Raw genomic sequence first — 57,114 nt, forward strand, 5'->3', positions numbered from 1 at the left:
CCACCTCGTCCGGGGGATTCCTGCTGGAGCCGCAGCATAATGTCACGATGACCGGCGGCGATTTTGCCAATAACCCGGCAGCCGAGCAGTTTATCGACAGCATGGTGAATAAGCATGGTTTTGACCGCCAGCAGCTGCATGAAATTCTCTCCCAGGCGAAGCGTCTGGATTACGTGCTGCGCCTGATGGATCGCCAGGCGCCGACCGTGCAGGTGCCGACCGGGCCGAACGGCGCATGGCTGCGCTACCGCAAACAGTTCATCACGCCGGATAACGTGCAAAATGGCGTGGTGTTCTGGAACGAACATCAGGATGCGCTGAACCGCGCCTGGCAGGTGTACGGCGTACCGCCGGAAATTATCGTCGGCATCATCGGCGTGGAAACCCGCTGGGGTCGCGTGATGGGGAAAACGCGTATTCTTGACGCGCTGGCAACGCTGTCGTTTAACTACCCGCGCCGCGCGGAGTATTTCTCCGGCGAGCTGGAGACATTCCTGCTGATGGCGCGCGATGAGCAGGACGACCCGCTCGATCTGAAAGGTTCCTTCGCCGGGGCGATGGGTTATGGGCAGTTTATGCCGTCGTCCTACAAGCAGTATGCGGTGGACTTCAACGGCGACGGTCACACCAACCTGTGGGATCCGGACGATGCTATCGGCAGCGTGGCGAACTACTTCAAACAGCATGGCTGGGTGAGCGGCGACCAGGTGGCGGTGAAGGCGATGGGCCAGGCGCCGGGGATGGAAAACGGCTTTAAAACCAACTACAGCGTGTCGCAACTGACCGCTGCGGGGCTGACGCCGACCCAACCGCTCGGCAACCATCAGCAGGCAAGCCTGCTGCGTCTGGACGTCGGCACCGGCTATGAATACTGGTACGGTCTGCCGAACTTCTACACCATCACCCGCTATAACCACAGCACCCACTACGCGATGGCGGTCTGGCAGTTGGGCCTGGCCGTCGCACAGGCGCGCGCTCAGTAATCATCCTCACGTATGAGTCCTGTTCTTCGGTATTCGCCGGGGGACAGGACGATTTTTCTGAAGACGCCGCGCAAATTCGTTCCCCGCTCCCCACCTTCTTTTAGAAAGTGCTATCTTGATGCCCATCTTTTTCTGGTCGCGAGGGATAACCATGACAGACAGTGAACTGATGCAGCTCAGCGAGCAGGTCGGCCTGGCGCTGAAGGCCCAGGGCGCGACGGTGACCGCCGCGGAGTCCTGCACCGGCGGTTGGATAGCCAAAACGATTACCGATATCGCCGGCAGCTCCGCGTGGTTTGAGCGTGGGTTCGTCACCTACAGCAATGAAGCGAAATCGCAGATGATCGGCGTGCGGGAAGAGACGCTGCTGAATCACGGCGCGGTAAGCGAACCGGTGGTTGTCGAAATGGCGATTGGCGCGCTGCGGGCGGCGCGGGCGACCTATGCGCTGTCGGTCAGCGGCATCGCTGGCCCGGATGGCGGCAGCGAGGCGAAGCCCGTCGGCACGGTGTGGTTTGGTCTTGCCTGCGCAAATGGGCAGGGCTTTACCCGCTGCGAGCGCTTCACGGGAGACCGCGGAGCGGTGCGCAGACAGGCCACGGCGTATGCACTGCAACTGCTGTGGCAACAATTTCTACAAAATGCTTGATACTGTATGACTATACAGTATAATTGCGTCAACAGAACAGTATTCACGCGGTAACACCCGGACAGGAGTAATAATGGCTATCGACGAAAACAAACAGAAAGCGTTGGCGGCAGCACTGGGCCAGATCGAAAAACAATTCGGTAAAGGCTCCATCATGCGCCTGGGTGAAGACCGCTCCATGGATGTGGAAACTATCTCCACCGGCTCGCTTTCACTGGATATCGCCCTGGGTGCTGGCGGTTTACCGATGGGCCGTATTGTTGAGATTTACGGGCCGGAGTCCTCCGGTAAAACCACGCTGACCCTGCAGGTGATTGCGGCGGCGCAACGTGAAGGCAAAACCTGTGCGTTTATCGACGCCGAACACGCGCTGGACCCGATTTATGCCCGCAAACTGGGTGTCGATATCGACAACCTGCTGTGCTCCCAGCCGGATACCGGCGAGCAGGCGCTGGAAATTTGTGACGCGCTGGCGCGTTCCGGCGCGGTCGACGTTATCGTCGTCGACTCCGTTGCGGCGCTGACGCCGAAAGCGGAAATCGAAGGCGAAATCGGCGACTCTCACATGGGCCTCGCGGCGCGTATGATGAGCCAGGCGATGCGTAAGCTGGCCGGTAACCTGAAGCAGTCCAACACGCTGCTGATCTTCATCAACCAGATTCGTATGAAAATCGGTGTTATGTTCGGTAACCCGGAAACCACCACCGGGGGCAATGCGCTCAAATTCTACGCTTCCGTGCGTCTGGATATTCGCCGTATCGGCGCGGTGAAAGAGGGTGAAAACGTCGTCGGTAGCGAAACCCGCGTGAAGGTCGTGAAAAACAAAATCGCGGCGCCGTTTAAACAGGCTGAATTCCAGATCCTCTACGGTGAAGGGATTAACTTCTTCGGCGAGCTGGTCGATCTCGGCGTGAAAGAGAAGCTGATTGAAAAAGCGGGCGCCTGGTATAGCTATAACGGCGATAAAATCGGTCAGGGTAAAGCGAACGCGATCAGCTGGCTGAAGGAAAACCCGGTTGCAGCAAAAGAGATTGAAAAGAAAGTGCGCGAACTGCTGCTCAACAATCAGGATCCGACGCCTGCGTTCACCGTTGACGATAATGACGTCGCGGAAACCAGCGAAGATTTCTGATAGAGTGTAGAAAGTGACGAAAAGGGCTGCGGATGCGGCCCTTTTGTTTTTGTCCCGTTGTCGATAAAGGCCCGCTATGACCGACAGTTCCTCCCCCCGCCGTTCCGCTTATGCGCGTTTGCTGGACAGGGCTATCCGCATTCTGGCGATGCGTGACCACAGCGAAAAAGAGCTGCGCCGTAAGCTGGTGGCGCCGGTGATGGGGAAAAACGGTCCGGAAGCGGTGGAAGCAACCCCGGAAGATATCGACAAGGTTATCCAGTGGTGCTTTGAAAGCCGCTATCTTGATGACGCGCGCTTCACTCGCCTGTTTATCGCCAGCCGCAGCCGCAAAGGCTATGGTCCGGCGCGTATCCGCCAGGAGCTCAATCAGAAAGGGATCGCGCGGCCGGATATCGAGCAGGCGATGTATGAATGCGAGATTGACTGGCAGGCGCTGGCGCGCGAGCAGGCGGAGCGGAAATTTGGCACGCCGTTGCCGACGGTTTTTGCGCAAAAAGTAAAGGTGCAGCGCTTTTTACTCAATCGCGGCTATCTGATGGAGGATATCCAGGCGCTTTTTACCGCCCGATAAGGATGATGCTTCATACGTCATCCATCACGAAACGCGACTATTTGGCGTATTTTTGCAGATAGAACCATCCTGGATTTTACTTCCCTCTAAAGAAAACTTATCTTATTCCCACTTTTTTCCGCCAGGTGGCCTGACTGTCTAAAAACTGTTCAATCGCGCCTGCAACAATCCGTTAGCTTGATTTCAGGATAATTATGAGCAAGAGCACCGCTGAGATCCGTCAGGCGTTTCTCGACTTTTTCCATAGCAAGGGACATCAGGTAGTTGCCAGCAGCTCCCTGGTGCCGAACAACGACCCGACCCTGCTGTTTACCAACGCCGGGATGAACCAGTTCAAAGACGTGTTCCTGGGTCTCGATAAACGTAATTATTCCCGCGCAACGACCGCGCAGCGCTGCGTGCGCGCGGGCGGTAAGCACAATGACCTGGAAAATGTCGGTTACACCGCGCGTCACCACACGTTCTTCGAAATGCTGGGTAACTTCAGCTTCGGCGACTACTTCAAACAGGATGCGATTAAATATGCCTGGGAATTGCTGACCGGGGAGAACTGGTTTGCACTGCCGAAAGAAAAGTTGTGGGTCACCGTCTATGAGACCGATGACGAAGCTTTCGACATCTGGGAGAACGAGGTCGGTATTCCGCGCGAGCGTATCATCCGCATCGGCGACAACAAAGGTGCGCCGTACGCCTCTGACAACTTCTGGCAGATGGGCGACACCGGTCCTTGCGGCCCGTGCACCGAGATTTTCTTCGATCATGGCGATCACATCTGGGGCGGACCTCCGGGCAGCCCGGAAGAGGACGGCGACCGCTATATCGAAATCTGGAACATCGTCTTCATGCAGTTTAACCGTCAGGTTGACGGCACCATGGAACCGCTGCCGAAGCCGTCCGTGGATACTGGCATGGGGCTTGAGCGTATCGCCGCGGTGTTGCAGCACGTTAACTCTAACTATGACATCGACCTGTTCCACGCGCTGATTCAGGCCGTGGCGAAAGTGACCGGCGCGACCGATCTGAGCAACAAGTCGCTGCGCGTGATTGCCGACCACATTCGCTCCTGCGCATTCCTGATTGCCGACGGCGTTATCCCGTCCAACGAAAACCGTGGCTACGTGCTGCGCCGCATCATTCGCCGCGCAATTCGTCATGGCAACATGCTGGGCGCGAAGGATACCTTCTTCTACAAGCTGGTTGGGCCGCTGGTTGAGGTGATGGGTTCCGCAGGCGACGACCTGAAACGCCAGCAGGCGCAGGTTGAGCAAATTCTGAAAACCGAAGAAGAGCAGTTCGCCCGTACGCTTGAGCGCGGCCTGGCGCTGCTGGACGAAGAACTGGCGAAACTGTCTGGCGATACGCTGGACGGCGAAACCGCCTTCCGTCTGTACGATACCTACGGTTTCCCGGTTGACCTGACGGCGGACGTTTGCCGTGAGCGCAATATCAAAGTTGACGAAGCGGGCTTCGAAGCGGCAATGGAAGAGCAGCGCCGCCGCGCGCGTGAGTCCAGCGGCTTTGGCGCTGACTATAACGCCATGATCCGCGTTGACGGCGCCTCTGAGTTTAAAGGCTACGACCATCTGGAACTGAACGGTAAAGTGACCGCGCTGTTCGTCGACGGTAAAGCGGTTAACAGCATTAACGCCGGTCAGGATGCGGTTGTCATTCTCGATCAGACGCCGTTCTACGCGGAATCTGGCGGTCAGGTTGGCGATAAAGGCGAGCTGAAAGGCGCAGGCTTTAGCTTTGCGGTCAGCGACACGCAGAAATATGGTCAGGCTATCGGGCATCTCGGCAAACTGAACAGCGGCAGCCTGAAAGTAGGCGATGCTGTACAGGCTGATGTTGACGATGTCCGCCGCGCGCGTATCCGTCTGAACCACTCAGCGACGCATCTGATGCACGCCGCGCTTCGCGATGTGCTGGGTACGCATGTGGGGCAGAAAGGGTCTCTGGTAAACGACAAAGCGCTGCGTTTCGACTTCTCCCATTTTGAAGCCATGAAGCCGGAAGAGATCCGTGCAGTGGAAGATCTGGTTAACGCACAGATCCGCCGCAACCTGCCGGTTGAAACCAATATCATGGAGCTGGAAGACGCGAAAGCGAAAGGCGCGATGGCGTTGTTCGGCGAGAAATATGACGAACGCGTACGCGTGCTGAGCATGGGCGACTTCTCCACCGAATTGTGCGGCGGTACGCATGCCTCGCGCACTGGCGATATCGGTCTGTTCCGCATTACCTCCGAATCCGGTACAGCGGCGGGCGTTCGTCGTATTGAAGCGGTAACGGGGGAGGGCGCTATCGCCAGCCTGCACGCTGAAAGCGATTTGCTGAGCGATGTCGCACAGTTGCTCAAAGGCGACAGCCACAACCTTGCGGATAAAGTTCGTACCGTGCTGGAGCGTACGCGCCAGCTGGAAAAAGAGCTGCAGCAGTTGAAAGAGCAGGCGGCAGCGCAGGAGAGCGCGAGCCTTTCCAGCAAAGCGGAAGACATTAACGGCGTTAAGCTGCTGGTGAGTGAACTTGCTGGCGTTGAGCCGAAGATGCTGCGTACCATGGTTGACGATCTCAAGAACCAGTTAGGTTCTACGGTTATCGTACTGGCCACGGTAGCAGAAGATAAGGTTTCTCTGATTGCGGGTGTCTCTAAGGATGTGACGGACCGCGTTAAAGCCGGAGAGCTGATTGGTATGGTCGCCCAGCAGGTGGGTGGTAAAGGGGGCGGACGTCCGGACATGGCGCAAGCCGGTGGTACTGACGCAGCGGCTCTTCCTGCAGCACTGGCCAGCGTAAAAGGTTGGGTTAGCGCAAAACTGTAATAACAATAATGCGACAGACGCCTTACGCTCCGGCGTTTTGGCGTCTCATTGTCGCAATACTGATAACGATAAAGTCAGGTTGAAATTGTGTAAATCGGCTAAACTTACGTTTAACAGAATGTGATGCCGTGACTGCTGACACGTTTACGTGTTTGTCATCGCTTACTTTTTGGCGTTATATGACGGATGATGCCGGGATACAGAGAGACCCGACTCTTTTAATCTTTCAAGGAGCAAAGAATGCTGATTCTGACTCGTCGAGTTGGTGAGACCCTCATGATTGGCGATGAGGTCACCGTGACAGTTTTAGGGGTGAAGGGCAACCAGGTGCGCATCGGCGTAAATGCCCCTAAAGAAGTCTCTGTCCATCGTGAAGAGATCTACCAGCGTATCCAGGCTGAAAAATCCCAGCAGTCCAGTTACTGATTTCTCTGCGTCTCACCCTACGGTGAGACGCAATCTTCCAGTATTCCCTCTGAGTTTCCCCTCTTTTCTTCACACACTCTTTCTTGGTTACGCCACAGATCCGTGTTGATTAATCGCTCTTTTTGCCGCTTTTGCAGGCTAATTGAACGTGAAGTGTGCAAACGATAAAAGTGCTGGAAAAATTGTTTGACTTATAAGTCCCAGAAAGTAATATGTGCGCCACGCAGCGACGATGAGCTTAAACAAGTTCTTCGAAGCACTCGTAAGAGGCGTGTGGTGAGGTGGCCGAGAGGCTGAAGGCGCTCCCCTGCTAAGGGAGTATGCGGTCAAAAGCTGCATCCGGGGTTCGAATCCCCGCCTCACCGCCATTTTGCATCCGTAGCTCAGCTGGATAGAGTACTCGGCTACGAACCGAGCGGTCGGAGGTTCGAATCCTCCCGGATGCACCATCTTACTCAGTGTTGTGGTTATTCAGTACGGCACTGAATCAGCGTAGTAAAGCAAGTTTTCCGATGCATCCGTAGCTCAGCTGGATAGAGTACTCGGCTACGAACCGAGCGGTCGGAGGTTCGAATCCTCCCGGATGCACCATCTTTTGCCTGGTGTGGTTTTAGTAACGACGCCAGATATCAGTAGTAAAGCAGTAATTCCGATGCATCCGTAGCTCAGCTGGATAGAGTACTCGGCTACGAACCGAGCGGTCGGAGGTTCGAATCCTCCCGGATGCACCATATTCTCCAGGATAACAGCGGCAAAAGCTGTATCATGGTCTGCGAGATAATCGCCGCACCAGGGAGGATAACGTTGCGTAAGCAACGGCCCGTAAGGGCGAGGCGCAGCCGAGTAATCCTCCCGGATGCACCATTACTTGTGACTAAAGCATTTCCCGATGCATCCGTAGCTCAGCTGGATAGAGTACTCGGCTACGAACCGAGCGGTCGGAGGTTCGAATCCTCCCGGATGCACCATTTTCTCCAGGATAACAGCGGCCAAAAGCTGTGTCATGGTCTGCGAGATAATCGCCGCACCAGGGAGAATAACGTTGCGTAAGCAACGGCCCGTAAGGGCGAGGCGCAGCCGAGTAATCCTCCCGGATGCACCATTTTCTCCAGAGCACTCTCCTCCGAATTTTACCTGACTTCTTTTGTTTTAAAAATGCGCTTAATCACCTGATTCCCATTGGCAATTTTCTCCTTTCAGGCTAGTTTATAGTAGTTATCATTCTGCATTCAGGTAGCAAGGAGAGAAATCCATGAAATGGTTCAAAGCTGTGTCTGCGTTTTGCGCAGCAACGATTATCGCGGTTTCGCTGGCGGGTTGTGCCGGCTCCTCAACGAAGGAAAGCACCGGCGGCTATATCGACGACACTGTGGTTACCACAAAAGTGAAATCGGCGCTGTTCAGCGATAAAGACATCAAATCCTCTGAGATTAGCGTTGTGACCTTTAAAGGCCGCGTGCAACTGAGCGGTTTTGTTACTTCTCAGGCGGTTGCTAACCGTGCTGTTGAGATTACCCGTGGTGTAACCGGGGTGCGCGTCGTTGAGAACGACATGCAGGTTAAATAGCGCAATACAGATTTTCTTCCCCTAAAGGCACCGGATGGTGCCTTTATTGTTTGTGCCATGGGCGGCGACAACTTCCCCTCTTTTACGCTAAAGTAGCGTTCCTTTACCCGGATTGTGAGGACACGATGTACGAACGTTACGCAGGGCTGATTTTCGACATGGATGGCACTATCCTGGATACCGAACCGACCCATCAGCAGGCCTGGCGCGAGGTGCTTGGCCGCTACGACATGCGTTTCGATGAACAGGCGATGGTTGCGCTGAACGGGGCGCCCACCTGGCGGATCGCGCAGGCGATTATTGAGCAACATCACGCCTCCCTCGACCCGTACGCACTGGCGCGAGAAAAAACCGATGCAGTGAAAGCCATGTTGATGGATACCGTCCGTCCGCTGCCGCTGATTGATGTCGTCAAAGCATGGCACGGTCGACGTCCGATGGCGGTCGGTACCGGCAGCGAAAGCGCCATCGCCGAGGCGTTGTTGACGCATCTGGGGTTACGGCGTTATTTTTCTGCCGTTGTGGCGGCGGATCATGTCAAAAATCATAAACCTGCACCTGATACCTTTTTGCTGTGCGCCTCGCGGATGGGGGTTGAACCCGGTCGGTGCGTGGTGTTTGAAGACGCAGATTTTGGCCTGCAGGCGGCAAAAAGCGCAGGAATGGACGCTGTGGACGTGCGTCTGCTGTGAGTGACGCGTTATCGCTGTTCTCGCTGTTTGCCAGCAGCTTTCTGAGTGCGACGCTGCTGCCCGGCAATTCTGAGGTTGTCCTGATCGGCATGCTGCTGGCGAAGGTCAGCGATCCCTGGCTGCTCGTGTTAATAGCAACAATGGGTAATAGCCTTGGAGGGGCAACTAACGTTATTCTTGGACGTTTGTTTCCGCTGCGTGAGAAATCACGCTGGCAAGATAAAGCGGTGGGGTGGCTCAGGCGCTATGGCGCCGCCACGCTGCTACTGAGCTGGATGCCGGTCATTGGCGATCTGCTCTGCCTGCTGGCGGGATGGATGCGCATTTCCTGGGGACCGGTACTTTTTTTCTTATGCCTTGGCAAGGCGCTGCGTTACGTGGTTATCGCGGCCGCAACGCTTCAGGGTATGACGTGGTGGCACTAATTGGACTGATTGTGACCTTTAATCGTCAACCATTACAATTATGCTTAATAGAATGATTTCGACAGGCGGGAGGTCAATTTGATCCCGGACGTATCACAGGCGCTGGCCTGGCTGGAAAAACATCCTCAGGCGATTAAGGGGATCCAGCGCGGGCTTGAGCGCGAAACGCTGCGTGTCAATGCAGATGGCACACTGGCAACGACAGGACATCCACAGGCGCTCGGTTCGGCGCTGACGCATAAGTGGATCACCACCGATTTTGCGGAAGCGCTGCTGGAGTTTATCACTCCGGTGGAAGGCAATATCGATCATATGCTGACCTTCATGCGCGATGTGCATCGCTACACCGCGCGTAAGTTGGGCGATGAGCGCATGTGGCCGTTGAGTATGCCGTGCTACATTGCCCCGGGTCAGGATATTGAGCTGGCGCAGTACGGGACGTCCAATGCAGGGCGGTTGAAAACGCTGTACCGCGAAGGGCTGAAAAACCGCTATGGCGCGCTGATGCAGACCATCTCCGGCGTGCACTATAACTTCTCGCTGCCGATGGCGTTCTGGCAGGCGAAGTGCGGCATTAATGATGCTGAGAGCGGCAAAGAGGTGATTTCCGCTGGCTATTTCCGCCTTATTCGCAACTATTACCGTTTTGGCTGGGTGATCCCCTACCTGTTTGGCGCTTCTCCGGCCATCTGTTCCTCGTTCCTGCAAGGGAAGCCGACGACGCTGCCGTTTGAGAAAACCGACTGCGGGATGTATTACCTGCCGTACGCGACGTCGTTGCGCCTGAGCGATTTGGGTTATACCAATAAATCGCAAAGTAATCTCGGAATTACGTTTAACGATCTGCACGGCTACGTAGCAGGATTGAAGCGGGCGATTAAAACGCCGTCTGAAGAGTACGCCAGAATTGGCCTGCAGAAAGACGGCAAGCACCTGCAAATCAACAGCAACATTCTGCAGATTGAAAACGAGCTGTACGCGCCAATTCGTCCGAAACGCGTGACCCGCAGCGGCGAAACGCCGTCGGATGCGCTGCTGCGCGGCGGCATTGAGTACATTGAAGTCCGTTCGCTGGACATCAACCCGTTCTCGCCGATTGGCGTTGACGAGCAGCAGGTGCGTTTCCTGGATCTGTTCATGGTCTGGTGCGTGCTGGCGGATGCCCCGGAGATGAGCAGCGACGAACTCCTGTGCACCCGTACGAACTGGAATCGTGTGATCCTTGAAGGTCGTAAGCCAGGGCTGACGTTAGGTATTGGCTGTGAGACCGCGCAGTTCCCGCTGCCGAAGGTAGGCAAAGACCTGTTCCGCGATCTCAAGCGCGTCGCGCAGACGCTGGATAGCATCGATGGCGGTTTGCAGTATCAAAAAGTGTGCGATGAGCTGGTGGCGTGCTTTGATGACCCTGAATTAACGTTCTCGGCGCGCATTTTGCGTTCTATGATTGATAGAGGCATTGGCGGCACCGGTAATGCGTTGGGCGAGGCGTATCGGACGCTGCTGCGGGAAGAACCGCTGGAGATTCTGAGCGAAGCGGATTTTGACGCAGAGCGGGAAGCCTCGGTGACGCGTCAGCGTGAAATCGAAGCGGCGGATACCGAGCCGTTTTCCGCGTTGGTTGCACGCTTTGCGTGACAGAAAAGAAAAAGGCCACATCACTGTGGCCAAACATTTCATCTCTGAAGACAGGGATGATGATAACAAATGCGCGTCTTTCATATACTCAGACTCGCCCCGTACGAAAGAGTTCAATTTTTTTTAAAAAAATCACTATCGGAGGTGACGAATGCCGTTATTAGATAGTTTCACGGTCGACCATACCCGAATGGAAGCACCTGCAGTCCGTGTGGCGAAGACCATGCACACCCCGCACGGCGATGCGATCACCGTATTTGACCTGCGTTTTTGCGTACCTAATAAAGAAGTGATGCCGGAACGCGGTATTCACACCCTTGAGCACCTGTTCGCGGGCTTTATGCGCAACCACCTTAACGGCAACGGTGTAGAGATTATCGATATTTCGCCAATGGGCTGCCGTACCGGTTTTTACATGAGCCTGATTGGCACGCCGGATGAAACCCGTGTGGCCGAGGCCTGGAAAGCGGCGATGGCCGATGTGCTGAAGGTGAAGGACCAGAGTCAGATCCCTGAGCTGAACGTCTACCAGTGTGGGACTTATACCATGCACTCGCTGGAAGAAGCGCAGGAGATTGCTCACCACATTATCGATCGCGGCGTGCGTGTAAACAGCAATGAAGAGCTGGCGCTGCCGAAAGAAAAGCTGCAGGAACTGCACATCTAGTCGCGTCTGTGGATATAAAAAAGCCAGTTCCTGTGAACTGGCTTTTTGCTTTCTAGTGCGCACCACCGCCACCGCCGCCCGCGCCGAACGGGGGTTTGGCGAACCAGACAAGACCCAAAAGAATGATAAAGATCCCCGCCGACATCCAGAAGATCTCGTTAGCGGACATGATCAGCCCCTGGCCGGTAATCTGCTGCGCAATCCAGCCGGAAGCCTGCTGCTGCGTCATCCCCATCGACTGCAACTGATCGTACATCTGCTGCGCGTTGCTATTGAACGGCGTCACCGACTCGGTAAGTTGCGCATGGTGCATCGCTTCGCGGTTGGTCCACATGGTGGTGGTTATCGATGTACCAATAGACCCCGCCAGCGTACGGGTAAAGTTTGACAGGCTCGATGCCGCCGCCAGCCGCTCCGGCGGCAGGCCTGACAGCGTGATGGTGGTGAGCGGCATAAAGAAGCAGGCAACCGCAAAGCCCTGAATAAACTGCGGCCACGCTGACGCGCCGAAGTCCATTCCCGGTTCAAACGTATAGGCGCGCCAGTAGAAGCACACGGCATACATAATAAAGCTGAAGGTGACCAACCGTCGCATATCGAGTTTATGGGCGAAACGACCGATGATGGGCGACAGGATGACCGGAATCACCCCAACCGGCGCTGATGCCAGCCCGGCCCAGGTGGCCGTGTAACCATAAACCTCCTGCAGCAGTTGCGGCAACAGCACAATAGCACCGAAGTAAAGCATGTAGGCCAGGCTGATGCACAGACAGCCGATGGTAAAGTTTCGCGACTTAAACAGAGACAGGTCGACTATCGGATTATCGTCGGTCAGCTCCCAGACGATCAGGAAGCTGATGGCAACCACCGCCACGACCGCCAGCACCACCACTTCCGTGGAGTTAAACCAGTCCAGCTCTTTACCCCGGTCGAGCATGATCTGCAGGCTGCCGATGCCGAGAACCAGCAGCGCCAGGCCGATGGCGTCAATACGCCGGTGCTCGGTGCGGGTTTCGCGCCCGCGCAGGCTTTGCAGCGTCATCAGCACGACCACAGCGCCGATCGGCACGTTAATGAAGAAAATCCAGCCCCAGTGATAGTTGTCGCTGATATACCCGCCGAGGATAGGACCGCAGATAGGCGCTACGATCACCGTCATCGACCACAGGGCCAACGCGACGGAGCGCTTCGCCGGAGGGTAGTTGTTCAACAACAGGCTCTGGGATAGCGGGATCAGCGGTCCGGCGACGATACCCTGGATCACGCGGAAGAAGATAAGCATCGTCAGGCTGTTGGAGACGCCGCACGCCCAGGAGGCGATCACAAACGCGATCGTCGACCAGAGAAAGAGCTTCACTTCGCCGACGCGTTTGGCGAGCCAGCCAGTAATCGGGATCGAAATGGCGTTCGCCACGCCGAACGAGGTAATCACCCAGGTTCCCTGGCTCAGCGAGGAGCCAAGGTTACCGGCGATCGTCGGGATAGCCACGTTAGCGATGGTGGAGTCCAGCACCTGCATAAACGTCGCCAGCGACAGTGCGATGGTCATGATGACCAGTTGCGCGCCTTCCAGTGGTTTCTGCGGTTGTTGCTGTTGCATTACGCTCACCCCGGATTAGTTCGCGTTCGCCTGGACGATGTCATTAATCAGTTTATTCACCGGATCAAGGCTGATTTCGCGGGCATTACTTTCGTAAACCGGACTGCTGCGTACCTGACTTGCCAACATCTGACCGCCGCGGTTGGAGGTATCTACCTCAACCAGGGTGGACAGACCAATACGCAGCGGATGCTCCGCCAGCTGTTTGGCATCCAGTTCAATACGTACCGGCAAACGCTGGACCACTTTGATCCAGTTACCGGTTGCGTTCTGCGCCGGAAGCAGGGAGAACGCGCTGCCTGTACCCATGTCAAGGCCGACGACTTTACCCGTGTACTTCACGCTGTCGCCGTAGATGTCGCTGGTGATGGTGGCTGGCTGGCCGATACGCATATGCGCCAGCTGCGTTTCTTTAAAGTTAGCATCGACCCACAGGTCTGACGCCGGAACCACGGCCATCAGCGGGGTTGTTGGGCTGATTTGTGCACCAGGCTGCACCGCGCGACGGGACACGTAGCCGGTCATCGGGCTGACGATTTTGGTTCGTTCCAGCGCCAGCCAGGCGTTGCGCACTTCGGTGGCGGCCTGTTGCACCGCAGGTTGCTCTTCCAGCTTCGTGGCCAGCACCATCGCCTGGTTGGCGTTGTATTGCTGGATAGCCACGTCCAGTTCCGCCTGTGCGCTGGCAACGGCGTCGCGAGCGTGTTGCAGCTCTTCACGGCCAATCAGGTTGGCGGTGCCGAGCGGGATACGACGGTTCAGGTCGGTCTGCGCCTGCGAGAGCGCGGTTTTCTTGACGTCGATATTCGCCTGCAGCTGTTTGCTGTTGATCATCAACTGGCGCGTCTGACGGACGCTGGAGGCCAGTTGTGTCTTCGCTTTCTCAAACGTCTGTTTGGTGTCGGTGGGATCAAGGCTGACGAGAACATCGCCTTTTTGCACAAAGTCAGTGTTATCAGCCCAGACTTTCGTCACGCTGCCTGACACCTGTGCCATGATTTGCACCTGATTCCCTGCTACGTACGCGTCATCGGTCTCTTCATAATGACGCAGTACCAAAAACCAATAAATCCCATATGCCACGGCAATAAGAATAAAGAGCAAGGACAGCAGCAGAAGGGCGCCTTTGCGTTTACCCTTCTTATTCGCTGGTTGCTGCGGGGGTTGAGTCTCCGCATTCGCGCTCATGTTTTTCTCCACGATCTTATTTTTTCTCATCGGCTGAGCCGACCTGTTCGCCAGAAAGGCCAGCAGTTTTTCGCTGCTGGCCTGCCGGTCTTCGTTATGTAATCAGGATATTGAGCGAGTATGGCGCTTAGCGCAGCGCCTCTAAAACAGCACCATCTTCATCCATCCTGTCAAGACGGGTGAGAAGCTTGCGGGTGATGTGCTCAAGTTGATCTTTTTCTTCCGCAGTCAGCGATGACCAGAGTTGATGCAGACAGTTATGCTGCGGCGGCAGAACCTCGCGCAAAAATTGATGGCCTTTATCGGTTAACTGCAGATGCAGGCAACGGCGATCGTTATCGCTTTCGCGACGCTCTATCCAACCGCGCTTTTCAAGTTCATCAGCGATGCGTGTGGCGTTAGTCCGCGACGACCCCAGCGCACAGCTCAGCTCTGACGGCTGAATGCTATGGTTTTCCTGAGACTCCAGCGTGATTAACGCCATAAATAATGTCTCGTTAATCCCTTGAGCTTTCAGCATTTTATTGCGATTTTCCAGCAGCTTACCCTGCATGTGCATGCACAGGCGGGTCAGAAGAATTTCCTGGTACGGGAAATCCTCATGGCGGCTGGCGCGAAATTTTAGCATTTGTTCAATGGGCGTAAACGAACTATCCATTTGGGCATGACCTCATTAATTTCAGCCGATATAGTAACGACAGTGACAAATAAAGTAAATGAATTAATTAACCTAAACTATGCGTTTGGGTAATTGATCCAGCACGGAATTTGTCTGGCGGAAAAGGGTGGAATCAACGGCTATCAGCGCCTTCATCACGGTGTAGAAATTATTTCCCTGTGAAACAGTCACCCTGATAACCAGTTGATATAACCTTAACAGACTCAAGGTAGTCTTAACACCCTGGTCGCCTAATGAGGCCGCCGTCAGGTGGCAATTCAGGCTGCCGCCTCCTGACGGTGGAAGCCCCGCCACCAAACCAGCAGGTTCAGCGCCGCCATCGTCATGCCCGCCAGGCATACGCCGGACCAACCGGCATGTTGCCAGGCGGATGCCGACAGTAGCGAGCCCGCCGCGCCGCCAATAAAGTAGCTGGTCATGTAGCCCGCCGTCAGGCGGTTACGCGCCTGTGGCTGCATCCGATAAATGACCGTCTGGTTGGTGATATGTACCCCCTGTACCGTCAGGTCCAGCACCAAAATGCCGACGATAAGGGCGATAACCGAGCTCTGCCCGTACCAGATGGCGCCCCAGGAGAGCAGCAACAGCAGCAGACCGCTGGTGGTGGTGAGATGCGATTTGCCCTTATCCGCCAGCCCGCCCGCCGGACGCGCGCCCAACGCCCCCGCCGCGCCTGCCAGACCGAACAGGCCGATAACCCCTTCGGAAAAGTGGAACGGCGCACCGGCCAGCAGAAAAGCCATCGACGTCCAGAGAATACTGAAGTTGGCGAAGGTCAGACAGCCGAGCAGGGCACGGGTGCGTAGCAGGCGGTCATGGATAAACAGGCTGAACACCGAACCTAACAGCTGCGGGTAATTCAGATGGGTTTCCTGTTTCACCGTCGGCAGACCGCGCCACAGCGCCAGTGCCATCAATGCCATCAGCGCCGACGCCAGCCAGTAAACCGTCCGCCAACCGCCAAGGTCGGCGAGTAACCCCGCCGCTGTACGAGCAAGCAGGATCCCCAGCAACAGCCCGCTCATGATGGTGCCGACCACTTTGCCGCGTTTGTCCGGCGTGGCGAGGGTCGCGGCCAGCGGCACCAGGATTTGCGCCACCACGGAGAAGAGCCCCGTCAGCGCGGTACCGAGGATCATCACGCCGAGCGACTGGCTGCTGGCGGTGATCAGCATGCCGCCTGCGGCCAGCAGCGTCATGAAGACAATCAGCGCGCGGCGTTCAAACATGTCGCCGAGCGGTACCAGAAACAGCAGGCCTGCGGCGTAGCCGAGTTGAGCGGCGGTCACGATGAACCCCGCCTGTCCGGCACTCAGGGAAAAGGCGCGTGCGATGGTATCGAGCAGCGGTTGGGCATAGTAATTGCTGGCGACGGCAAGGCCTGTCGCAACGGACATCAGCAGTATCAGCGACGGGCTAAGCCCATGAGAAGTTTTCGTCATTGTCTTCAGGGATCGTTTATCAGGTGATTATGTTTTTGGATATTTATCATAACGAAGGTTTTTGAAGGGGGTTGATTTGTCGCGTGTTGGTTTGTGCGGTTAAGGCGGGGGGAACCCTCTCCCGGACGGGAAAGGGTGTTGTCAGGCCGGTTATTTCTGGGCCGTCAGCGCCTGCTGGATCCAGCCGTCAAACAGCTGTTGATGCGCGCCGATCCAGCCGTCAACATGGCCCTGGATATCCGCTTGCGAGGCGCGACCTTCATGCATCATGGCGTTTTGGGCGTTGATATCGGCAATCGGCAACTTCATCAGTGAAAACAGCTTCGCCGCTGCCGGGTTTTTCTCCGCCCAGGCTTTATTGGCCACAATATGCATCGTGTTGACCGGGAAGCCGTAGTTGGCGCCGTTCGGCAGTTTGGTATCGATATCCTTCTGTTCGCCAGGCATGGAGGAGAACGGCACCTGCAGCCAGACCACATCCTTGCCCGGCTTCAGCACGTCGCTTACCCAGTACGGCGTCCAGGTGTAGTACAGCACCGGCTTACCTTCTTTATAACGGGTGATGGTATCGGCCATCATCGCGGCGTAGTTGCCCTGATTGTGCACCACGGTGTTGCTCAGGCCGTAGGCGTCTATCTGGTGGTTAATGACTGCTTCACAACCCCAGCCGGGCGTACAGCCGGTGAGATCCGCTTTACCATCGCCGTTGGTGTCGAACAGTCTGGCGATTTTCGGATCCTTGAGCTGATCGATTTTGGTGATGTGGTACTGCTCGGCGGTTTTCTTATCGATGAGGTAACCCTGCGCCGCGCCGGTGACGAAATCACCCTCGCGATAAAACTTTTTATCACCGCCCGCAGCGGCATACATGTCGTCATGCAGCGGCTGCCAGTTCACGGCGGTAAAAGTGGCATCGCCAGAGGCAATTGAGGTGTAGCCGACGTTGTAATCCACTTCGCTCGGCGCCTTAACCGTATAGCCCAGCTTTTCAAGCGCGCGGCTGACCAGCAGGGTCTGGAAGGTCTCTTCGGAGATGGTGCTTTGCACCGGCTGGACGGTAATGCCTTTTCCGGGTAGCTCAGCAGCGATGCCGCTTGCAGAGACAAGGGCGGCAAACGCGGTAGCAATAATGAGGTGATGTCGCATCGTTGTTCCTTCTTTTCAGGTGGGACGTTGTAGACCCGGCAGCGGCCGCCACCGGGGAGAACTACATCGTTACTGGGTGAAAGGGCGCGTAAGCAACCCGACAGGGCCGGTGGTGTACCAGCGACGATTTCCTTTGCTGCGGGAATCGCGGCCCACTGCCTGGGTGAGGCGATCGAGAATAATCGCCAGTATGACAATGCCGACGCCGCCGATAGTGGCCAGGCCCATATCGAGACGACCAATGCCGCGCAGCACCATCTGACCCAAACCGCCGACGGCAATCATTGAGGCGATCACGACCATGGAGAGCGCCAGCATCAGCGTCTGGTTTACCCCGGCCATAATGGTCGGCATCGCCAGCGGAAGTTGTACTTTGAACAGCATCTGGCGCGGGCTGGCGCCAAATGAGCGCGAGGCCTCGATAAGGTCCGCTGGCACCTGGTTAATTCCGAGAATGGTCAGGCGTACGATGGGCGGCAGGGCAAAGATAATGGTGACCACCACCCCCGGCACGTTGCCGATACCAAACAGCATCACGATAGGCACCAGATAAACAAACGCTGGCGTGGTCTGCATCGCATCAAGCAGCGGGCGGATAATTTTCGCGGCCCGCGGGCTTCTGGCAAGCCAGATGCCGAGCGGCAAGCCGATGACCACGCAGAACAGCAGGGCGGTCAGCACCAGCGCCAGCGTCACCATCGCCTGCGACCATGCGCCGATGGCGCCGATGAGAATGAGCGACACCAGCGTGGCGACCCCCATTCCGGCGCTGCCGATTTGCCAGGCGATCAGCGCAAACAGCACGATCGCGACGGGCGCAGGCATGCCGAGCAGCAGTTGCTGAAAGGCGCTGAGAATGTAATCCACCGGCACGCGGATCCCCTGGAATAGCGGGCGAAAATGCATAACCATCCAGTCGATGCCGTGGGTGACCCAACTGTCGAGCGGGATCAGCGTTTTATGGAACGGGTCCATAATATTGAAGTGTTCGGCCTGCGGCGCAGGCGCGCTGTTGAGCCAGTCGGCGCCGCCGTGGGTTGTCGGCGCTGCTGTCGGCGTGCCCCAGGCGTCTGCGGTTTGCGCGGCGTTGTCCGCCGCCGGTGTGGTTGCCCACGGATTAGATTGATCAGCCATTGGTTGCCCCCTCGCGATCTAAAGCTTGCAGCAGCATTCGTTTTGAAATGATGCCGACGTATTGTTGTTCTTCATCGGTCACCGGTACTGCGCACGGCGCCTGACCAACATGAGAGAGCAACTCGCTTAGCGGCGTTTGGGCATCGACGGCCTGCGGCGCGTCGAGCAGGGCCGTATCAATACCCTGACCGGCAGCCAGCGCCGTTTTCAGGGAATCGATAGACACCGTACCCACAAACTTATTTCCACGCTCAATCACATAACCAAATTCCCGGTCCTCATCCTGCAGCAGTTTGAGGGCCGAGCGCGGGCCAAATCCCGGCGTTTTTCGAATAAGCCCCACTGGCGTACGCCGTGCAATATCTTTGGCACTGAACACCTGGCTAATATCCACGCCGCGGAAGAAGGTCCGGACATAATCATTCGCCGGATTATTGAGAATTTCATCCGGGGTACCGACCTGAATCACCTCGCCATTTTGCATAATGGCGATACGGTCGCCAATGCGCATGGCTTCGTCGAGATCGTGGGAAATAAACACAATGGTGCGCTGATGTTTGGCCTGCAGCTTTACCAGTTCATCTTGCATCTCGCTACGAATTAAGGGATCGAGCGCCGAGAAGGCTTCATCCATTAATAATATATCCGGATTAATGGCTAAGGCGCGGGCGAGGCCAACGCGCTGACGCATCCCCCCGGAAAGCTCATCAGGGTAGGCGTGCGCATAATTACCCAGCCCCACCTGCTGTAGCGCATCAAGGGCTTTTTCCTGGCGTTCTTGAGACGGTACTCCCGCTAATTCCATACCGAAGGCGGTATTATCCAGTACGGTCATATGCGGCATCAGGGCGAATGACTGAAAGACCATCGCAATCTTTTTTCTGCGCACCTCGCGAAGTTCAGTCTCTGATATTTTGGCGATATCTACACCGTCAATCAGGACCTGTCCGCGGGTAGGTTCAATCAGGCGATTGAGAAGGCGTACCAGGGTTGATTTACCCGAACCGGATAATCCCATGATGACAAATATCTCGCCTTCTTCAATGGCCAGACTGGCGTTTTTGACGCCAATTGATAAGCCCGTTTTCTCCAGAATTTGCTCTTTGGATAAGCCTTTATCGATATATTTGAAGGCGCGCTGCGGATGCTCGCCAAATACTTTATATAAATTTTTGATTTCTAATTTAATTGACATGCAATAGAAGATTTCCTGTTGATTATTTATGTCGATATAATACCTGATGAGAATAATTGACTGGCTATACCCTAACATACTCAGATTCTGAGACAACCCTCAATGTCCTGACGTTGTGTGAATGTGCAATGGCGTATTAAGGCGTTATCCCCCGTGATATAAGGGCTGAGAGCAATTGCGTGCAAGTTGATATTTTTTTGTCAATGCGCAGGAATTGAACGGGAACTGGGAGGATTCGCATGAATATGTCACGTAAATGACGATGCAAATCTTTTTTGTTTATTTTTGTGATGAGGCTCTCTCCCGGGGGAATTATCCGGGAGAGGTTCCGGGTGATATTCGCCTGGACATAGCGATTTTAACATCCCAATCTTTGTCGTGGGTATCGACCGTTTTTCCCATCACTATGCGATCCGGGAAATGTTCCAGATAGCGTTTGCCGTCGGCAATGACGGCGCGAATCCGCGGGCGTTAAAAGAATGCCCCTGCAAACCGAAGCCTGCAGGGGGGGGACGCGTATTTATTATCTTCACTGACAGTAACAGTATTGGGGATCATTTCGCATTTCGCCAATATTCACCGGTATCTCGCTTGAAAATGTCTGATGTAAATCACGACCCAATGGCTGCTTTATGGATTTTTCTGAAAGCGGCGTTAATGCTGAATACGGTAAGGTGGCGTGGCAGTAAAAGATAACGAGGAATGATTATGTATTTACGACCCGATGAGGTGGCGCGCGTTCTTGAGAAATCTGGCTTTACGATGGATGCCGTAACGCAAAAAACGTATGGTTATCGGCGTGGCGACAACTATGTTTATGTCAATCGCGAAGCGCGTATGGGCAGGACGGCGCTTATCATTCATCCGGCGTTAAAAGAGCGCAGTTTTTCGCTGGCGGAACCCGCCTCAGATATCAAAACCTGCGATCACTACCTGCAGTTTCCGCTTTATTTAGGCGGTGATGCGCAGGAGCATTACGGTATTCCACACGGGTTCAGTTCGCGGGTGGCGCTGGAACGTTTTCTGGATGGGTTGTTCGGCGACGGGCAATAAGTTGACGACTGGCATCACGCCAGTCGTCAGTATTCAGGCGTACTGACTGACCCGGAAAAGGCGGCGGCAGTAATCGAGAAAATAGCCGTAGACGGCGCCCATCATCATTGAAACCACGATGTTCGAACTTACCGCAGCGGCAATCTGTTGCCAGTCTGCGCCCACCGACAGCAGGATCACGACGTAAACTGGCGACTGGAAGGTGACATAAGCCAGCACATCAGCCAGATTCTTCATCCCTTTCGACGGACTGAGGCGGCGGGCATAGCGTATGACCCAGTCGCGATACAAACCGTACGGCCATGCAATGAGTATGTTGACCGGGATTGCGACCAGACGCGAAGAAAGCGACTGCTCAAAGCTCATCCCGGAGAGAAAAACTTCAATCAGCATGTTCACGACGGAACAGTAAACCACCATGGCGAACGTGTCGGCTACCGCATGACGCAGGCGTGACTGCGCAGAGAACATTGGTCTGATCCTCGAAAAGAGTGGCGAAGTATCGGTTAAAATCGTGGTTAATCAGAGCAATGGTTTGCCTGATTTTCTGTATATAGATTATCCATCTACAATAAAACTAACAACTAGTGAAACATTTTTATTTAATGGCTTTTTGTCTATAAAATACTCTGCCGTTGATTGTTTTTTGTTCGCGGCGCTATAATTGTTGTCATTGGTTATTTTATGATTATAAATCAATAAATTAGTGTTAATTCGTTTTTCGTGAACGGAAGGGGCAGTGTTTACTGAGGCGCGGCCTTGCGATCTCTGTCACAAGCGGTTTTTTTAACCAAGATTCAATCTTAATCTGGACGATGATGCTAAAGCTGATGGTGGTGTTTTATGCATTTTAGTTGGGTGGTTATGTAAAGCGAGCAGTAAGGTGTCGTACGCGGTTGTACATCTTAATCACCACGCAGATCATGCGCCAGAATGCGACTAACGGCGGGTGTATAAATAAACAAATATTGAAACGAAATCGGTTGCTATTTTTGCTGCGATCTATAATCTGCCGCAGATTTTTATTCAGAGCTCAAGGGGAAATAGTGTCGAACGATAATAATTACAGCCAGGGGGCCGTCCCCCTGGCTGCGCGAAAGGGCGTAATCTCGTTAACGTGTGTCATGTTGGGATTAACGTTTTTTTCAGCCAGTATGTGGACAGGAGGAACACTCGGTACCGGTCTGACATACAATGATTTCTTCTTAGCAGTTATCTTCGGTAATCTCCTTCTCGGTATCTACACTGCATTTCTCGGTTATATCGGCGCAAAGACCGGACTTTCGACTCATCTCCTCGCGCGTTACTCCTTTGGCATCAAAGGCTCATGGCTTCCTTCATTACTGCTCGGCGGCACTCAGGTCGGCTGGTTCGGGGTCGGCGTGGCCATGTTCGCCATTCCGGTCGGTAAAGCGACCGGCCTGGATGTTAATCTCCTGATAGCGATTTCAGGTATCCTGATGACGGTGACGATTTTCTTTGGCATCTCGGCATTAACGATTCTTTCTGCGGTGGCGGTGCCTGCCATTGCCATACTGGGCAGTTACTCGGTCTGGTTGGCGGTAAATGAGGTCGGTGGACTCGCGCAGTTGAAATCGATTGTCCCCAGCACCCCACTGGATTTCTCCACGGCGCTGGCGTTGGTGGTCGGGTCATTTGTCAGTGCCGGAACGCTGACTGCTGATTTCGTGCGCTTTGGACGCAACGCCAAAAGCGCGGTCATTGTGGCGATGATTGCCTTCTTCCTCGGCAACTCGCTGATGTTTATTTTTGGCGCGGCGGGTGCGGCGGCAGCCGGGCAATCAGACATTTCAGATGTCATGATTGCTCAGGGATTGTTAATTCCGGCAATTATCGTTCTGGGCCTGAATATCTGGACCACCAATGATAATGCTCTCTATGCCTCTGGCCTCGGTTTCGCTAACATCACCGGGCTCTCCAGCCGTGGTCTGTCAGTGGTCAATGGCATCATTGGCACCCTGTGCGCACTGTGGCTGTATAACAATTTCGTCGGCTGGTTAACTTTTCTTTCCTCCGCCATTCCGCCCATTGGCGGAGTGATTATCGCGGACTATCTGCTGAACCGTCAGCGCTATGCCAACTTCAGTACCGCCCGCTTTACGTCAGTGAATTGGATAGCCATACTGTCGGTCGCGCTGGGTATCGCTGCTGGCCACTATATTCCGGGTATTGTGCCCGTGAACGCAGTTCTGGGCGGGGTAGCGAGTTATGTTTCCCTGACGTTGTTGATGAATCGTCGTTTTGTTACTTCCCCGGAGGTTGAAAATGCAGAGTAATTCACTCGTTATCCATCATGCTCGTCTCCAGGGCCGTGAAGGGTTGTGGCAGATTACTATTGAAAATGGGTGCTTCAGCCGCATTGAACCGCAGGATACTGCACCGCCAGCCACAGGGAAGAGTCTGGACGCCGAAGGCGGGCTCGCGATCCCGCCTTTTGTTGAGCCGCATATTCATCTCGACACCACGCAAACAGCAGGCGAACCCAACTGGAATCAATCCGGTACTCTGTTTGAAGGGATTGAACGTTGGGCGGAGCGCAAAGCGCTGCTGACGCATAACGATGTGAAAACCCGCGCCATGCAAACCCTGAAGTGGCAAATTGCCAACGGGATACAGCATGTGAGAACGCATGTCGATGTCTCTGATCCGACGCTCACGGCCCTGAAAGCCATGATTGAGGTAAAGGAAGAGATCGCGCCATGGCTGGAACTGCAAATTGTGGCCTTTCCGCAGGAAGGGATCCTCTCCTACCCGAACGGCGAAGCCCTGCTGGAAGAGTCGCTGCGCCTCGGCGCCGATGTCATTGGCGCCATCCCGCATTTTGAGTTTACCCGGGAGTACGGTGTTGAGTCGTTACATAAGATTTTCGCCCTGGCGCAACAATACGACCGTCTGATTGATGTGCATTGCGACGAAATCGATGACGAGCAGTCGCGTTTTGTTGAGACGGTAGCGGCGCTGGCGCATCGCGACGGCGTGGGCGCGCGCGTGACCGCCAGCCATACCACGGCGATGCATTCGTACAACGGGGCTTATGCCTCGCGCCTCTTTCGTTTATTGAAGATGTCTGGCATCAATTTTGTCGCTAACCCGCTGGTGAATATTCACCTGCAGGGACGGTTCGACAGCTACCCGAAACGCCGCGGCGTGACGCGAGTCAAGGAGATGCTTGAGAACGACATCAATGTCTGCTTCGGTCACGATGACGTGTTCGACCCCTGGTATCCGCTGGGAACCGCCAATATGTTGCAAGTCCTGCATATGGGGCTGCATGTGTGCCAGTTGATGGGGTACCGTCAAATTGATGACGGGCTTAATCTGATAACCACCCACAGCGCCAAAACACTCAACCTGCAGGACTATGGCATTGTTATCGGCAATAGCGGCAATCTGGTCATTTTGCCAGCGGAAAACGGATTTGACGCCGTACGCCGCCAGGTCCCTACCCGCTACTCTATCCGCCACGGCAACGTGATCGCTCAAACCGTACCCGCAGAAACCACGCTGCATCTGACCGAGCCGGAAAAGGTCTCTTTCAAACGGTAATGGCATTATCAGTGGATGAAAAAAGGGCAGATTGCCCTTTTTTCATGTCGTCGCAAAATCCCCACTGTTGCAAATTGTTTTGTTACCAAGATGTAAAATAGGGTAAACGCACCGGACAACCCCGTCTGGACGCCGCATAATGGCCTGGCTTAGAGAGAGATCTCTTTTAACATTGGCTGTTTGTATGGAGTGTGTATGGGTTTCTGGCGTATTGTTTTTACTATTTTGATCCCGCCGCTGGGCGTACTGCTGGGCAAAGGGTTCGGCTGGGCGTTCATCATTAATATCATTTTGACGCTGCTCGGCTATATTCCGGGGTTGATTCACGCATTCTGGGTACAAACCCGCGACTGATGTAACGAAAACGGGGCTGCGCTGGCAGCCCCGTTTCTGTTGTTATCCTCCAGCGCTATTTGCGCATGACGCCTTCGTAAATCAATTTGAGCGCGAAAACGCCGATCACCGCGCCGATTACCCGGCTGGCGATACGTTGAACCCGGGCGTAGCCGCGGCGCACGGCGGGCAACGAGAAGGCCTGGCTGAGAAAGAGTCGCCAGATGACCGAACTCAGCACAATACCACACCACGCCAGCAGCTTTGCCCATGTTGGCGTGGCGGCGCTGAGCGTGACGGAAAAGATACTGATAAAAAACAGCACGGTCTGCGGATTTGACAGGCAGGTCAGCAGGCCGGTGCGAAAGAAAACGTGCCACGGCGCGGTAATCGGCTGCAGCAGCGCGGATGACTGCGGCGAGGGCTGACGCTTCATGCTTTTTATCGCAAACCACAGCAGATAGCCGCCGCCGACAACCTTAATTATCGAGAAAAGCCCTTCGCACTGCGTGATGAGTGTGGCCATACCGAACAGACCCAGCCCGGAGTAAAAGGTATCTCCCAGCGCTACGCCAAGACCGGTCAGCGCTCCCGCGCGTCGTCCGGAAGCCAGACTGGTTTGCACCACGACAAACAGGTTAGCGCCGGGGTTGAAAAAGGTGAGGACGAACAAACCCACCGTCAGGACGATGGCGTGCAGCGGTTCCATAGGCAAAATCATCCACTCATGTTATCTGCCACCAGAATACGGGCTCCAGTCCTTGCGTGCTGCGAGAAGCATCACAGCCGGAAAATATAAAAATGAGCGCTGCAAAATATGACAAATGGCTATTTTTAGGGGGAATCCCTCCCTTTATTTTTTGACGAGGTATTATCTGCCCATCCGGCATATCCAGTGGTGCCGGTCGTATTTAGCATAGCCTTATTATGTGTTTATGGAGTGTATTATGATTAACCGATTTACACTGTCTACGGTGGGTGTTTTTGTCGCAGCAGTACTGGTTACCGCCGGCGTCAGTGCAGTCTCTAAGGGCGTTACCCCTAAAAATATGAACTGCCAGGAGTTCATCGATCTCAATCCGCAGACCATGGCGCCGGTCGCGTTCTGGATGCTGAATGAAGACGAAGACTTTAAAGGCGGCGACTACGTGGATTTCAACGAAACCGAGACCACGGCAGTTCCGTTGACCATTGAACTTTGCAAAAAACATCCGCAAAGCGCGCTGAAGAATATTAAGGATGAAGTGAAAAAAGAATTAAAAAAATAGCCCCCTGTTTTTAGCATCGGTTTTCCCCTGAGACCTGACGACCGTCAGGTTTACGCCCCTCGCTTGCGAAGGGGCGCGTTCGTCCAGCGCTAAAATCAGAAGAACCGGTGGGGACTATGATTCTGACCAAGTCAGCCTGAGCGGTGTATTGCGTTTCTGGCAGGAGTTTCGCACCAATAAGGCGGCTCAGACGCTGAAGTCGATGGTCAGAACGACCGCTACGGTGCTGCGTCGCGGCGGTGAAGGTAGCATTATCCACCTGTTATAGAGGTGGATGAGGAAATAAAGTGGTAATTCCAGTAGGTAATATATTTTATCTGTTGTAAGACAGCATTTATTAGCGTTGGTATTTCCTGTGGAAATAATGCATGTGCAGAATTAAAATATTTATTTATTTAAAATTGTTTAGCATAATAAAACATTTCCCGGTGCGTAATAATACGCATCAATCTCCTTGCTATTTTTTTATTTTTTGAATAATTCATTATTTTCAGTATGTTAGGAATTTGATTGATTTTATCTATGATTTCGATATTCAAAATTTATTTTTACATGTGAGATGAGCGTATATAAGCTATTGCTGAATAGTCCTGTCATTCTTCGGACGTTTGACTCCTCTTGAAAACGTTAGTTTCGCCCAGTGCATTTATTTTTGCTCACTGCGGGCGGGTACATCTGTTGTTAAGGGGAACGGCAATATCTCACGAGAACAATAATGTTAAAAACTTTAAATAAGGCCTCGGTACGCCCATTCTATCCACTGCACAGTAATATTATCCGGGCCAGAAAATTTACCTGGTTGGGCGGGATATTTACCTTCATGGTTATCACCTCTTTAACGCTATCCGATGCCCATGCGGGAGGTGATGGCGCATTGTCAGGCGTACCGGGTGGTGCAGGGAGCCAGGTAACCGGTGGCGGTGGAGCAGGTGGCGCCACATGGAGCGGCGGTGGTGGTAGCGCAACGGAGGGTAAAGGCGCTGATGGGCAGGGTGGTAATGCGGCTGGATTAGGGGGCGACCCGGGTATGCGTATTACGGTGCCACAGACCATCACCAACGGCGTATCGGGCGTCAATGGCACCAATGGCGGGAAGCAGGGGCCGGCTGGCGGCGGCGGGGGTGGGGGAACCGGGATTGTGGTTTCCGGTAACTCGCAACTTACCATTCAGGGCGCCGTAGTGACCGGGGGCGTCGGTGGATCTGGCGGCCCCGACAACTCGGATACGGGCAGCGGTGGCGGTGGCGCCGGTGTGCTGACCGATGGCAGCCTGATCCTGACGGGCAACGGCGCGGCCATTACCGGTGGCGCGGGGGGAACGGGGCAGACCGGCGGAAGCTCGGGCGGCGGCGGCGGTACCGGGGTTGTGATGACGGGGGGAACAACGACGAGTCTCACCAACGAAGGGGGCTCGATTACCGGTGGTGTTGGTGGCCGGGCCATTGCCGGGGGCGGCGGTGGCGCAGCCATTGTCACCAATGCGAACGTCACTAACCTTGCCGGGGGGAGCATTACCGGAGGGGATGGCGGCCTTCTTCCGTCCGCCAGTATCTCTGCGAGCGGTGGCGGCGGTGCGGGGATTCTGGTGTCCGGCAATGGTCAGAACACGATCTCGGTAGTGAATAACGGGGTGATTACCGGCGGCAACGGCGGGCCGTCTTTTGCGTTTGGCAATGGAGGGGCTGGCGGTGCTGGCGAAGGGGGGGCCCAGGGAGGGAATCGCGCCAATGGCTGGCTTGGTGATGGAGGCGCGGGGATTAAAGGCGCCAATTTATCTGTCGTGAACGCTGGCGCGATTAAGGGCGGCGTGAGTGGCGCCCCTCTGTTTGGCGGCGGAACGCAGAGACAGGCGAATGCGGTAGCGTTTACCGGCGGTGTGAACCGACTGGAACTTCAGGCTGGCTGGTCGTTCGTCGGTAACGTGGTGGGCATGGCCGGGTCAACGAATACTCTGGCGTTGGGGGGCGATACGACGCAGCCGCAAGGGGGTGGGGCAACGGTGTTTGACGTCAGTCAACTCGTCCCAACCGGCGGTAATGGTCAGTTTCAGGGGTTTAGCGCCTTCGAAAAAACGGGCGCCAGCACGTGGCAGTTAACCGGTACCACCACGCAATTAACCCCGTGGAAAATTAGCGGCGGCACGCTGTCAGTAAGTTCCGATGGCGCTCTGGGAGACGTGAGCGGCGTTCTGACGCTGCTGAATAACGCAACGCTTGCGACAACGGCCAGCATTTCGACGCTGCGCAATATTGTGCTGGGGCAGGGCGGTGGGAACATTGACGTTGCGCCTTCGACTACGCTTGCGCTTTCGGGCGTGATTTCTGGCCAGGGAGCGCTAACAAAAAGTGGCGATGGACTAATGCTGCTGACGGGCACCAATACGTATTCTGGCGGAACCACCATCGCGGGGGGAACCCTGCAATTGGGCGACGGCGGCAGCACCGGCTCTCTGTCTGGCAATGTGTTGAACAACGGTTCACTGGTTATTGATCGCAATGATACGTTGAACGTCGACGGGCAGATTTCCGGGAGCGGTAACCTCACCCAGGCCGGAACCGGTACGACGATCCTCACGGCGGATAACAGCTATACTGGCGCCACGGCGGTTTCTGCCGGGACATTGATTATCAATGGTAATCAGTCGGCGGCTACCGGGTTGACGACCGTTAACACGGGGGCCACGCTTGGCGGGAATGGCACCCTGGGCGGCAGCGTGGCGGTGGCGGATGGCGCGACGCTTGCGCCCGGGAATGTGGGTTCGGTGCCCGGGACGTTGACCATTCAACAAAACCTGCGGCTCAGCAACGGCTCGTTGCTGGATTATCACTTTGGCCAGGCCGGGGTACCCGGTGGTGCGCTGAATGATCTGGTTAAGGTGCACGGTGACCTGACGCTGGATGGAACCATTAATGTGAAAACCACGCCAGGTGGCAGTTTTGACCCAGGTATTTACCGGGTTTTCACTTATGACGGTAACCTGACCAATAATGGTCTGCAGATAGGGACTATCCCCTCACCGAATTACTACGTTCAGACCAGCGTGCAAAAGCAGGTCAACCTCATCAACACCAACGGACTGACCCTGAGCTTCTGGGATGGGGCGAACGGCGGTCGTAATGACGGGATTATTGATGGCGGCGATGGCCTCTGGCAAAACTCCCGCGGAAATTCGAACTGGACAACCTGGAGCGGGTCTGTCAACGCACCGTTCAGCGATGCTGCGTTTGCGGTTTTCACCGCATCGCCGGGTACGGTTCGCGTGGATAACAGCCTGGGGCAGGTGACCGCTGGCGGGATGCAGTTTGATGCCAACGGTTATCACCTGACTGGCGATGCCATTCAGCTCGCACAGACCAGCGCGGATTCTCCGGCGTCGGTGATTCGGGTGGGGAATGGCACCACCGATGGCGCAGTTGATATTGCCACTATCGACAACACGCTTTTTGGTGATGTTCAACTGCGTAAAACGGATTTGGGTACGCTGGTTCTGAATGCCGCCAATACCTACACCGGCGGCACGGCGGTGGACGGCGGTACGCTGGTGGTGGGCGATATCAACCATCAGGGTGCAGGCCTGGGGGCGGGCGATGTGACCATTTCTGACAGCGGAACGTTATCCGGTACCGGCGTCGTGGCGGGACATGTCACCAACAACGGTACTGTGGCCGCGCTTAACGCTTTGTCCGGGCAACAAAGCACGCCTGTCAGCAATTTGACGCTGGCAAACGGGCTCACCAACAATGGGACTATCAACCTCGCGGGGCAACAAGGGCAGGCCGGAAATACGCTGACGGTCAAAAATGACTATGTCGGCAATCAGGGCCAGCTCATTCTGAACACCTTTATGGGGGATGACAGCTCTGCCAGCGATCGCCTGGTGCTGGATAACGCAAAGGCGACGGGGAATACTGCGGTAGTGATTAAACATGCGGGCGGTAATGGTGCGCAAACGCAGACGGGGATTCTGCTGGTGGATGCGCGCAACGGGAGTACTACCGATCCAAATGCCTTTTTCCTCTCGGCTAAATCGGATGGTTACCGTAAGAGCATCGGTACTATTGCTTCCGGCGCCTATGACTACTCGCTGGTGCGTGGCGGGAATGGCGGGAATGCCGACTCCTGGTATCTGACTTCGCTTAATGTGAACCGCAGTGGCGACCCGGACAGTCAGTCGCAATCTGCCAGACCTTCACTGCGACCGGAGATTGGCTCCTACATTGATAATATTCGTGCCGCGAATACGCTGTTTGCGATGACGCTGTACGACCGCCTGGGGAATGCGCAGAACTTCTTGCCGTCACAGGGGGAAGGTGCGTCTTCATTCTGGATACGCAACGTCGGCGGGCATAATAATGCCGACGCTGGCGCGGGCGCCATTTCCACTCAGGCTAACCGCTATGTCCTGCAAATGGGCGGCGATATTGTCAATGGTTCTACCGACGGTAGAAACCGCTTTCTCGCTGGGGTGATGGGTGGTTATGCCAATGAGCGCAGCAACAGTGTCTCTCAGGGCTCCGGGTTAACCTCAAAAGGCAGCGTCAACGGCTACAGTGTGGGTGTGTACGGTACCTGGTATGCGAATGGAGAAGAGAACCAGGGAGGCTATGTGGATTCCTGGGCACTGTACAACTGGTTTGATAACCGCGTTGAGGGCGAAGGACTGGCGGCCGAGCGCTATACGTCAAAAGGCATGACGGCCTCTCTGGAAACGGGGTATACCTATAAAACAGGGGAATATGAGACGTTTGCCGGATCCGCCAATGACGTCTTTATTCAGCCTAAAGCGCAGGTCATTTGGATGGGCGTCACCGCGGATAATCACACCGAGCAGAACGGTACGCAGGTAAGTAGCTCCGGGGACAATAATGTACAAACCCGCCTGGGATTCCGGGCGTTCCTGAAAGGGAAAAGCCAGCTTGATGGCATGACTCAGCGCGAGTTTGAGCCGTTCGCAGAAGTAAACTGGATCCATAACACCAGCGCTTACGGCGCGACGATGGATGGCGTTAACACGCAGGTGGATGGCACCCACAACATCGGTGAAATCAAAGTCGGTGTGGAAGGGAAAATCAACCGGCAGTTGTCATTCTGGGGGAACGTCGCTGAACAACTGGGCGGTCAGGGTTACAACGACACCCAGGGCACATTAGGAATGCGTTATTCCTTCTAAGCAGCAGGCATATCACCTGCGTGTCGGGTGATATGCCGGTAACTCCCTACTTCTGGTCACTAAAATAACAGACGCGCCGGGCGCGTCTCTTTGCATCACGGACCCCGTTCCCGTTGGTCTATGGTTTACGGCGGTGTACCGGTATGTCGCCAGTGTTATGTAACGCGCCAGGGAACTTCTCCATCCACAGGTTGACATTGCGTTGGTTGATAAAGGTGACGCTCATCCCCTCAATGCATCCCCACAGCTCGCGGGTATGCTGGGGCGTGATCACGATGCAATCCGGCATCACCCGAATTTTGACCGGCATTCCCTCGATAAAACCTGCCGCGACCAGCCACTCGCCGCGCAGCTCAATATGATGGTAGCGGATACGCGAATACAGCTCGCCGCACACCGCTGTTTCTCCTTTAGCGGTTGTTCGCGTATGGAACGTCGCGCTCACCGGCGTGGCGTCATGCAAACGATAAACGTTTTTTTTGCGAAACAGCTCGTGAAACGTGGCTGTATTTTTCCCATCTTCCGCCACGGTTTGGGAAAACGTACCTGCTGGTTTAAACTCCGACTCAGCCATAATCAACTCCGATTTAGTTGGTGGTGGTTAGCGGCCTGGCGGTGGGCAAACACCGTCAGGCCGCGATTAAACGTATTAAACGACCCGACCAACCTACTGCGAAACGAATAAGCTGAATATAAACACAGCCATTAATGAGCCTGGAAAAGTAAAAAATGCGAGGGGGCTTCAGAGAAAGGGCGGCAGGGGTGAAACGGGTTGCAGATAACGGGTGTACATTCGGAGATCCGCCAGGCAAATAGTCCTTGCATGGTGGTATTTAGCAAGCAGGGTTACGCCGATCACTGGGCAGGATGTTACGGCCTGCACATATATTACTTACGGCGGATCAGTCGGTAAGTGAGGAGGGTCAGTATGATGGATAGTAACGCTGAACTGACCAGGGTGAGATCTGCCATAAAGTCATAGATCCGTTCGTCACCGAATTCGTGTTCTCCATAGATATGTATGCTGTGGGATACCAGGAAACCATCAAGATACAAAACCCATTCAAGGGGAAACACCAGCGACCATACAGCGGCAACAACGATAAACCAAACGACCAGCAGTGTTATCAACGTAAGGGATTTAGCGATCATCAAGTCACCGTGATTGTTCCGTATGCCTTAAAACTACTACAGGGTACCTGCATCATTTGTGGTTTTGGACAGAGCTTTACTGAGGTAGTCGAAATCGCTTTGGAAAGATAACGTAATGCATCCTTCACTTAACCCCATTGGCCAATGGGATGAAGTCGAAAATTTCCACGCTTTACCCCTTCAACAAAAACCGAATCGTCAATCTGCCAATCCTCTTTATACAGCGCAAACCATGATTCTCGATCCGTGCCATAGAAATTTTTGAGGAAAAAATTTCTGAGCCCACCGAGACGCCCGCCACTTTTGCGGCCCACAATAAAGTAACGGCCTGGCGGGATCGGACCGATGTCTTCCCTGCTTGCCATCGTTACATTATTACGCCCATAAAGTTGGCCGGAGAACGCAGGGAAATTGCCGACACCGGGAACGCTGAGGATAGAGGTTGGTAAGCCGTTTAACGCATATCTGGCAATAATCATACTGTTACTCGCATGTTCCACCCGTCAGTAAACTGGATGTTACCGTCACAATGTTTCCAGGTGATTTTTTCATAGCGTAACTCGACGGCTTCGTTGTGGTTATGCTTCTCCATATCTGCATTTTTTACGTTGTGCATCACTGGCGTTACGCCGACGATCTTCACGTTCTCGAGGAACATGTTGAAGTATTCAACCTCTTGCCCTGCATCGCTGATTCGGTACCACTTTATTTCAGCAGATTTTAACGTCTGTCCTGTCGCAACGGCCCGATAAAGGTATGGCGACGACGAGTCGAATTCTTTTTCTATTATCAAAGGGGAATGGATTCGGGTGCCGGTTAGTTTACCTGTGTTGCCGTCAGTGGGGATGTGTAACCCATGCCCGAATGATAAAACCTCAATGCTGCCTTCGCGATTGTGCACATCCACAGAGCCTTTTATATCAGCCCCTCCATCATCTTTAAGCCATAAGTAAGCAGGAATAGCCATTTTAAAACCTCATTTTATTCGTTAAAGAAGTGAAAGTCTTAACTAATAGACATTGTTTTAAAAGGGTTATCCCTGGCAATTTGTGCCATAGATTTTGTGAATTATTTACATGCATTGATACTTTTTCTGCATTAGAAGTATGGTGGGCTTTTATTGTTACCATGTTTTCAGCGTGTGCGTGTATTTCACGTGTATTTTATTTTTTTCTCGGGCCTGGTCATTATCTGTTTTTATTGCAGTTGTCTGATTGCAGTCCTGGCAAAAGTGCTGGTTGCCGGGATCTCAAAAAGTGAATGGCCCGGATTGCAGGGATGCTTACAAAATCTGATACCTATCTCAACACGCTCTCTACAACAGGGCTGGCGAAGTTTGGTGGACGTATAGCGACCAACGGACTCAATCCCAACGATCTACCTGCGGGCTGGGCCGGAGGTGTTCGCACTTATGATTTATATGCGTCTGGAACTGTTGGCGCTGGAACAGGAAAAACGGTTAAAGCTTATATGAACAGCGCAGGTAATATTTATGCGTCAGGAAATTTAACTGCTGGAACGATAAAATCCAATGGCACCATTGAATCAGTAGGCAGGATCAAAGTGGGTGAATATCTTCACCTGAATGGTCAGGCAACACTGAATGCGAAATGTACGCCTAATGGTCTGGTGGGCCGAGACAGTGTTGGTAAGGTTTTATCCTGTGTCAGCGGTAAATGGTCAGAACTTACACCTGCGGCGGCGTCAGGTATTTATGTTCGATATTATAATAGTGTGAAATGGTCCTGTACTGTCCCTAACAGAGCAACAGGTGGCTGCTCGTGCTCATCAGGGCTAAACAGTATTCTGATAAATACTGACTCAGAAACGTCATGTAGTGGTGGTAAAAATGATCACTGTAGAACATCGACACAATATTTTTATGCTTGTGTTTAGGTAATCTATTGAGGTGAAAGAAAAAGAGTCATAATGACTCTTTTTCTATTTAAAATGATACATTTTATTTTTCTTAAGTTGCCTTTTTTATTGCATTATCACAAGACAGACGCTCTGATATGATTTCATCATATTTCAGCTCCACTAATTCCTTCAAAGAGTATTCAATCTTTTTAGAAATGGCTTTTTTCGATTCCAAATTCATATTATTGTCTGAAGTTATTTTCGTACAATAGAAAGTGAACTCACTATCTTCTGATGATTCATTTTTCCTGCTAGTGGAACTGAATAAAAAAGATACTTTGCATTTACCAGCGTTTTGTCCGAATGAAAATCGATATTCAATCTCCATTTTTTGAATATGGAAATACACATAGTATTTTTCATCAGAGATAAGGAAAATATCGTTAAGCTTCTCCCCATCGATCTTTATTTTTTTAACTGTTTGCTTCATCCAAGATATCTGTGGATCGTTTGGTATCGATGGACCTTGAGGGTCTAGATTAATTTCTATATTGTCAACAGTCCCTGTTGATATCTTCTTGGGCAAACCTCCAGTTAGTCTCTTAAAGAAGCGAACTCTTTCTTCATTATCAAATGAACCAAATGTTATAATATTAGGTATCTCTGATTTTACTATGTTCAAATCATGCAATGATTTTGATATTTTTGCTGTTATTTTTTTGTTTATTTTTTCTGTTTCTTTAGATGAGTGAGTTGTTAAGAAATCAAGTTTTAATTTGTTTCCTATACGTTCGATAGTGACTTCTCCTGAGAAGTTAAGTTCTCGCTCGATCCAATCTTTGCTATAATCTTTTCTATTTATTTTATAGTTAACTATTATTTTATTTCCATCAATTACTATATCAGGATATTCGATGAATTCAATATTTTCTATATCAAAAATTAAATTTGTTCCATTTGATGGATCTTCGAATAAGTCCCGAAGTGGTGTAATCCAATCGACACCATCCGAAGTCAAATCGTGTGATAAAGTTTTATTTTTCGGTGTTGATTCTCTATTTACACTTGTTTCAATTAGTTGCGAAAACTGATCTGGTGTAAGAAGAGTTGATGATAGTAAAGGAACTGTAATAGATTTATCTGCATCACCAATAAATATACCTTTCTTCTTTAAGGTATTGTGAATTTCACCATAGGAAATGTGTTCACTATTAAGGAGAACTCTCAGGTCGCCACCAGATAATATATTGGAATTTATATCAAATTTATTTTCCATGATGAATGTTACTCCAGTAAACTAAGGATTGACCGATTGAAAGAGAAGGGGGATATACTTTCATCTCTATTTGAAAAACTCATTCTTGCTATTTGGGCTTCTTGTTCATGTTTTGTTGGATTATAGTCAGGCATACCAATTTTTATTTCACGAACTAGCCCATTTGAAAACTGAAGTGCATAGGATATTAGTTTTTTGTAGGAATCATTACTAAAACTCTGATTTGCGTAGAAAACCAAACTGATACCAGTCTCTGTGTCTATTGTAAAAGGTATTATTTCTGACGCTATTAATTCTAATGGTAAGCTATTACCAACTCTATTTTCTTCTACTAAAATCGATGAGCCTATTCTTGGGTAGAAAAAATTGATTTTTTTATCAGCATATCGCCGTTTAACATCGTCTATTGTTTTTAGCAAAAAGGATGCTCTGGCATTATCAATAACATATACTGGATATTTTACAGTTTGGTCAATGCGTGTTGTAGCCAAAGTTGATATGATATCGCATTCAATATTTGATTCATCATTATGTAGCCAAATAAGGAGGCCTGTATTTATTTTATTTTTTCTGGACCTATTAGCTGTATTTAGTGCTTTTAACTCTGGACTATTTTTAGCGCAATCTATAGTTTGCTGTAATTCCTTTATATGCTCTTTAAACTTTGACTTTAATGTTCCCTCAGCAGGGTATTTTGCTAAATTGTTTTTTACAGAAACATGAACTATATTTGTTGTTTCATCGTGAAAGGGGCTATGATAGATGTATATTTGATCTTCACCATGTGTTGTTCTTTGTTTTCCTGATTTTGATACATGCTCTGCTGTATTGCATTTTATTGGTACATTATGCAATGAAATGATCCATCCTATACTGGATAATATTTGCTCAGTGAGCTTTTCTCCAATTTCACCAGATCTTTTTGATGGTTCGCCCATGATATTATTCCTTTATATTCATTTCGATTAATGCTTGTAGTTTGTTATCTTTTTGGGTTATTGAAATGTTTTCAATGTGATATGTTTTATTAGTTATTATCAAGCTTACACCATCAGTGATTCTTGCTTTGTTGGCTATTTTTTTTGCATATGGAAGTAATGCTTTTGATTCAACTTCAATATCATCAGACAAATTAAAACCATATTTTTCACTAACGTTAGATAAAACAGAGTCAATCTCTTCAAGAGATAAGTGATTGCTCGCTATTTCTTTTATTTCTTTTATTGAAATTGTTTCTGATGAATTTATTTTATGACCGATATCATTGTTTAGCAATAATGGTGAAGTTGTGTCTTTTATTTTTGAACATATTGAGTTCAATATTTCACCACTGGCTTTTATACATGAAGAATATGTTTTCATGGGAATTACTTTCAAAAATGAATCTAACCAATATTTGGTTTTTTGTCCCATGTTATCAATGGCATACACTGTATTTATATTGGAAATTATTAATGCCCCTTTTTGGATTTTACTTAATGATATTCCTGTTTTTTCATGTAGTTCGAATACACCATCGCTATTTTTTATATCCAAGTAGTCATCTTTGCTCTCTATTCGTAATGCGGCAATGCCATGACAAGATATGTCATCTGCTTTTATATTTGAGAAAAGAATAATGATGAAATCACCGCCTGAAATATTGGGGTGGGTTGATGAACTATATAGATGTTTTGCTATATTTATAGATTGTTCTTTAAAATTTTTTGAATCATCAAATATTCGGGATGAAAATTGGTGTAATTCATTTAAGTTGATGTCAGACTCATGGTGAAATCTATAGCAGTTATTTGTTTTCGAAAGAGGTAATAAATAATGTTTTAATAATAGATCGTTCAAACTTTCATTTGTATGTGCTTCATTGGATGAAAATTTGAATCCTTCCTCTCTTATTTTATTACCAACATAATGTACTATGATTTTTTCAACTTCAGCAGAACTGATGTCTATCATTTTTTTTCCTTAAGTCCGCAATCGTCAAACTATTTAACGTTAATAAATTAACAAACCCCTTTATATACAACAGGTTCTAAAAAAGATACGTAGAATGCAACAAGTTTTACACAAAAACATTTTTTTGTGATGTAAGTCAAAAAATTATTCTTGATAACATGTGTGATGTGAAATATACCCACATCAGGCTGCCATAGCCCTATACTTCTGTGCCTGAACGTAATCCCCCCACCATTGCATAAGCACTTCTCGTTCCACTAAATATTCAGCCCGATTGTAGGCTGCTATGATTTCAGTGCTCTTGGTATGGGCCAATGCTGCTTCAAGAACTTCTGTTCTGAACTTGCCACTCTCTTCAGCTGCGGTTCTGGCAATTGAACGCATACCATGAGCCACCAACTCACCACCTAATCCCATACGAATCAGCGCCGCATTAGCTGTTTGCTCGTGCATGTGGGTCAATGGTGTTTTTATGCCGGGAAATACCCATTCACGATGACCGCTGACAGGCTGCATGTTTTCGAGTATACGAAGTGCCTCTTTACTTAATGGCACTTTATGAGGGCGTTTCATCTTCATAAATTCTGGTGGTATGTTCCAGATTTTATTCTCTATATCGATGTCAGCCCAACGTGCACGAACAGCCTCACCGGGACGAACCCATGTCAGCAGTTGCCATTCAATCAGCATACGGGTTTCCAGACGGATTGATGCGTTAGACAATGCAATCATAAACCGGGGAAGTTCGCTTGGTGGTAATGCTGGCATATTTTGTTTTTTTGGCTTACTGAAACGCTGACCAAGGTTGTCGGCAGGGTTGAACTCAATGAGTTCTTCTGTGGCTGCATAGCGAAAAATTTCATTCAGGCGGGAAATGATGCGACGTAGAGTTTCAAGTACACCCCGCTGCTCAATTGGGTCAAGATGCTGCTTGAGCATTTTGGGGCGGATCTCTTTAATGGGGACATCACCCAGCGTTGGAAAGATGTTTTTTTCGAGGCTGCGCCAGATGTCTTCCGCATGATCTTGGGATATACCGGAAGTCTTAATCTTTTCATCCAACCACTTTCTTGCTATGGCCTGTAGCGTATTTTCAGTCGCATCTTTTAGCGCATTGGCTTTTTCGTTGTTATGGACTTGAGGATCGATACCGTTGGCAAGTAAGGATAGATACTCATCACGCAAAGCTCGTGCTTTAGCCAAGGTAAGATGAGGGTAGGTTCCAAGACTCATCTTTGTACGTTTTTTGGTCACTGGCACTGAATACCTGAAATACCAGTTTTTCTTCCCACCTTTTGTGTCTGGCGCTATGCGTAGTAGTAACCCATCCCCGTCAAAGAGGTTGATCTCCTTATCACCGGGTTTGGTATTTTTGATTTCAGTATCAGTGAGTTTTTTCGCGAGCTTTGCCATTTGGGACCCTCAAGTTTTGGACCCTTTCCGTTGGGTCCCAAAAAGGGTGCCATAAGTTGTGGTTCTCAGCAATTCCCACCGAACGGTAGTGAACGTAAAAAAGCCCGCAGAGCTTGTGCTGTGCGGGCTTAGTGAACTTCACTGAACGTCAGTGTATCAATATTTGGTGGAGCTGGCGGGAGTTGAACCCGCGTCCGAAATTCCTACATCCTTGGTACTACATGCTTAGTCAGTCTTTACATTCGCCTGGCACCTGCGGACAGACACGCCACTACCAGACTAGCCTGATTAGTTTTAACGCTTCAACCCCAGGCAGGGCCTCCACGCGATCTCTTTTGGGTTTGACCTCTCTTTGATCCCCGTCTTAAGAGCGGAAGCTAGGGAGAGAGGGCTCAGAGCAGGTTATTAAGCTGCTAAAGCGTAGTTTTCGTCGTTTGCGACTATTTTTTGCGGCTTTTTACGAGGCCAACCGCCCCTCGGCATGCACCTTGGGTTTCGCAAATCCCGTCGAATCCAGAATCAGCCCCTTAGTGTTAGTGGAAGTATAACACTTTTGTGACCCGCGATACCAGTCCCTGCAAGGGTAGGATGCCCGATAATTATCGGATTAACCTGCTGAAAGAGCCGTGCGGGTTTTAGCGACCCGCGTTCTTCATGATGCGGGCTTTATCCACTTGCCATTCACGCTCTTTCACATCGGAGCGTTTGTCATGCTGTTTCTTACCCTTCGCCACGCCGATTTTCACCTTGCACCAGGCGTTTTTCCAGTACAGCGACAGCGCGACGACGGTATAACCTTCGCGGTTCACGCGCCCGTACAGGTTGTCGAGCTCGCGCTGGTTCAGCAGCAGCTTGCGGGTGCGCGTCGGGTCACAGACGTAGTGCGAGGATGCCACTGCCAGCGGGGTAAAGTTGGCGCCAAACAGGTACGCTTCACCGTCTTTCAGGATAACGTAGCTGTCGCCGATGTTGGCCTTGCCGGCACGCAGGGACTTCACTTCCCAGCCCTGCAGCGCGAGGCCGGCTTCGAATTCGTCTTCGATAAAGTATTCGTGACGGGCGCGTTTATTCAGCGCAATGGTGGCTGATCCAGGTTTGTGGGTTTTTTTCTTGGTCATAATATCCTGAAGTCATCTCTTTTGTTCTTTGCCTCAATCCTTCCCACGAGGCGCAATGCGATATCTTAGCACGAGTTATGGCCTGGCGTTTTTTTTAACAGGCAATAAATGATATTATTTGCGCCGTGTAAGAGAGTGGGAATTGCTATGCCTCAGATTAGCCGTACTGCGCTGGTGCCTTATAGCGCGGAGCAAATGTATCAACTCGTGAACGATGTGAAGTCGTATCCTGCCTTTTTACCTGGCTGCACCGGCAGCCGCGTACTGGACGCCGGGCCAACGCAAATGACGGCCGCGGTTGACGTCTCGAAGGCGGGCATCAGCAAGACGTTCACGACCCGTAATACCTTAACCAGCAACCAGAGCATTTTAATGCACCTGGTCGACGGGCCGTTTAAGACGCTGATCGGCGCCTGGAAGTTTACGCCGCTCAGCGCGGATGCCTGCAAAATCGAGTTTCATCTCGACTTTGAGTTCACCAATAAGCTGATTGAGCTGGCGTTCGGCAAAATCTTTAAAGAGCTGGCCTCGAACATGGTGCAGGCGTTTACCTCCCGCGCCCGAGAGGTTTACAGTGTCGGCTAAAATCACCGTCGAGGTGGCCTATGCGTTGCCGGAAAAACAGTATCTGCAAAAGGTGACGTTGGACGCGGGAAGTACGGTTGAACAGGCCATTATCGCCAGTGGATTGCTGACGCTGCGCACCGATATCTCGCTCGACAAGAATAAGGTGGGCATCTATAGCCGACCGGTTAAGTTGCAGGACGAGGTGCAGGACGGCGACCGGGTGGAAATTTATCGCCCGCTGATTGCCGACCCGAAAGCGCTTCGCCGCCAGCGGGCCGAGAAAACCGGAAAATGAAAAAAGCGCTCAATGAGCGCTTTTTTTACATCCGTTGCAGGCTTACTGGTTGGTCAGCGCTGGCTTGTTGTCGATATTGGTCAGAACGCCGCTGCTGTTAAAGGTCAGCGTCAGCGTCTGCTGGGTGACTTTTTCATGACCCGGTTGCTGGCGGAAGACGTAGAACCAGGTGTTGGTACCGAAGGGATCGGACATCATCGGGGTGCCCAGAGCATAGGCAACCTGCTGTTGCGTCATGCCGACACGAATTTTAGCAACATCGTTTGGCGCCAGATAGTTACCCTGGTTGATGTCAGGACGGTAAACCACTCGTTCCAGAGTGGAACAGCCTGCGGTCAACATCAGAAGAACCGCTGCGGCAGCAGTCAGCATTTTACAGCGCATAGTGATTTGATTCCTTTTCGGGCCCGAGCAGTACGCGGCTCATTTGTAATATGCCGATGATAATAGACCTTTCACCACTTTAAAACCTCTGACGTTTGGTCTTACGGCGTTTTTTATCGTTCTCTATGACCCTGTGTTACCGAAAAAGTTTATGCGGCCAGTAACTCTTTCGCGTTCGCCAGCGTATTTCGGGTGACTTCACTACCGCCCAGCAGACGTGCCAACTCCTGCAACCGGGAGCGTTTATCGAGCGGCTGCATATGCGTTTCGGTCATCTCGCCGTCGGTTTCTTTGCTGACAAAGAAGTGGTGGTGGCCGCAGCCTGCCACCTGCGGCAGGTGCGTCACGCACATCACCTGCGTTGACTCGCCCAGTTCGCGCAGCAGGCGACCGACCACGGCGGCGGTCGGGCCGCTGATGCCGACATCCACTTCATCGAAAATCAGCGCCGGGGTTTCCATTTTACGGGCGGTGATCACTTGAATCGCCAGTGCGATACGGGAAAGCTCGCCGCCGGAGGCGACTTTGGCAATCGGCTGTAACGGTTGCCCCGGGTTGGTGGTGACGCGAAACTCAATGCGATCCGCCCCTTCGGCCGTCAGGTGGTGTGGTTCAAAGTTGACGTCGATGGTGAACAGGCCGTGCGGCATCGACAGTGAGTGCATACTGTCGGTGATAAGCTGCGCCAGCTCTGCGGCGCAGGCATGGCGAGAATCGTGCAACTGTTGCGCGGTTTCCAGCGCCTGTTGATGGTGCTGCTGTACTGTTACGCTCAGCGTTTCCAGCGTGTCGGCCTGGGAATCGAGCTGTTGCTGCTCATCGAGCAGCGACTGATGAAACGCCGGCAGTTCTTCTGGGCTGATGTGATGCTTGCGCGCCAGCGAAATCTGGCGGGAAATACGCTGTTCAAGCTCGTACAGGCGGTTCGGGTCGAGGTCGAGGCGGTCGCAGTAGTGGCGCAGCTCGTCACTGGCCTCACTCAACTGGATGGCGGCCTCTTCCAGCATATCCAGCACGCCGGAGAGTTTGGTATCCATCGCCGCCAGCTCAGTCACCAACTGGCGCGCTGTATAGAGCTGGCTTTGCAGATTGGCGTCTTCGCCATCGGCGAGAAGGGTCAGGGCGTGCTGGCTGGTGGAGAGCAACTGCCCGCTGTTGGCGAGGCGTTTATACTCTTCGTCGATCTGCTCGAACTCGCCAGGCTGCGGGCTGAACTCGTTAAGCTCTTTTAACTGGTACTGCAGCAGTTCGGCTCGCGCGGCGCGTTCCTGGCTCAGTTGCTGATGTTGCGCCAGATCGCGACAGCTTTGGTGCCACAGGCGGTAATGTTCCGCCATGCGTTGAGTAAGCGCATACTCACCTGCATAGCCATCCAGCAGGGTTTTCTGATGCTCAGGGCGGGTTAACAACTGATGCGCGTGCTGGCCGTGAATCTGGATGAGCAGTTGCCCAAGCTCGCGCAGCTGGGACAGCGGTACGGCAGTGCCGTTGATGAAACCGCGCGAGCGCCCGTCGCTGCTGATGACCCGGCGAAGTAAACACTCACGCCCGTCTTCCAGCTGGTTGGCTTCAAGCCAGCGTTGTGCGGCAGGGGTATCTTTCAGCGAGAAGCGGGCGCAGAGATCGGCACGCGTGGCGCCAGCACGCACCATGTCACCTTCTGCCCGACCGCCAAGGCACAGCCCGAGCGCATCAATGGCAATAGATTTGCCCGCCCCGGTTTCCCCGGTGATGGCCGTCATACCGCGGTGAAAATCGATTTCCAGCTCACGTACGATTGCAAAATTGCTGATGGTCAGTTGTGCCAGCATAGTCGTCTTCCTGTATGAAAAACCATAACTGTATTTGTGTACAGTATAAACTGGTTTTTTATACAGTAAAGCGCCATGTCTGAAATCAGAACAATTTTTTCGACCAGCCGAGTTTGGAGCTTAATGTGTTGAAATAGCTGTAGTCTTTGGGATGGATCAGGTTGAGGTGGTAGTCGCAGCGGCGGATCAACACATCCTCGCCTTCCTGAATCGGCAGCGCTATCTGGCTGTCGCAGCTGATCTCAAGGTCGCTGCGGCGATGTGAAAAACGCAGGCGAATGGTGCTGCTGCTGTTAATAACCAGCGGTCTTGCCGAGAGGGTGTGCGGGAACATCGGCACGAGGGTGATGGCGTCCAGAGACGGCGTCAGAATCGGGCCGCCTGCCGACAGCGAGTAGGCGGTAGAGCCGGTCGGCGTTGAGATGATCAGCCCGTCTGAGCGCTGGGAAAAGGCAAACACTTCGTCGATGTAGACTTCAAATTCAATCATATGCGCCACCTTGCCGGGGTGGAGCACCACTTCATTGATGGCAGTGCTGATACGCTTCTGGCAGTCCTGCTGGCACACCTGCGCCTCCAGCAGAAAACGTTTTTCCGCGATGTAGTGGCCTTCGAGCACATCCGCGAGCTGCTGGTGCGCGTTATCCGGGTCGAGATCGGTCAGAAACCCCAGATTGCCGCGGTTGATGCCGATAACCTTAATGTCGTAGCGCGCCAGCGTGCGCGCGGCGCCGAGCATATTGCCGTCGCCGCCGACCACCACCGCGAGGTCCGCCTGTTGGCCGATCTCCGCCAGCGTGCCGGTCGCGACGTTTTTGAGCTGTAGCTCATGGGCAATCTGCTGCTCCACCATTACCGTGTAGCCTTTGGAGCACAGCCAGCGATAAAGCATTTCATGTGTGGTGAGCGCGGTAGGGTGACGGGGATGGCCGACAATACCGATACACTTGAAATGATTGTTCATTTTCTGGAGGTCCTTGTGCCGAATGAATGATGACAATGTGGCGGCTTCCCTTGAAACCCGCAAACCGATCCCCATAATAAGCGAAGTCAGCGAGATGAATACGAAAAAACGCGGAGAAATTCATGAGTAGTAAAGAACAGAAAACGCCTGAGGGGCAAGCCCCGGAAGAAACTATCAAGGACCAGCACGAAGAGGTTGAGGCGGTAGAGCCTGGAGCTTCTGCTGAGCAGGTGGATCCGCGCGATGAAAAAATTGCGAATCTGGAAGCTCAACTCGTTGAGGCCCAGACCCGCGAGCGCGACGGCGTCCTGCGTGTTAAGGCAGAGATGGAAAACCTGCGTCGTCGTACTGAACTGGATGTCGAAAAGGCGCATAAATTTGCGCTGGAGAAGTTTGTGAACGAGCTTCTGCCGGTTATCGACAGCCTGGATCGCGCACTGGAAGTGGCTGATAAATCAAACCCGGACCTGGCGCCGATGGTGGAAGGTATCGAACTGACGCTGAAGTCCATGCTCGACGTAGTTCGTAAGTTTGGCGTGGAGGTGGTCGGCGATATCAACGTGCCGATGGACCCGAATGTGCATCAGGCAATCGCGATGGTAGAGTCTGACGAGGTCTCGCCGGGCAATGTCCTGATGGTGATGCAGAAGGGCTATACCCTGAACGGGCGTACGATTCGCGCCGCGATGGTCTCTGTCGCCAAAGCCAAAGGCTGACAGGCCTCTGGCCGTATGAACGAACCCTCTCCCGTTCCGGGCGAGGGTTTTTTGTTATTCCGCCACGCTTTCCCGCAGCGATTTTACCGGCACCACTTTCACTTGCTTAATCATATTCTCCTGTACATCAAGAATATCGATGTCGTAGTGGTTAATGCGTACGCGTGTGCCGATGGCGGGGATTTCCTCCAGCGCTTCCAGAATGACGCCGTTTATCGTACGGGCGTCATCCTCCGGCAGATGCCAGTTGAAGGCTTTATTCAGCTCACGCACGTTGGCGCTGCCGTCGATAATCACCGAGCCGTCATTCTGCGGGGTCACTTCTTCCGCCAGCGATGGCGACATCGAGGTGGTGAAATCGCCGACGATCTCTTCGAGAATATCTTCAACGGTGACCAACCCCTGAATATCGCCGTATTCATCGACCACCAGGCCGACTTTCTTTTTGTTGCGCTGGAATTTGACCAACTGCGTGCTGAGCGGCGTCCCCTCGGGCACGAAATAGATTTCGTCCGCGGCGCGCAGCATCACCTCTTTGGTGAACTCTTTTTTCTCGGTCATCAGGCGGTAGGCTTCGCGCACGCGCAGCATGCTGATGGCGTCGTCCAGCGAGTCGCGATACAGCACGATGCGGCCATGAGGCGAGTGCGTCAACTGGCGGACAATCGACTTCCAGTCGTCGTTGATGTCGATCCCGACAATTTCGTTACGCGGCACCATGATGTCGTCGACGCTGACCTTTTCCAGATCCAGCACCGACAGCAGCATGTCCTGATTGCGCCGTGAGATTTGCGAGCGCGATTCGTTCACGATGGTGCGCAGCTCGTCTTTGCTTAACGCCGCGCTCATGGTGGTATCGGTCCGGATGCCCATCATGCGCATCAGAATGCGGGTAATGGTGTTAAGCAGCCAGACCAGCGGCATCATCAGCACCTGCAGCGGCGCCAGCAGGAAACTGCTGGGGTAGGCCACTTTTTCCGGATACAGCGCGGCAATGGTTTTTGGCAGCACTTCGGCAAATATCAGCACGACGAACGTCAGCACGCCGGTGGCGATAGCCACGCCCGCATCGCCGTACAGGCGCATCCCGACGATGGTGCCCAGCGCCGAGGCCAGAATATTGACGAGGTTGTTGCCGATAAGCACGAGGCTAATGAGGCGGTCAGGCTTGCGCAGCAGCTTTTCGACGCGCTTTGCCGAGCTGTTGCCCTGTTTTGCCATATGACGCAGTCGGTAGCGGTTGAGCGTCATCATGCCGGTTTCTGAACCGGAGAAATAGGCGGAAATGACCACCATGATGATCAGCGTTACGATCAGCGTAGTGGTAGAGATATGTTCCAACTGAGATTCCTTTAGTACTTAGCCTACGAACTGCTGCAGGACGCGGCTGCCAAAATAGGCCAGCGTTAGAATGCCGGCGCCCGCCACGTTAAACCAGACTACGCGGCGTCCGCGCCAGCCTTCATGATAGTGGCCCCATAACAACACGATATAGACAAACCACGCGACAATAGAAAGGACGGCCTTATCGATATTTTCCGTGCTGAACAGGTTATGCATATAAAACAGGCCGGTACACAGCGTCAGCGTCAGCAGCACGACGCCGACCTGGGTGATATGAAACATCTTGCGTTCAATGCTCATCAGCGGCGGCATTTCACTGCTGAAGGCCAGCTTTTTGTTTTTCAACTGATAGTCTATCCACGCCAGCTGCAGCGCATAGAGCGCGGCGATGATAAGCGTTGCGTAGGCGAAGAGCGACAGGCCGATATGCACCATCATGCCGGGCGTGGCCTCAAGATGAGTGATGAACTCATTGGGCATAAAGGTGGCCAGCGCCAGGTTTATCAACGCAAAGGCATAGACAATCGGCAGCAGCAGCCAGCCGCGGTTGCGTGACGCCACGATAGTCATCACCGTACAAATCATCAGACTGACCAGCGAGCCGACGTTGAGCAGGCTCAGATTTTGTCCGTTTTCACCGCCAGGCAGGATACGCGCTTCCAGCGCGAAGGCGTGGCAGATAAGCGCGATAACGGCGGATAAAATCGCCATGCGCCGCCAGCCGCTGTTTTTTTGCAGCAGGCCGGGAATGATCAGCGCAAGGCTGATGGAGTAGGCGACAAGCGCGAGCAGTGCAAAAACAGGCATAAAGATGTCGACGTCGGCGTGTGATGAAAGAGAATCAGTATAACGTTACGTGACGTCTGCTCCAACCGTTGCATCACAACTCGCGCGGTGTCGTGTTATACTGCGGCAAATTTCTGTCTATGTGTCGCGATGGCGACCACCGTTTCCACCTCAGGCGAGAGACAATGTTTGATAATTTAACCGATCGTTTATCGCGTACGCTGCGCAACATCAGCGGCCGTGGACGCCTTACTGAAGAAAACGTTAAAGAAACGCTGCGCGAAGTGCGCATGGCGCTGCTGGAGGCCGATGTCGCCCTGCCGGTAGTGCGCGAGTTCATCAACCGCGTAAAAGAGAAAGCGGTTGGTCATGAAGTCAATAAGAGCCTGACCCCGGGTCAGGAGTTCGTCAAAATCGTCCGCAACGAGCTGGTGGCGGCGATGGGCGAAGAGAACCAGAGCCTGAACCTGGCCGCGCAACCGCCAGCCGTCGTGCTGATGGCGGGCTTGCAGGGCGCGGGTAAAACCACAAGCGTCGGTAAGCTCGGTAAATTCCTGCGCGAAAAGCACAAGAAGAAGGTGCTGGTGGTGTCCGCCGACGTGTATCGCCCGGCGGCGATCAAACAGCTGGAAACGCTGGCGCAGCAGGTCGGTGTTGATTTCTTCCCGTCCGACGTCGCGCAAAAGCCTGTCGACATCGTTAACGCGGCGCTGAAAGAAGCGAAGCTCAAATTCTACGACGTGCTACTGGTGGATACCGCTGGTCGTCTGCACGTTGACGAAGCGATGATGGACGAAATCAAACAGGTTCATGCGTCTATTAATCCGGTAGAGACCCTGTTTGTCGTCGACGCCATGACCGGCCAGGATGCGGCGAATACTGCGAAAGCCTTTAACGAAGCGCTGCCGCTCACCGGCGTGGTGCTGACGAAGGTCGACGGCGACGCCCGCGGCGGCGCGGCGCTCTCCATTCGTCATATCACCGGTAAGCCGATTAAATTCCTCGGCGTCGGTGAGAAAACCGAAGCGCTGGAGCCGTTCCACCCGGATCGTATCGCCTCCCGTATTCTCGGCATGGGCGACGTGCTGTCGCTGATCGAAGATATCGAAAGCAAGGTGGACCGCGCGCAGGCGGAAAAACTGGCGTCTAAACTGAAGAAGGGCGACGGTTTTGACCTGACCGACTTCCTGGAGCAGCTCCGCCAGATGAAAAACATGGGCGGCATGGCGAGCCTGATGGGCAAATTGCCTGGCATGGGCCAGATCCCCGATAACGTCAAAGCGCAGATGGATGACAAAGTGCTGGTGCGCATGGAGGCCATCATTAACTCGATGACCCTCAAAGAGCGCGCGAATCCGGACATCATCAAAGGCTCCCGCAAACGCCGTATTGCCGCCGGTTGCGGCATGCAGGTACAGGACGTTAACCGTCTTCTGAAGCAGTTCGACGACATGCAGCGCATGATGAAGAAAATGAAGAAGGGCGGCCTGGCGAAAATGATGCGCGGAATGAAAGGGATGATGCCGCCGGGCTTTCCGGGCCGCTAATCGCTTTAGAGATTGCAATTCGTACGAAAATGAGTAAAATTTTCGGGCTTTTAATATGACACCGGGCTCCGTTCCTCGATGGGGCCCGGTTGTTTTATTCACACAAGAGGATGTTATGGTAACTATTCGTTTAGCACGTCACGGCGCGAAAAAGCGTCCGTTCTACCAGGTTGTTGTCACCGACAGCCGTAATGCACGCAACGGTCGCTTCATTGAGCGCGTTGGCTTCTTCAACCCGATCGCTTCTGGCGCGGAAGAAGAAACCCGTCTGGATCTGGATCGTATCGCTCACTGGGTTGGCCAGGGCGCTACTGTTTCCGATCGCGTTGCTACGCTTATCAAAGCAGCAAACAAAGCAGCTTAATCTGTCACGGTGGTCATGATGAGCAAGCAAGACGCCGCGAAAGCGCCCGTTGAACCGATTGTTCTCGGAAAAATGGGTTCTTGCTACGGTATCCGTGGTTGGCTCAGAGTGTTTTCCTCCACCGAAGACGCCGAAAGCATTTTTGACTATCAGCCCTGGTTTATCCAGAAGGCGGGTCAGTGGCAGGCTGTCGAGCTGGAAGGCTGGCGCCACCACAATCAGGACATCATTATCAAGCTGAAAGGCGTTGACGATCGTGATGCCGCGAATCTGCTGACGAATTGCGAAATCGTCGTGGATTCTTCGCAGTTGCCGGCGCTGGAAGAGGGTGACTACTACTGGAAAGACCTGATGGGCTGCCAGGTAGTGACCACAGAAGGCTATGACCTCGGTAAAGTCATCGACATGATGGAAACCGGGTCAAATGACGTTCTCGTCATCAAAGCAAACCTGAAAGATGCGTTTGGTATCAAGGAGCGGTTAGTTCCGTTCCTCGATGGGCAGGTTATCAAGAAAGTCGATCTCACTACGCGTACTATCGAAGTAGATTGGGATCCTGGTTTTTAAAACCTCCGGATTAACGGTAAAAGACGGCACTATGGGGATTGGCTTGTGTTTATTGGTGTAGTTAGCCTGTTTCCTGAAATGTTTCGCGCAATTACCGACTACGGGGTAACTGGCCGGGCAGTAAAAAATGGCCTGCTGAGCATCCAAAGCTGGAGTCCTCGCGACTTCGCGCATGACCGGCACCGTACCGTGGACTCCCGTCCTTACGGCGGCGGACCGGGGATGTTAATGATGGTGCAACCCTTACGGGATGCCATTCATGCAGCAAAAGCCGCGGCAGGTGAAGGTGCGAAGGTGATTTATCTTTCACCTCAGGGACGCAAGCTTGATCAAGCGGGCGTCAGCGAACTGGCTACCAGTCAGAAACTGATTCTGGTGTGCGGTCGCTACGAAGGGATAGATGAGCGCGTAATTCAGACCGAGATTGACGAAGAATGGTCTATCGGCGATTACGTTCTCAGCGGTGGAGAGTTACCGGCAATGACGCTGATTGACTCCGTCGCCCGGTTTATTCCGGGTGTGCTGGGCCATGAAGCCTCTGCAACGGAAGATTCCTTTGCAGATGGGTTGCTGGACTGTCCGCACTATACTCGCCCTGAAGTGTTGGAAGGCATGGAGGTTCCGGCAGTGTTACTGTCAGGCAACCATGCTGAGATACACCGCTGGCGCCTGAAGCAGTCGCTGGGCCGTACCTGGCTGAGAAGACCTGAACTTCTGGAAAACCTGGCTCTGACTGAAGAGCAATCGAGGTTGCTGGGCGAGTTCAAAACTGAACACGCGTCGCAGCAACATAAACATGATGGGATGGCTTAAGGCCCCCAATATCAGTTTACCCAGGATAAGAGATTAAATTATGAGCAACATTATTAAGCAAATTGAACAAGAACAGATGAAGCAGGACGTACCTTCCTTCCGTCCGGGTGACACCGTGGAAGTGAAAGTATGGGTTGTTGAAGGTTCCAAAAAACGTCTGCAGGCATTCGAGGGCGTGGTTATCGCTATTCGTAACCGCGGTCTGCACTCTGCATTCACTGTTCGTAAAATTTCCAACGGCGAAGGCGTTGAGCGTGTCTTCCAGACTCACTCTCCGGTAGTTGACAGCATTGCTGTTAAACGTCGTGGTGCTGTACGTAAAGCTAAACTGTACTACCTGCGTGAGCGCACTGGTAAGTCTGCTCGTATCAAAGAGCGTCTTAACTAAGATCGCTTTCACGCTACATCCAAAGCGTGTTAGAAAACAAGGGGTTAGCGATATGCTAACCCCTTTTTTCGTGTTGATGTCCACGAAATGTCCACACAGAAATGTTTTATGTCCACCAGTGGCCACAGATAGCAGATAATAAAAAACCTGCCGAAGCAGGTTTAGAGCCAAAGCTGATGTTGCTGATGTCTGGTTGGGTGGGGTGGTGCCGGTTCAATCTCTCCGGGCTTCACAATGAATCGTGCGAGTGTCTCGTGGGTCACAAATGTGCATCCACAGTTGATATTCTGGCATTGGTGATAACGTTCTTTTGTTTCCATACTCAGGTACCGGCTTGACCTTGCGTGAGCTGCATCCTGACATAGTGGACAGTGCATCATAATCTCTTCCCCCTCTGCTGGCTTGAGGGAATAATAAACTCAAAACTTACATTTGCAAGTTTGGTGTGCATTTTTAATGCTGAGTTCGCAGATTCATTTGTTGTCTCTTTTACTCGTCATCATCTTCGGTTTCGTAATCCATATCTGAAAGCATCACCTCGAGCTCTACAGCCGTCGTAAAGCCGTTCCCGCCGACGTTGTGTGTCACCTTGCTGATTATCCACGGTTGCGCGTCTATGACGCTCTTAAAGCCTGACACCCTGACCGGCATTTCCGGGTAAATATCCTCGCGACCGGTCGCCAGCATAATGGAGAACTCCGCAACGCCACGCTGTAATTTATCCCACTTCGCCTGAGCCGCACGCATCGCTTGCGCCTTTGTTGCGTAAATGGTTGTCAGCGCAAAAACATTGTCAGACTCACCGGCCATGTATTCACCCTCGCGGGCTTCCTGCTCTTTCTGCTTTTTGGCCGTGGTTTTACTGCTCACCGGTTTTGCTTTCGGGTGCTGTAGCGCCCGGAGGTGTTGCGCTTTGGACTTACGCTTCAGCTTCACCGCTTGCTTTTGCTTCGCCGGTTTCGGGTCTTTGGTATGCAGCCACTTCGCGGTCACGCCGGTGTAAGCGCCACGGTCGGCAATGGCAAACTGATGCCGGTCGCCGTCACTGCGCTGGATGGTAATTTGAGGAATAGCTTTCCCGCTGGCCGTGGTACCGCTTCCCGCTTTGAGCATCAGCAACCTACCCGCTTTCACCGAGACTGCGCCGCCGTTGCGTTCCGCAAGGCGGGTCAGGAAAACGGCGTCGGATTCCTGAGACTGGTCGATGTGCGGAATCTGAATACCCGCGAGTGACTGAGCGACGCTGGCCGTTAACGTGTTTCGCTCGGCTATCGTACTGACGATTGCACCGAGCGTGGTATCGTGCCATGACTCTTCCCGGCGGGAATTGAGTGTTCCGCGAAAATCGGCGCTACGGGCGCGAATGGTCACCGTATCCGGCGCGCCCCGGTGCTCCACCTCATCAACCGTAAACTGCCCCTTACTGACCAGCGAGAAGCCTTTCCACCCGAGATACAGCGACAGCACCGCACCGCGAATCGGTAGTGCGACCAGCCCGTCAGTATCGTCGAGCTCGATATCGAGCTGGTCGGCCTCAAATCCCCGGTTGTCCGTCATCGAAAGGTTAATCAGCCGGTCGCTGATATTGCCGGTGATATCTTTGCTTTCCAGTGTCAGCATAAAATCGGGCGTCAGTGTGGCACCCGCGCCGGTGATAATATCCAGCATGATTAAGCCCCCACCATCGACAGCATATCACCAGCTTTACCGACCAGACTCTCGGCCTGTTTTCCGATATCGCCATACACCGCCGCGAGCGATTCATCGACGCGAGTCAGCGTCAGGGTGAAGCTGATTTTGCGCGGCGACCCATCCTCAAAAAATACCGTGCCGGTCTCCGACACATTACTGACAACAAACATCCCGTAAATCATCCCCGTCCCGGAAATAAGCGGCCACGCCCGCCCCTGCTCAGCCATCGCATACAGCGCCAGCATCGAGAGCTTACCGCCGGTCAGCTCAGGATACAGGTCACCGCTCAGGGTGATTTTGTCTTCACCCTCGCCGAGATACTGAAAAGCGTCACGCTTCCCGACGCGGGAGTTTGACGCCCAGCTATAATCTGCGCTGCGCTGCATACTCTGATAGGGCAGCGTCTGACGCATAAAAACAAACATACCTAATGCCAGCATCATAATCAGTCTCCTTAGTCATGCATCATACTTGCGCGGGCTTTGGCGCGTTTCTCACGCTCATATTTTTCTAATGCATCCTGCAAATCATTACCCAACCGACCGCCCGGCATACCATTGCCCGGCACGTTGATTTGATAGGTTGGCCGACTCTGGTCGATGTAGGTTTTACCGGCGGGTGCCGTGACCGGCTGATAGCTGTTGTATGAGCTGATAGCGGGGCTGTAACCGTTCTGCGTCGCCGCACTGGCTTTCGCCGCGGTCTGGTCAAGCGAGCTGGATTCTTTGTTGATAATGCCGAGTTTTTCGAGCACCCAATCAATCCCGCTTCGCAGCTTGTTAAAGGCGTTAAGTGGCATCAGCAGGGAGTCGGCCAGCGCCTGACCGAACAGAACCCCGACATCACGGCAACTGTTCAACGTGTCCTGAGTCGCTTTCACCGGCGCTATCAGGTCTTTAAACCATTGCCAGACACCGCGAAGCTTTTCGCAGAGACCCTCAAAAACGGGTGCCAGCGGTGCGAACATTTCCCCGACCGGCGCAAAGGCACTCATGAGCCCCTCGACCACACCGGCAAAGAATGCGCTGACAGGCTCCCAGTATTTACGGATAAGCAGCGCGCCAGCGACCACCGCCGCCGCTACCGCCACGACCGGCCATGTAATAGCACCGATAGCGGCAATAATCCCGCCACTGATTGTCGTGAAGACCGCGCCAAGCGCGCCAGCCGCCGCAATGATGGCGTTAATACCGGTAATGACCGGCCACGAAACAAGACCAATGGCACCAATCATCCCCACAATACCGACCGCCGCCGCCGTAACGACACCTAATGTAGTTGCAAGCGATTTGTTTTTTTGAATCCACCCGTCAAGTTTCAATACATAGCCTGTCGCTGTTTGCACCAGCTTACGCAAGGATGACTCTTGCTGGTCAAACAGGTCAGTTCCTGCCGCTTCATACGCTGACTGAAACTCTTTAAAATCGCCCCCGAGGTTATCTTGCATAACCTTCACTAGCTCGGCGGTTTTGCCATCTGATGCTTTAAGGGAAGCAGTAAGCTGGTCTAATTTTCCGCTTGAGGCGGCGGTCATGAGCACCGCCGCTGCTGAGCTGGCCTCTTCACCAAATATGGTTTTCATGTATTCAGCGCGCTGGCCGGTGCCGAGTTTGTTTTTTTCGAAACTCCGCTGCATTTCTTTCAGGATGGTGAAAATTGGGCGGGTATTCCCTTTGCCGTCGGCCGTTTTTACGCCGAGTTCTTTGATTGCGTCGTACGCCTTGCCCGTCGGAGCCTGTAATCGACTCAGTACCGCGCGGCTACCGGTACCCGCCATCGAGCCGGTAATTTTCGCATCATGCAACGCGCCAACCATTGCGGCCGTTTCTTCAATACTGACCCCGGCATTTTTCGCCACCGGCGCGGCATAGGTCAGGGCATCACTCAGGCCGTCAAAGTCGGCGGCGGTTTTGTTCATCGTCATCGACAGAACATCACCGATATGGGCGACCTTATCGTTAGAGAGCTGGAACGCCGAACGCATCCCCATCAACAGCCCGGCGTTCTCTTCCATCGTCCGGCGGTTTGCGAGCGCCATATCGAGCGTGACGGGTGTAGCCGCCTGAATTGCGGCAGAATCACCACCTGCTTTAGCAATAATAATCTGTGCGCCAGCGGCATCATCAGCCGACGCGGCGGTGTTGTCGCCGAGCTGGCGCGCCTGTTTGCGGAGCGCCACCATATCCGCGGAGTCTTTGGCAACACCGAGAACAGCCTGAAGCTCTGAGTTTTTCTGAGCAAAATCATAACCGGGCTTCATCAGTGCCACACCGGCAAGCGCGCCGGTTGTTGCCATCCCCACCCCGGCAGCGCCCGTCGATGCCGCATTGCCCGCCAGCACCTTTCCTGCCTGATAGCGTTTTTGTACTGTGCTGAGTTTCGCCTGTTGCGCACTGACCCGCGCCAGTGCTTCACGCTGGCGGTTAAGTTGTGCGGTGGTTTCATTGACAGCGTTTTTCAGGCGGCTTTCATCATTCGACAGATTGCGCGTATTAATCCCCGCTTTGCCGAGCTCGGTCTGTTGCCGCTTAACTGACTGCGTGAGGCTGTTGTATTTCGTCTGCAACCCATCAGCCGCGCGTTTCACTGACTCCAGCACTCTGGCCTGTGCCGCTGTTGGTCGTTCCGTGTTTTTAAACTGCACCGCCAGCGCTTCAGCTTCCTGTTTTGCTTTTTCCAGTGCCTGACCGGTTACCGCCAGTTGTGCACTGGTTTTCCGAAAACCGTCGATTTTCGATGCCTGACCATTCAAATCACGCAGGGATTGCTGAGTCGTGCGGATATCACCAGACAGCGATTTGCTCGCCATCTGGATCGCTTTAAAGGGTCGGGTCGCCTGGTCGACAGCTTTCAGCAGCACTTCGAGTTTGAGGTTATTACTCATTCGTGTTTCCGCTTCGCTGTAGCGCTTTTTCACGCCAGTTGACGAGCTCGGTCAGGCTCATGGGATAAAGGTCTGATGGCGACCAGTGGAAAATTACCGCTATGTCAGCCATCAGGTCATCGACCGAGAGTTTTTTCGGAAAGGTTACGCCGCCGAACTCGGAGACAAAAAACCGACCACCTTGCCAGCAAACGACAGCAGGTCGGGCAACTCCAGCGCGGCGGCTTCCTGTTCGGTCAGTGACGGCATGGTCATGCGCGGCAGCACTTTAATCAGCGCATCGACGTCAGAGTTTGCGACAGATGCCAGGCTGACACCGCGAAGGGTTCCGGCATTCGGTTTTAACAGAGTGACGTCGGTAATTACCTGCTCGCCGCGCTTAATCGGGGTATTCAGAGTGACGATGTTTTCGTTAGTTTTTTCCATGATACTTTCTCGTTAAATTCAGGTTTCAGGATGCCCGGCCAGCCGTGCTGACCGGGGCAGAAATTACAGGCCGATATTTTGTCGGTGCGCCTCGAGCATGTCGGTACCATTCACTTTTTCGATGAGGTTCACCGTGTCGATTTCCACCAGTTCCGAGCCGTTCATCGTCAGCCTGAAGTAAGTGCACGCGAGAGAGATTTTCGACTCGGTGTCTTCGCCCTGTTTGGCTTCGCCGAGGTCGATTTCTTTCTGACGGCCACGGAGAACAACCTCGACCGGTACGGTCTCGCCGGTATCATCACGCTGGTAAGACCCGGCAAAACGCAGCGGCACGGACGCCGCACCGGTGGCAGCGTATAACGACCAGATAGCGTCATCAGGGAAGCCGCCGAGCGAGATTTCAGCCGACAGTGCATCATCATCGAGGCCGAGGTCGACCGGTGCCGGGCCATTCATCCCGCCGCCGCGATAGTTCTCGAGCTTGCGGGTTAATTTCGGCAGCGTGACGGATTGCACGACGCCGAGATAACTCACCCCGTCGATAAACAGGTTCATGAGTTTGAGCTTGCGCGGTAATGCCATTGGTCAGGCTCCTTATTTGCTGTTAACTGACGAAATAAGATTCGCCAGATATTTGTCGGTGATGCGCTGACGCAGGGTCAGACGTTCAAGCGGCGGTACCGGCGTATAGTCGTAGTCGATGAGCAACTGACCGGCTTTCAGGGTCTCTTTGCTGTTAGCTTCGGGGTCAAACCAGCATTTCGCATCGATGATGTAACCGCCGGTTTTCAGCTCGCGGAATTTCGCGTTGATACCGTCGATGATGTCGTTAATCAGCGTGGCGGTGATCGGCTTGTCGACCGCCCACATATGGCCCTCGGCCATCGTATCGGCGATGACCTGCGCGGTGCGGGTGTAGTTTTCAAACTGAAACAGCGGGTCATCAGAACAGGTACGATTACCCCAGAAGCGGAAACCATTTTCCCGAATCAGCGTCGTGATACCTGCTTCGTTGAGCAGGTCGGCGTCGGTGCCTTTTTCCTGCAAATCCCAGAAAACGGATGCGCTGATGCCAGTGGCCTCATTGACGCCAACGTTTGACAGGGTTTTATGCCAGCCTGTGTCATTGTCGATTTTGGCACGCAGACCCAGCGCGATGGCGCTCGCGTAACTGGTTGTCGTGGCGTTGGTCGTGGTATCCCACCCGAGGAAATCAGGCCAGATAAGCATGAGCTCGCGACCGCTGAAGTTTTTGCGATAAGCGATAACGTCCGAAATAGTTTTGCAGCCCCATGCATTGGCATAGGCGAAAGCGCGGAGCTTCTGAGCCACTGAGACAAGTGCGGTCGTGACTTCCTGTGTATCGAGGCCCGGCACGCCAAGAATACGGGGTTTTACGCCGGTGACCGCTTTTGCCGTTAACAGCGCTTTCAGCCCAGTGTAATTG

56 protein-coding genes, 5 tRNA genes, 1 other RNA gene and 1 pseudogene (1 of these 63 only partly in view) are annotated in these 57,114 nt (G+C 53.0%); 31 read left to right on the forward strand and 32 right to left on the reverse strand.

Annotation, left to right across the window (positions count from 1 at the left end; translation table 11 throughout):
• The 16 genes from mltB to luxS form a co-directional block, all read left to right on the forward strand.
• A partial coding sequence (gene mltB, locus JO226_RS17690; RefSeq protein WP_293607504.1) for a lytic murein transglycosylase B occupies positions 1-983 on the forward strand: 983 nt, incomplete at its 5' end.
• Between the two features lie 151 nt (positions 984-1,134).
• Positions 1,135-1,632: a nicotinamide-nucleotide amidase gene (gene pncC / locus JO226_RS17695; RefSeq protein WP_293607506.1), complete on the forward strand. Its 498-nt coding sequence runs from the start codon at positions 1,135-1,137 to the stop codon at positions 1,630-1,632.
• A 73-nt stretch (positions 1,633-1,705) separates the two neighbouring features.
• Complete coding sequence (gene recA / locus JO226_RS17700; RefSeq protein ID WP_293607508.1) at positions 1,706-2,764, forward strand: recombinase RecA; 1,059 nt, start codon at positions 1,706-1,708, stop codon at positions 2,762-2,764.
• 76 nt (positions 2,765-2,840) lie between these two features.
• Positions 2,841-3,338 carry a recombination regulator RecX gene (gene recX / locus JO226_RS17705; protein WP_293607510.1) on the forward strand — a complete coding sequence of 166 codons (498 nt, stop codon included), beginning with the start codon at positions 2,841-2,843 and terminating at the stop codon, positions 3,336-3,338.
• A 194-nt stretch (positions 3,339-3,532) separates the two neighbouring features.
• Positions 3,533-6,160, forward strand: a complete 2,628-nt coding sequence (gene alaS, locus JO226_RS17710) for an alanine--tRNA ligase (RefSeq protein WP_293607512.1) — start codon at positions 3,533-3,535, stop codon at positions 6,158-6,160.
• 240 nt (positions 6,161-6,400) lie between these two features.
• A complete protein-coding gene (csrA, locus tag JO226_RS17715) occupies positions 6,401-6,586 on the forward strand; it encodes a carbon storage regulator CsrA (RefSeq protein ID WP_000906486.1) in 186 nt (61 codons plus the stop codon).
• Positions 6,587-6,861: 275 nt separating this feature from the next.
• Positions 6,862-6,954, forward strand: a tRNA-Ser gene (locus tag JO226_RS17720).
• A 4-nt stretch (positions 6,955-6,958) separates the two neighbouring features.
• Positions 6,959-7,035 (forward strand) — tRNA-Arg (locus JO226_RS17725).
• Between the two features lie 65 nt (positions 7,036-7,100).
• A tRNA-Arg gene (locus tag JO226_RS17730) sits at positions 7,101-7,177 on the forward strand.
• 63 nt (positions 7,178-7,240) lie between these two features.
• Positions 7,241-7,317 (forward strand) — tRNA-Arg (locus JO226_RS17735).
• A gap of 160 nt (positions 7,318-7,477) precedes the next feature.
• Positions 7,478-7,554 (forward strand) — tRNA-Arg (locus tag JO226_RS17740).
• Between the two features lie 284 nt (positions 7,555-7,838).
• The gene (locus JO226_RS17745) at positions 7,839-8,153 is read left to right on the forward strand and encodes a BON domain-containing protein (protein ID WP_293640609.1); all 315 of its coding nucleotides are present in this window, start codon (positions 7,839-7,841) and stop codon (positions 8,151-8,153) included.
• A gap of 125 nt (positions 8,154-8,278) precedes the next feature.
• Positions 8,279-8,845, forward strand: coding sequence for a fructose-1-phosphate/6-phosphogluconate phosphatase (gene yqaB, locus JO226_RS17750; protein WP_293640611.1), 567 nt, complete (start codon positions 8,279-8,281; stop codon positions 8,843-8,845).
• The gene (locus tag JO226_RS17755; protein ID WP_293640613.1) at positions 8,842-9,270 is read left to right on the forward strand and encodes a YqaA family protein; all 429 of its coding nucleotides are present in this window, start codon (positions 8,842-8,844) and stop codon (positions 9,268-9,270) included. The genes yqaB and JO226_RS17755 overlap by 4 nt, the downstream gene beginning before the upstream one ends.
• 78 nt (positions 9,271-9,348) lie before the next feature.
• The gene (gene gshA, locus JO226_RS17760) at positions 9,349-10,905 is read left to right on the forward strand and encodes a glutamate--cysteine ligase (protein WP_293640615.1); all 1,557 of its coding nucleotides are present in this window, start codon (positions 9,349-9,351) and stop codon (positions 10,903-10,905) included.
• A gap of 151 nt (positions 10,906-11,056) precedes the next feature.
• A complete protein-coding gene (luxS, locus tag JO226_RS17765) occupies positions 11,057-11,572 on the forward strand; it encodes an S-ribosylhomocysteine lyase (RefSeq protein WP_013365059.1) in 516 nt (171 codons plus the stop codon).
• A 52-nt stretch (positions 11,573-11,624) separates the two neighbouring features.
• Here the strand turns inward: luxS and emrB are convergent, their stop codons facing one another.
• The 7 genes from emrB to proV form a co-directional block, all read right to left on the reverse strand.
• Positions 11,625-13,172: a multidrug efflux MFS transporter permease subunit EmrB gene (emrB, locus tag JO226_RS17770; protein WP_293640620.1), complete on the reverse strand. Its 1,548-nt coding sequence runs from the start codon at positions 13,170-13,172 to the stop codon at positions 11,625-11,627.
• A 15-nt stretch (positions 13,173-13,187) separates the two neighbouring features.
• The gene (emrA, locus tag JO226_RS17775; protein ID WP_293640623.1) at positions 13,188-14,360 is read right to left on the reverse strand and encodes a multidrug efflux MFS transporter periplasmic adaptor subunit EmrA; all 1,173 of its coding nucleotides are present in this window, start codon (positions 14,358-14,360) and stop codon (positions 13,188-13,190) included.
• A 127-nt stretch (positions 14,361-14,487) separates the two neighbouring features.
• Entirely contained in the window at positions 14,488-15,018 is a 531-nt protein-coding gene (mprA, locus tag JO226_RS17780; protein ID WP_293640626.1) for a transcriptional repressor MprA, read from the reverse strand.
• A gap of 278 nt (positions 15,019-15,296) precedes the next feature.
• Entirely contained in the window at positions 15,297-16,481 is a 1,185-nt protein-coding gene (locus JO226_RS17785) for an MFS transporter (protein WP_293640629.1), read from the reverse strand.
• A gap of 150 nt (positions 16,482-16,631) precedes the next feature.
• Complete coding sequence (proX, locus tag JO226_RS17790; RefSeq protein ID WP_293640632.1) at positions 16,632-17,627, reverse strand: glycine betaine/L-proline ABC transporter substrate-binding protein ProX; 996 nt, start codon at positions 17,625-17,627, stop codon at positions 16,632-16,634.
• Positions 17,628-17,696: 69 nt separating this feature from the next.
• Positions 17,697-18,761 (reverse strand): glycine betaine/L-proline ABC transporter permease ProW, encoded by a 1,065-nt coding sequence (proW, locus tag JO226_RS17795; protein ID WP_293640635.1) that lies wholly within the window; start codon positions 18,759-18,761, stop codon positions 17,697-17,699.
• Complete coding sequence (proV, locus tag JO226_RS17800) at positions 18,754-19,956, reverse strand: glycine betaine/L-proline ABC transporter ATP-binding protein ProV (protein ID WP_293640638.1); 1,203 nt, start codon at positions 19,954-19,956, stop codon at positions 18,754-18,756. The genes proW and proV overlap by 8 nt, the downstream gene beginning before the upstream one ends.
• A 708-nt stretch (positions 19,957-20,664) precedes the next feature.
• Between proV and JO226_RS17805 the strand changes: the two genes are divergently transcribed.
• Positions 20,665-21,009 carry a DUF2002 family protein gene (locus tag JO226_RS17805; RefSeq protein ID WP_293640640.1) on the forward strand — a complete coding sequence of 115 codons (345 nt, stop codon included), beginning with the start codon at positions 20,665-20,667 and terminating at the stop codon, positions 21,007-21,009.
• A gap of 33 nt (positions 21,010-21,042) precedes the next feature.
• On the opposite strand, the gene alaE is transcribed toward JO226_RS17805, so the two are convergent.
• Positions 21,043-21,480, reverse strand: a complete 438-nt coding sequence (alaE, locus tag JO226_RS17810; protein ID WP_293640643.1) for an L-alanine exporter AlaE — start codon at positions 21,478-21,480, stop codon at positions 21,043-21,045.
• Positions 21,481-22,055: 575 nt separating this feature from the next.
• On the opposite strand from alaE, the gene codB reads away from it, so the two are divergent.
• The 3 genes from codB (at position 22,056) to JO226_RS17825 (ending at position 24,930) form a co-directional block, all read left to right on the forward strand.
• The gene (codB, locus tag JO226_RS17815; protein ID WP_293640646.1) at positions 22,056-23,306 is read left to right on the forward strand and encodes a cytosine permease; all 1,251 of its coding nucleotides are present in this window, start codon (positions 22,056-22,058) and stop codon (positions 23,304-23,306) included.
• Positions 23,296-24,576 (forward strand): cytosine deaminase, encoded by a 1,281-nt coding sequence (locus tag JO226_RS17820; RefSeq protein ID WP_293640649.1) that lies wholly within the window; start codon positions 23,296-23,298, stop codon positions 24,574-24,576. The genes codB and JO226_RS17820 overlap by 11 nt, the downstream gene beginning before the upstream one ends.
• Before the next feature lie 195 nt (positions 24,577-24,771).
• Entirely contained in the window at positions 24,772-24,930 is a 159-nt protein-coding gene (locus JO226_RS17825; protein ID WP_013365076.1) for a YqaE/Pmp3 family membrane protein, read from the forward strand.
• Between the two features lie 55 nt (positions 24,931-24,985).
• Here the strand turns inward: JO226_RS17825 and JO226_RS17830 are convergent, their stop codons facing one another.
• Positions 24,986-25,618: a LysE family transporter gene (locus JO226_RS17830; RefSeq protein ID WP_293640652.1), complete on the reverse strand. Its 633-nt coding sequence runs from the start codon at positions 25,616-25,618 to the stop codon at positions 24,986-24,988.
• 241 nt (positions 25,619-25,859) lie between these two features.
• On the opposite strand from JO226_RS17830, the gene hdeB reads away from it, so the two are divergent.
• Entirely contained in the window at positions 25,860-26,177 is a 318-nt protein-coding gene (hdeB, locus tag JO226_RS17835; RefSeq protein ID WP_293640931.1) for an acid-activated periplasmic chaperone HdeB, read from the forward strand.
• Between the two features lie 715 nt (positions 26,178-26,892).
• Entirely contained in the window at positions 26,893-31,347 is a 4,455-nt protein-coding gene (locus JO226_RS17840; RefSeq protein ID WP_293640655.1) for an autotransporter outer membrane beta-barrel domain-containing protein, read from the forward strand.
• 118 nt (positions 31,348-31,465) lie between these two features.
• On the opposite strand, the gene JO226_RS17845 is transcribed toward JO226_RS17840, so the two are convergent.
• From JO226_RS17845 to JO226_RS17860, 4 genes are all read right to left on the reverse strand, one after another.
• Complete coding sequence (locus JO226_RS17845) at positions 31,466-31,921, reverse strand: SymE family type I addiction module toxin (RefSeq protein WP_293640658.1); 456 nt, start codon at positions 31,919-31,921, stop codon at positions 31,466-31,468.
• A 314-nt stretch (positions 31,922-32,235) separates the two neighbouring features.
• On the reverse strand, positions 32,236-32,499 hold the full coding sequence (locus JO226_RS17850) for a hypothetical protein (protein ID WP_293640660.1): 264 nt from the start codon (positions 32,497-32,499) through the stop codon (positions 32,236-32,238).
• 128 nt (positions 32,500-32,627) lie between these two features.
• A complete protein-coding gene (locus JO226_RS17855; protein ID WP_293640662.1) occupies positions 32,628-32,978 on the reverse strand; it encodes a DUF2778 domain-containing protein in 351 nt (116 codons plus the stop codon).
• Positions 32,975-33,466 (reverse strand): Hcp family type VI secretion system effector, encoded by a 492-nt coding sequence (locus JO226_RS17860; protein ID WP_293640664.1) that lies wholly within the window; start codon positions 33,464-33,466, stop codon positions 32,975-32,977. Before JO226_RS17860 ends, JO226_RS17855 begins: the two co-directional genes overlap by 4 nt.
• A gap of 320 nt (positions 33,467-33,786) precedes the next feature.
• Between JO226_RS17860 and pilV the strand changes: the two are divergent.
• Positions 33,787-34,395, forward strand: a pseudogene (pilV, locus tag JO226_RS17865) (shufflon system plasmid conjugative transfer pilus tip adhesin PilV); the annotation flags it as partial.
• A 73-nt stretch (positions 34,396-34,468) separates the two neighbouring features.
• Here pilV and JO226_RS17870 read toward each other — a convergent pair.
• The 6 genes from JO226_RS17870 to smpB form a co-directional block, all read right to left on the reverse strand.
• The gene (locus tag JO226_RS17870; protein ID WP_293640667.1) at positions 34,469-35,635 is read right to left on the reverse strand and encodes a hypothetical protein; all 1,167 of its coding nucleotides are present in this window, start codon (positions 35,633-35,635) and stop codon (positions 34,469-34,471) included.
• A gap of 8 nt (positions 35,636-35,643) precedes the next feature.
• On the reverse strand, positions 35,644-36,573 hold the full coding sequence (locus JO226_RS17875) for a hypothetical protein (protein ID WP_293640670.1): 930 nt from the start codon (positions 36,571-36,573) through the stop codon (positions 35,644-35,646).
• A gap of 4 nt (positions 36,574-36,577) precedes the next feature.
• The gene (locus JO226_RS17880) at positions 36,578-37,588 is read right to left on the reverse strand and encodes a hypothetical protein (protein ID WP_293640673.1); all 1,011 of its coding nucleotides are present in this window, start codon (positions 37,586-37,588) and stop codon (positions 36,578-36,580) included.
• Between the two features lie 183 nt (positions 37,589-37,771).
• Positions 37,772-39,001 (reverse strand): integrase domain-containing protein, encoded by a 1,230-nt coding sequence (locus tag JO226_RS17885; RefSeq protein WP_293640676.1) that lies wholly within the window; start codon positions 38,999-39,001, stop codon positions 37,772-37,774.
• 164 nt (positions 39,002-39,165) lie between these two features.
• Positions 39,166-39,528, reverse strand: a transfer-messenger RNA (tmRNA) gene (ssrA, locus tag JO226_RS17890).
• A gap of 108 nt (positions 39,529-39,636) precedes the next feature.
• Positions 39,637-40,119, reverse strand: coding sequence for an SsrA-binding protein SmpB (gene smpB / locus JO226_RS17895; RefSeq protein ID WP_293640678.1), 483 nt, complete (start codon positions 40,117-40,119; stop codon positions 39,637-39,639).
• A gap of 147 nt (positions 40,120-40,266) precedes the next feature.
• On the opposite strand from smpB, the gene JO226_RS17900 reads away from it, so the two are divergent.
• Together JO226_RS17900 and JO226_RS17905 are read left to right on the forward strand one after the other, a co-directional pair.
• Positions 40,267-40,704, forward strand: coding sequence for a type II toxin-antitoxin system RatA family toxin (locus JO226_RS17900; protein ID WP_293640680.1), 438 nt, complete (start codon positions 40,267-40,269; stop codon positions 40,702-40,704).
• On the forward strand, positions 40,694-40,981 hold the full coding sequence (locus JO226_RS17905; protein ID WP_293640682.1) for an RnfH family protein: 288 nt from the start codon (positions 40,694-40,696) through the stop codon (positions 40,979-40,981). The genes JO226_RS17900 and JO226_RS17905 overlap by 11 nt, the downstream gene beginning before the upstream one ends.
• 42 nt (positions 40,982-41,023) lie before the next feature.
• On the opposite strand, the gene bamE is transcribed toward JO226_RS17905, so the two are convergent.
• The 3 genes from bamE to nadK form a co-directional block, all read right to left on the reverse strand.
• On the reverse strand, positions 41,024-41,365 hold the full coding sequence (gene bamE / locus JO226_RS17910; protein ID WP_293640684.1) for an outer membrane protein assembly factor BamE: 342 nt from the start codon (positions 41,363-41,365) through the stop codon (positions 41,024-41,026).
• A gap of 149 nt (positions 41,366-41,514) precedes the next feature.
• Positions 41,515-43,176: a DNA repair protein RecN gene (gene recN / locus JO226_RS17915; RefSeq protein WP_293640686.1), complete on the reverse strand. Its 1,662-nt coding sequence runs from the start codon at positions 43,174-43,176 to the stop codon at positions 41,515-41,517.
• Between the two features lie 85 nt (positions 43,177-43,261).
• Entirely contained in the window at positions 43,262-44,140 is an 879-nt protein-coding gene (nadK, locus tag JO226_RS17920) for an NAD(+) kinase (protein ID WP_013365125.1), read from the reverse strand.
• Between the two features lie 122 nt (positions 44,141-44,262).
• On the opposite strand from nadK, the gene grpE reads away from it, so the two are divergent.
• Positions 44,263-44,856 carry a nucleotide exchange factor GrpE gene (gene grpE, locus JO226_RS17925; RefSeq protein WP_293640691.1) on the forward strand — a complete coding sequence of 198 codons (594 nt, stop codon included), beginning with the start codon at positions 44,263-44,265 and terminating at the stop codon, positions 44,854-44,856.
• Between the two features lie 54 nt (positions 44,857-44,910).
• On the opposite strand, the gene JO226_RS17930 is transcribed toward grpE, so the two are convergent.
• Together JO226_RS17930 and JO226_RS17935 are read right to left on the reverse strand one after the other, a co-directional pair.
• Entirely contained in the window at positions 44,911-46,197 is a 1,287-nt protein-coding gene (locus JO226_RS17930) for an HlyC/CorC family transporter (protein ID WP_293640694.1), read from the reverse strand.
• An 18-nt stretch (positions 46,198-46,215) separates the two neighbouring features.
• Positions 46,216-47,007 carry an inner membrane protein YpjD gene (locus tag JO226_RS17935; RefSeq protein ID WP_013365129.1) on the reverse strand — a complete coding sequence of 264 codons (792 nt, stop codon included), beginning with the start codon at positions 47,005-47,007 and terminating at the stop codon, positions 46,216-46,218.
• A gap of 164 nt (positions 47,008-47,171) precedes the next feature.
• Between JO226_RS17935 and ffh the strand changes: the two genes are divergently transcribed.
• The 5 genes from ffh to rplS all read left to right on the forward strand — a co-directional run bounded on the left by ffh (position 47,172) and on the right by rplS (position 50,665).
• The gene (gene ffh / locus JO226_RS17940) at positions 47,172-48,533 is read left to right on the forward strand and encodes a signal recognition particle protein (protein WP_293640699.1); all 1,362 of its coding nucleotides are present in this window, start codon (positions 47,172-47,174) and stop codon (positions 48,531-48,533) included.
• A 115-nt stretch (positions 48,534-48,648) separates the two neighbouring features.
• Positions 48,649-48,897: a 30S ribosomal protein S16 gene (rpsP, locus tag JO226_RS17945; RefSeq protein ID WP_293640702.1), complete on the forward strand. Its 249-nt coding sequence runs from the start codon at positions 48,649-48,651 to the stop codon at positions 48,895-48,897.
• An 18-nt stretch (positions 48,898-48,915) separates the two neighbouring features.
• Complete coding sequence (rimM, locus tag JO226_RS17950; protein ID WP_293640934.1) at positions 48,916-49,464, forward strand: ribosome maturation factor RimM; 549 nt, start codon at positions 48,916-48,918, stop codon at positions 49,462-49,464.
• Positions 49,465-49,509: 45 nt separating this feature from the next.
• On the forward strand, positions 49,510-50,277 hold the full coding sequence (trmD, locus tag JO226_RS17955; RefSeq protein WP_293640705.1) for a tRNA (guanosine(37)-N1)-methyltransferase TrmD: 768 nt from the start codon (positions 49,510-49,512) through the stop codon (positions 50,275-50,277).
• A gap of 40 nt (positions 50,278-50,317) precedes the next feature.
• Positions 50,318-50,665 carry a 50S ribosomal protein L19 gene (gene rplS, locus JO226_RS17960; protein ID WP_006178051.1) on the forward strand — a complete coding sequence of 116 codons (348 nt, stop codon included), beginning with the start codon at positions 50,318-50,320 and terminating at the stop codon, positions 50,663-50,665.
• Between the two features lie 161 nt (positions 50,666-50,826).
• Here the strand turns inward: rplS and JO226_RS17965 are convergent, their stop codons facing one another.
• The 8 genes from JO226_RS17965 to JO226_RS18000 form a co-directional block, all read right to left on the reverse strand.
• Positions 50,827-51,045 (reverse strand): DNA-binding transcriptional regulator, encoded by a 219-nt coding sequence (locus JO226_RS17965; RefSeq protein ID WP_112933321.1) that lies wholly within the window; start codon positions 51,043-51,045, stop codon positions 50,827-50,829.
• A gap of 109 nt (positions 51,046-51,154) precedes the next feature.
• Positions 51,155-52,333 (reverse strand): phage late control D family protein, encoded by a 1,179-nt coding sequence (locus JO226_RS17970; protein ID WP_293640790.1) that lies wholly within the window; start codon positions 52,331-52,333, stop codon positions 51,155-51,157.
• A 2-nt stretch (positions 52,334-52,335) separates the two neighbouring features.
• Entirely contained in the window at positions 52,336-52,800 is a 465-nt protein-coding gene (locus tag JO226_RS17975) for a phage tail protein (RefSeq protein WP_293640792.1), read from the reverse strand.
• A gap of 11 nt (positions 52,801-52,811) precedes the next feature.
• The gene (locus JO226_RS17980; RefSeq protein ID WP_293640794.1) at positions 52,812-55,241 is read right to left on the reverse strand and encodes a phage tail tape measure protein; all 2,430 of its coding nucleotides are present in this window, start codon (positions 55,239-55,241) and stop codon (positions 52,812-52,814) included.
• Complete coding sequence (locus JO226_RS17985; RefSeq protein WP_000763326.1) at positions 55,234-55,353, reverse strand: GpE family phage tail protein; 120 nt, start codon at positions 55,351-55,353, stop codon at positions 55,234-55,236. The genes JO226_RS17980 and JO226_RS17985 overlap by 8 nt, the downstream gene beginning before the upstream one ends.
• A 32-nt stretch (positions 55,354-55,385) precedes the next feature.
• Entirely contained in the window at positions 55,386-55,667 is a 282-nt protein-coding gene (locus JO226_RS17990; protein ID WP_293640840.1) for a phage tail assembly protein, read from the reverse strand.
• A gap of 63 nt (positions 55,668-55,730) precedes the next feature.
• Positions 55,731-56,249, reverse strand: coding sequence for a phage major tail tube protein (locus JO226_RS17995; RefSeq protein WP_293640842.1), 519 nt, complete (start codon positions 56,247-56,249; stop codon positions 55,731-55,733).
• A gap of 12 nt (positions 56,250-56,261) precedes the next feature.
• On the reverse strand, positions 56,262-57,114 hold the 3' portion of the coding sequence (locus JO226_RS18000) for a phage tail sheath protein (RefSeq protein ID WP_293640844.1). The gene runs 335 nt beyond the window's last position; 853 of the gene's 1,188 nt are visible here — the last part of the coding sequence; the start codon falls outside the window, past its right edge; it ends in the stop codon at positions 56,262-56,264.

This window comes from Pluralibacter sp., from assembly GCF_019237635.1.
In the GTDB taxonomy this organism is placed as follows: Bacteria; Pseudomonadota; Gammaproteobacteria; order Enterobacterales; family Enterobacteriaceae; genus Enterobacter_B.

Excerpts from the sequence above, each read along its gene's own strand:
- JO226_RS17845 (WP_293640658.1), bottom strand. The coding sequence starts at position 31,921 with ATGGCTGAGTCGGAGTTTAAACCAGCAGGTACGTTTTCCCAAACCGTG.
- JO226_RS17855 (WP_293640662.1), bottom strand. The coding sequence starts at position 32,978 with ATGATTATTGCCAGATATGCGTTAAACGGCTTACCAACCTCTATCCTC.
- JO226_RS17820 (WP_293640649.1), top strand. The coding sequence starts at position 23,296 with ATGCAGAGTAATTCACTCGTTATCCATCATGCTCGTCTCCAGGGCCGT.
- nadK (WP_013365125.1), bottom strand. The coding sequence starts at position 44,140 with ATGAACAATCATTTCAAGTGTATCGGTATTGTCGGCCATCCCCGTCAC.
- rpsP (WP_293640702.1), top strand. The coding sequence starts at position 48,649 with ATGGTAACTATTCGTTTAGCACGTCACGGCGCGAAAAAGCGTCCGTTC.
- luxS (WP_013365059.1), top strand. The coding sequence starts at position 11,057 with ATGCCGTTATTAGATAGTTTCACGGTCGACCATACCCGAATGGAAGCA.
- JO226_RS17840 (WP_293640655.1), top strand. The coding sequence starts at position 26,893 with ATGTTAAAAACTTTAAATAAGGCCTCGGTACGCCCATTCTATCCACTG.
- JO226_RS17995 (WP_293640842.1), bottom strand. The coding sequence starts at position 56,249 with ATGGCATTACCGCGCAAGCTCAAACTCATGAACCTGTTTATCGACGGG.
- ffh (WP_293640699.1), top strand. The coding sequence starts at position 47,172 with ATGTTTGATAATTTAACCGATCGTTTATCGCGTACGCTGCGCAACATC.
- proV (WP_293640638.1), bottom strand. The coding sequence starts at position 19,956 with ATGTCAATTAAATTAGAAATCAAAAATTTATATAAAGTATTTGGCGAG.
- bamE (WP_293640684.1), bottom strand. The coding sequence starts at position 41,365 with ATGCGCTGTAAAATGCTGACTGCTGCCGCAGCGGTTCTTCTGATGTTG.
- recA (WP_293607508.1), top strand. The coding sequence starts at position 1,706 with ATGGCTATCGACGAAAACAAACAGAAAGCGTTGGCGGCAGCACTGGGC.
- JO226_RS17870 (WP_293640667.1), bottom strand. The coding sequence starts at position 35,635 with ATGGAAAATAAATTTGATATAAATTCCAATATATTATCTGGTGGCGAC.
- JO226_RS17885 (WP_293640676.1), bottom strand. The coding sequence starts at position 39,001 with ATGGCAAAGCTCGCGAAAAAACTCACTGATACTGAAATCAAAAATACC.
- JO226_RS17875 (WP_293640670.1), bottom strand. The coding sequence starts at position 36,573 with ATGGGCGAACCATCAAAAAGATCTGGTGAAATTGGAGAAAAGCTCACT.
- pncC (WP_293607506.1), top strand. The coding sequence starts at position 1,135 with ATGACAGACAGTGAACTGATGCAGCTCAGCGAGCAGGTCGGCCTGGCG.
- rplS (WP_006178051.1), top strand. The coding sequence starts at position 50,318 with ATGAGCAACATTATTAAGCAAATTGAACAAGAACAGATGAAGCAGGAC.
- smpB (WP_293640678.1), bottom strand. The coding sequence starts at position 40,119 with ATGACCAAGAAAAAAACCCACAAACCTGGATCAGCCACCATTGCGCTG.
- JO226_RS17965 (WP_112933321.1), bottom strand. The coding sequence starts at position 51,045 with ATGATGCACTGTCCACTATGTCAGGATGCAGCTCACGCAAGGTCAAGC.
- JO226_RS17880 (WP_293640673.1), bottom strand. The coding sequence starts at position 37,588 with ATGATAGACATCAGTTCTGCTGAAGTTGAAAAAATCATAGTACATTAT.
- alaS (WP_293607512.1), top strand. The coding sequence starts at position 3,533 with ATGAGCAAGAGCACCGCTGAGATCCGTCAGGCGTTTCTCGACTTTTTC.
- emrB (WP_293640620.1), bottom strand. The coding sequence starts at position 13,172 with ATGCAACAGCAACAACCGCAGAAACCACTGGAAGGCGCGCAACTGGTC.
- proW (WP_293640635.1), bottom strand. The coding sequence starts at position 18,761 with ATGGCTGATCAATCTAATCCGTGGGCAACCACACCGGCGGCGGACAAC.
- JO226_RS17850 (WP_293640660.1), bottom strand. The coding sequence starts at position 32,499 with ATGATCGCTAAATCCCTTACGTTGATAACACTGCTGGTCGTTTGGTTT.
- alaE (WP_293640643.1), bottom strand. The coding sequence starts at position 21,480 with ATGTTCTCTGCGCAGTCACGCCTGCGTCATGCGGTAGCCGACACGTTC.
- JO226_RS17990 (WP_293640840.1), bottom strand. The coding sequence starts at position 55,667 with ATGGAAAAAACTAACGAAAACATCGTCACTCTGAATACCCCGATTAAG.
- JO226_RS17785 (WP_293640629.1), bottom strand. The coding sequence starts at position 16,481 with ATGACGAAAACTTCTCATGGGCTTAGCCCGTCGCTGATACTGCTGATG.
- JO226_RS17860 (WP_293640664.1), bottom strand. The coding sequence starts at position 33,466 with ATGGCTATTCCTGCTTACTTATGGCTTAAAGATGATGGAGGGGCTGAT.
- JO226_RS17805 (WP_293640640.1), top strand. The coding sequence starts at position 20,665 with ATGTATTTACGACCCGATGAGGTGGCGCGCGTTCTTGAGAAATCTGGC.
- JO226_RS17825 (WP_013365076.1), top strand. The coding sequence starts at position 24,772 with ATGGGTTTCTGGCGTATTGTTTTTACTATTTTGATCCCGCCGCTGGGC.
- recX (WP_293607510.1), top strand. The coding sequence starts at position 2,841 with ATGACCGACAGTTCCTCCCCCCGCCGTTCCGCTTATGCGCGTTTGCTG.
- JO226_RS17975 (WP_293640792.1), bottom strand. The coding sequence starts at position 52,800 with ATGATGCTGGCATTAGGTATGTTTGTTTTTATGCGTCAGACGCTGCCC.
- JO226_RS17830 (WP_293640652.1), bottom strand. The coding sequence starts at position 25,618 with ATGGAACCGCTGCACGCCATCGTCCTGACGGTGGGTTTGTTCGTCCTC.
- JO226_RS17900 (WP_293640680.1), top strand. The coding sequence starts at position 40,267 with ATGCCTCAGATTAGCCGTACTGCGCTGGTGCCTTATAGCGCGGAGCAA.
- JO226_RS17985 (WP_000763326.1), bottom strand. The coding sequence starts at position 55,353 with ATGGCTGACATAGCGGTAATTTTCCACTGGTCGCCATCAGACCTTTAT.
- JO226_RS17745 (WP_293640609.1), top strand. The coding sequence starts at position 7,839 with ATGAAATGGTTCAAAGCTGTGTCTGCGTTTTGCGCAGCAACGATTATC.
- JO226_RS17970 (WP_293640790.1), bottom strand. The coding sequence starts at position 52,333 with ATGCTGGATATTATCACCGGCGCGGGTGCCACACTGACGCCCGATTTT.
- JO226_RS17935 (WP_013365129.1), bottom strand. The coding sequence starts at position 47,007 with ATGCCTGTTTTTGCACTGCTCGCGCTTGTCGCCTACTCCATCAGCCTT.
- yqaB (WP_293640611.1), top strand. The coding sequence starts at position 8,279 with ATGTACGAACGTTACGCAGGGCTGATTTTCGACATGGATGGCACTATC.
- JO226_RS17980 (WP_293640794.1), bottom strand. The coding sequence starts at position 55,241 with ATGAGTAATAACCTCAAACTCGAAGTGCTGCTGAAAGCTGTCGACCAG.
- emrA (WP_293640623.1), bottom strand. The coding sequence starts at position 14,360 with ATGAGCGCGAATGCGGAGACTCAACCCCCGCAGCAACCAGCGAATAAG.
- mprA (WP_293640626.1), bottom strand. The coding sequence starts at position 15,018 with ATGGATAGTTCGTTTACGCCCATTGAACAAATGCTAAAATTTCGCGCC.
- rimM (WP_293640934.1), top strand. The coding sequence starts at position 48,916 with ATGAGCAAGCAAGACGCCGCGAAAGCGCCCGTTGAACCGATTGTTCTC.
- recN (WP_293640686.1), bottom strand. The coding sequence starts at position 43,176 with ATGCTGGCACAACTGACCATCAGCAATTTTGCAATCGTACGTGAGCTG.
- proX (WP_293640632.1), bottom strand. The coding sequence starts at position 17,627 with ATGCGACATCACCTCATTATTGCTACCGCGTTTGCCGCCCTTGTCTCT.
- csrA (WP_000906486.1), top strand. The coding sequence starts at position 6,401 with ATGCTGATTCTGACTCGTCGAGTTGGTGAGACCCTCATGATTGGCGAT.
- grpE (WP_293640691.1), top strand. The coding sequence starts at position 44,263 with ATGAGTAGTAAAGAACAGAAAACGCCTGAGGGGCAAGCCCCGGAAGAA.